Origin of the sequence: Glutamicibacter sp. NPDC087661 (genome assembly GCF_044743275.1) — a bacterium.
Lineage (GTDB): Bacteria > Actinomycetota > Actinomycetes > Actinomycetales > Micrococcaceae > Glutamicibacter.
In genome coordinates this window covers 418287-461257 of sequence record NZ_JBIUWE010000003.1, presented here as the reverse complement: position 1 = coordinate 461257, position 42971 = coordinate 418287, and the positions used below count along the sequence as shown (strand labels likewise).

The 42971-nt window shown below is 60.0% G+C and carries 39 protein-coding genes and 5 tRNA genes (1 of these 44 only partly in view); 18 read left to right on the top strand and 26 right to left on the bottom strand.

Annotated elements, in window-relative coordinates; translation table 11 throughout:
- Positions 1–424 (top strand): hypothetical protein (locus ACIOTN_RS11425; RefSeq protein WP_402735380.1); only part of this gene is annotated, 424 nt, incomplete at its 5' end.
- A gap of 42 nt (positions 425–466) precedes the next feature.
- On the opposite strand, the gene rlmB is transcribed toward ACIOTN_RS11425, so the two are convergent.
- The 4 genes from rlmB to ACIOTN_RS11405 all read right to left on the bottom strand — a co-directional run bounded on the left by rlmB (position 467) and on the right by ACIOTN_RS11405 (position 4835).
- Positions 467–1414, bottom strand: coding sequence for a 23S rRNA (guanosine(2251)-2'-O)-methyltransferase RlmB (gene rlmB / locus ACIOTN_RS11420; protein WP_105658780.1), 948 nt, complete (start codon positions 1412–1414; stop codon positions 467–469).
- Positions 1415–1464: 50 nt separating this feature from the next.
- The gene (gene cysS / locus ACIOTN_RS11415) at positions 1465–2916 is read right to left on the bottom strand and encodes a cysteine--tRNA ligase (protein WP_105658781.1); all 1452 of its coding nucleotides are present in this window, start codon (positions 2914–2916) and stop codon (positions 1465–1467) included.
- Between the two features lie 87 nt (positions 2917–3003).
- Entirely contained in the window at positions 3004–4230 is a 1227-nt protein-coding gene (ispD, locus tag ACIOTN_RS11410) for a 2-C-methyl-D-erythritol 4-phosphate cytidylyltransferase (RefSeq protein ID WP_286134371.1), read from the bottom strand.
- 119 nt (positions 4231–4349) lie between these two features.
- Positions 4350–4835 carry a CarD family transcriptional regulator gene (locus tag ACIOTN_RS11405; protein WP_038993823.1) on the bottom strand — a complete coding sequence of 162 codons (486 nt, stop codon included), beginning with the start codon at positions 4833–4835 and terminating at the stop codon, positions 4350–4352.
- A gap of 353 nt (positions 4836–5188) precedes the next feature.
- Between ACIOTN_RS11405 and ACIOTN_RS11400 the strand changes: the two genes are divergently transcribed.
- A complete protein-coding gene (locus tag ACIOTN_RS11400; protein WP_105658783.1) occupies positions 5189–5728 on the top strand; it encodes a hypothetical protein in 540 nt (179 codons plus the stop codon).
- A gap of 83 nt (positions 5729–5811) precedes the next feature.
- Here the strand turns inward: ACIOTN_RS11400 and ACIOTN_RS11395 are convergent, their stop codons facing one another.
- Both ACIOTN_RS11395 and ACIOTN_RS11390 read right to left on the bottom strand, forming a co-directional pair.
- Positions 5812–6492 carry a response regulator transcription factor gene (locus tag ACIOTN_RS11395; RefSeq protein ID WP_105658784.1) on the bottom strand — a complete coding sequence of 227 codons (681 nt, stop codon included), beginning with the start codon at positions 6490–6492 and terminating at the stop codon, positions 5812–5814.
- Positions 6489–7703: a cell wall metabolism sensor histidine kinase WalK gene (locus ACIOTN_RS11390; RefSeq protein ID WP_388024205.1), complete on the bottom strand. Its 1215-nt coding sequence runs from the start codon at positions 7701–7703 to the stop codon at positions 6489–6491. Before ACIOTN_RS11390 ends, ACIOTN_RS11395 begins: the two co-directional genes overlap by 4 nt.
- A gap of 227 nt (positions 7704–7930) precedes the next feature.
- Here ACIOTN_RS11390 and phoU point away from each other — a divergent pair, with 227 nt between their 5' ends.
- Entirely contained in the window at positions 7931–8584 is a 654-nt protein-coding gene (gene phoU, locus ACIOTN_RS11385) for a phosphate signaling complex protein PhoU (RefSeq protein ID WP_133835063.1), read from the top strand.
- A gap of 426 nt (positions 8585–9010) precedes the next feature.
- Here phoU and ACIOTN_RS11380 read toward each other — a convergent pair whose 3' ends face one another.
- The 4 genes from ACIOTN_RS11380 to ACIOTN_RS11365 all read right to left on the bottom strand — a co-directional run bounded on the left by ACIOTN_RS11380 (position 9011) and on the right by ACIOTN_RS11365 (position 11932).
- Positions 9011–9313, bottom strand: coding sequence for a DUF4193 domain-containing protein (locus tag ACIOTN_RS11380; RefSeq protein WP_038993831.1), 303 nt, complete (start codon positions 9311–9313; stop codon positions 9011–9013).
- A 198-nt stretch (positions 9314–9511) separates the two neighbouring features.
- Entirely contained in the window at positions 9512–10258 is a 747-nt protein-coding gene (locus ACIOTN_RS11375) for a phosphoglyceromutase (RefSeq protein WP_105658786.1), read from the bottom strand.
- Between the two features lie 128 nt (positions 10259–10386).
- Complete coding sequence (locus tag ACIOTN_RS11370) at positions 10387–10704, bottom strand: DUF2516 family protein (protein WP_105658787.1); 318 nt, start codon at positions 10702–10704, stop codon at positions 10387–10389.
- A 70-nt stretch (positions 10705–10774) separates the two neighbouring features.
- Complete coding sequence (locus tag ACIOTN_RS11365; protein WP_402735379.1) at positions 10775–11932, bottom strand: trans-sulfuration enzyme family protein; 1158 nt, start codon at positions 11930–11932, stop codon at positions 10775–10777.
- 147 nt (positions 11933–12079) lie between these two features.
- Between ACIOTN_RS11365 and tmk the strand changes: the two genes are divergently transcribed.
- The 4 genes from tmk to ACIOTN_RS11345 all read left to right on the top strand — a co-directional run bounded on the left by tmk (position 12080) and on the right by ACIOTN_RS11345 (position 15597).
- Positions 12080–12733 (top strand): dTMP kinase, encoded by a 654-nt coding sequence (gene tmk, locus ACIOTN_RS11360; RefSeq protein WP_105662506.1) that lies wholly within the window; start codon positions 12080–12082, stop codon positions 12731–12733.
- Positions 12730–13884 (top strand): DNA polymerase III subunit delta', encoded by a 1155-nt coding sequence (locus tag ACIOTN_RS11355; protein WP_402735378.1) that lies wholly within the window; start codon positions 12730–12732, stop codon positions 13882–13884. The genes tmk and ACIOTN_RS11355 overlap by 4 nt, the downstream gene beginning before the upstream one ends.
- 23 nt (positions 13885–13907) lie before the next feature.
- A complete protein-coding gene (locus tag ACIOTN_RS11350) occupies positions 13908–15443 on the top strand; it encodes an alpha/beta hydrolase (protein ID WP_332728480.1) in 1536 nt (511 codons plus the stop codon).
- Positions 15444–15525: 82 nt separating this feature from the next.
- A tRNA-Thr gene (locus ACIOTN_RS11345) sits at positions 15526–15597 on the top strand.
- Here the strand turns inward: ACIOTN_RS11345 and ACIOTN_RS11340 are convergent.
- Positions 15579–15929 carry a tyrosine-type recombinase/integrase gene (locus tag ACIOTN_RS11340; RefSeq protein ID WP_402735377.1) on the bottom strand — a complete coding sequence of 117 codons (351 nt, stop codon included), beginning with the start codon at positions 15927–15929 and terminating at the stop codon, positions 15579–15581. The two genes, ACIOTN_RS11345 and ACIOTN_RS11340, sit on opposite strands and share 19 nt — an antisense overlap.
- Before the next feature lie 545 nt (positions 15930–16474).
- Positions 16475–17005, bottom strand: a complete 531-nt coding sequence (locus ACIOTN_RS11335) for a hypothetical protein (RefSeq protein ID WP_402697417.1) — start codon at positions 17003–17005, stop codon at positions 16475–16477.
- Positions 17006–17819: 814 nt separating this feature from the next.
- Between ACIOTN_RS11335 and ACIOTN_RS11330 the strand changes: the two genes are divergently transcribed.
- The gene (locus ACIOTN_RS11330) at positions 17820–18572 is read left to right on the top strand and encodes a YqjF family protein (RefSeq protein ID WP_133835067.1); all 753 of its coding nucleotides are present in this window, start codon (positions 17820–17822) and stop codon (positions 18570–18572) included.
- Positions 18573–18651: 79 nt separating this feature from the next.
- Here ACIOTN_RS11330 and ACIOTN_RS11325 read toward each other — a convergent pair whose 3' ends face one another.
- From ACIOTN_RS11325 to ACIOTN_RS11305, 5 genes are all read right to left on the bottom strand, one after another.
- Positions 18652–19494 carry an aldo/keto reductase gene (locus ACIOTN_RS11325; RefSeq protein WP_133835068.1) on the bottom strand — a complete coding sequence of 281 codons (843 nt, stop codon included), beginning with the start codon at positions 19492–19494 and terminating at the stop codon, positions 18652–18654.
- 68 nt (positions 19495–19562) lie between these two features.
- Positions 19563–20012, bottom strand: coding sequence for a hypothetical protein (locus ACIOTN_RS11320; RefSeq protein ID WP_105662501.1), 450 nt, complete (start codon positions 20010–20012; stop codon positions 19563–19565).
- Between the two features lie 153 nt (positions 20013–20165).
- Complete coding sequence (locus ACIOTN_RS11315; RefSeq protein ID WP_073707480.1) at positions 20166–20357, bottom strand: YbdD/YjiX family protein; 192 nt, start codon at positions 20355–20357, stop codon at positions 20166–20168.
- Positions 20358–20359: 2 nt separating this feature from the next.
- Entirely contained in the window at positions 20360–22594 is a 2235-nt protein-coding gene (locus tag ACIOTN_RS11310) for a carbon starvation CstA family protein (RefSeq protein ID WP_388024215.1), read from the bottom strand.
- Between the two features lie 109 nt (positions 22595–22703).
- Positions 22704–23681, bottom strand: coding sequence for an NAD(P)H-quinone oxidoreductase (locus tag ACIOTN_RS11305; protein ID WP_402735385.1), 978 nt, complete (start codon positions 23679–23681; stop codon positions 22704–22706).
- Between the two features lie 62 nt (positions 23682–23743).
- Between ACIOTN_RS11305 and ACIOTN_RS11300 the strand changes: the two genes are divergently transcribed.
- Positions 23744–23831: transfer RNA gene (locus tag ACIOTN_RS11300), tRNA-Ser, on the top strand.
- Between the two features lie 49 nt (positions 23832–23880).
- Here the strand turns inward: ACIOTN_RS11300 and ACIOTN_RS11295 are convergent.
- Positions 23881–25896, bottom strand: a complete 2016-nt coding sequence (locus ACIOTN_RS11295) for an FAD/NAD(P)-binding protein (protein WP_402735376.1) — start codon at positions 25894–25896, stop codon at positions 23881–23883.
- A 56-nt stretch (positions 25897–25952) separates the two neighbouring features.
- Between ACIOTN_RS11295 and ACIOTN_RS11290 the strand changes: the two genes are divergently transcribed.
- Together ACIOTN_RS11290 and ACIOTN_RS11285 are read left to right on the top strand one after the other, a co-directional pair.
- Positions 25953–28040, top strand: coding sequence for a prolyl oligopeptidase family protein (locus ACIOTN_RS11290; RefSeq protein WP_402735375.1), 2088 nt, complete (start codon positions 25953–25955; stop codon positions 28038–28040).
- A 63-nt stretch (positions 28041–28103) separates the two neighbouring features.
- Positions 28104–28195 (top strand) — tRNA-Ser (locus ACIOTN_RS11285).
- A 144-nt stretch (positions 28196–28339) separates the two neighbouring features.
- Here ACIOTN_RS11285 and ACIOTN_RS11280 read toward each other — a convergent pair.
- The gene (locus tag ACIOTN_RS11280; RefSeq protein ID WP_388024321.1) at positions 28340–29257 is read right to left on the bottom strand and encodes a hypothetical protein; all 918 of its coding nucleotides are present in this window, start codon (positions 29255–29257) and stop codon (positions 28340–28342) included.
- 30 nt (positions 29258–29287) lie between these two features.
- Positions 29288–31408 carry a RecQ family ATP-dependent DNA helicase gene (locus ACIOTN_RS11275; protein ID WP_332498832.1) on the bottom strand — a complete coding sequence of 707 codons (2121 nt, stop codon included), beginning with the start codon at positions 31406–31408 and terminating at the stop codon, positions 29288–29290.
- A gap of 167 nt (positions 31409–31575) precedes the next feature.
- Here ACIOTN_RS11275 and ACIOTN_RS11270 point away from each other — a divergent pair, with 167 nt between their 5' ends.
- The 4 genes from ACIOTN_RS11270 to ACIOTN_RS11255 all read left to right on the top strand — a co-directional run bounded on the left by ACIOTN_RS11270 (position 31576) and on the right by ACIOTN_RS11255 (position 35350).
- Positions 31576–33009: a phosphomannomutase/phosphoglucomutase gene (locus ACIOTN_RS11270; protein ID WP_166650881.1), complete on the top strand. Its 1434-nt coding sequence runs from the start codon at positions 31576–31578 to the stop codon at positions 33007–33009.
- Between the two features lie 12 nt (positions 33010–33021).
- Positions 33022–33492 carry a hypothetical protein gene (locus ACIOTN_RS11265; protein ID WP_105658802.1) on the top strand — a complete coding sequence of 157 codons (471 nt, stop codon included), beginning with the start codon at positions 33022–33024 and terminating at the stop codon, positions 33490–33492.
- Positions 33493–33569: 77 nt separating this feature from the next.
- Positions 33570–34028, top strand: coding sequence for an RrF2 family transcriptional regulator (locus tag ACIOTN_RS11260; protein WP_402735374.1), 459 nt, complete (start codon positions 33570–33572; stop codon positions 34026–34028).
- Positions 34029–34174: 146 nt separating this feature from the next.
- Positions 34175–35350, top strand: coding sequence for a globin domain-containing protein (locus ACIOTN_RS11255; RefSeq protein WP_402735373.1), 1176 nt, complete (start codon positions 34175–34177; stop codon positions 35348–35350).
- A 67-nt stretch (positions 35351–35417) separates the two neighbouring features.
- Here ACIOTN_RS11255 and ACIOTN_RS11250 read toward each other — a convergent pair whose 3' ends face one another.
- The 3 genes from ACIOTN_RS11250 to ACIOTN_RS11240 form a co-directional block, all read right to left on the bottom strand.
- Entirely contained in the window at positions 35418–36500 is a 1083-nt protein-coding gene (locus ACIOTN_RS11250; RefSeq protein ID WP_332488280.1) for an alpha/beta hydrolase, read from the bottom strand.
- Complete coding sequence (locus tag ACIOTN_RS11245; protein WP_105658806.1) at positions 36497–37024, bottom strand: PadR family transcriptional regulator; 528 nt, start codon at positions 37022–37024, stop codon at positions 36497–36499. The genes ACIOTN_RS11250 and ACIOTN_RS11245 overlap by 4 nt, the downstream gene beginning before the upstream one ends.
- Positions 37025–37191: 167 nt before the next feature.
- Positions 37192–39024, bottom strand: coding sequence for a phosphoenolpyruvate carboxykinase (GTP) (locus tag ACIOTN_RS11240; protein ID WP_402735372.1), 1833 nt, complete (start codon positions 39022–39024; stop codon positions 37192–37194).
- Between the two features lie 317 nt (positions 39025–39341).
- On the opposite strand from ACIOTN_RS11240, the gene ACIOTN_RS11235 reads away from it, so the two are divergent.
- The 3 genes from ACIOTN_RS11235 to ACIOTN_RS11225 all read left to right on the top strand — a co-directional run bounded on the left by ACIOTN_RS11235 (position 39342) and on the right by ACIOTN_RS11225 (position 40231).
- Positions 39342–39418: transfer RNA gene (locus ACIOTN_RS11235), tRNA-Arg, on the top strand.
- 59 nt (positions 39419–39477) lie between these two features.
- On the top strand, positions 39478–40053 hold the full coding sequence (locus tag ACIOTN_RS11230; RefSeq protein WP_402735371.1) for a GNAT family N-acetyltransferase: 576 nt from the start codon (positions 39478–39480) through the stop codon (positions 40051–40053).
- A 101-nt stretch (positions 40054–40154) separates the two neighbouring features.
- Positions 40155–40231 (top strand) — tRNA-Arg (locus ACIOTN_RS11225).
- Between the two features lie 77 nt (positions 40232–40308).
- Here ACIOTN_RS11225 and ACIOTN_RS11220 read toward each other — a convergent pair.
- From ACIOTN_RS11220 to ACIOTN_RS11210, 3 genes are all read right to left on the bottom strand, one after another.
- Entirely contained in the window at positions 40309–41328 is a 1020-nt protein-coding gene (locus ACIOTN_RS11220; RefSeq protein WP_105658809.1) for a LacI family DNA-binding transcriptional regulator, read from the bottom strand.
- Between the two features lie 94 nt (positions 41329–41422).
- Positions 41423–42841 (bottom strand): GH1 family beta-glucosidase, encoded by a 1419-nt coding sequence (locus ACIOTN_RS11215; protein WP_105658810.1) that lies wholly within the window; start codon positions 42839–42841, stop codon positions 41423–41425.
- Positions 42841–42971, bottom strand: partial view of a carbohydrate ABC transporter permease gene (locus ACIOTN_RS11210; protein WP_041648380.1) — the end only. It continues 757 nt past the right edge of the window; 131 of the gene's 888 nt are visible here — the last part of the coding sequence; the start codon falls outside the window, past its right edge; its stop codon occupies positions 42841–42843. The genes ACIOTN_RS11215 and ACIOTN_RS11210 overlap by 1 nt, the downstream gene beginning before the upstream one ends.

The window sequence follows — 42971 nt, the reverse complement described above, 5'->3', positions numbered from 1 at the left end:
TGCAATGCCTCAAGCAAATGTTATGTATTCACCAAATAAAAATATTCGGTATCAACAAACTTGGCACACTATTGAGTTCTCAAACAACAAACACTCTCGACACCACAACCATCAATCCATCGATGACTGCTTCGCTCCGGAGCAACTTTACAAGCCTACCACCAAGTTGACTGTTGTCAACTCGACGTTTCAGTCTTGTTCACCCCGCCGTTTCCGTTTCGCCCTTTCAGGCTGTCCGGATCAGCGGCGCGAGATAAAACTCTACACGGGTTCAGCCACGACGCAAAATCGGCCAGTTTCCATGCTTTCCTGCGCAGAATCCCCGGAATCATGCGGATTCCCTGCGGTCCAAGGTGAATATCGGCTAAAAACAACGGAAAATTGTTGTTATGAAGCAGGTCACCCCAATGAAAAGGGGCCATAACTTGCCTTGGCAAAGTTATGGCCCCTTCACGGTGCTTGGAGACTACTTGGACTGTCCAGCGCGCAAACGCGATACCTCGTAGAGCGAGATGCCAACAGCCATCGAAGCATTCAGCGATTCCATTGCCGAGTCGATTGGAATCGAAACGATGGCGTCGCAGTTTTCGCGGACCAGCCGGGACAGGCCCTTGCCTTCGGAACCAACCACGATGCACAGCGGGCCGGTAGCCAATTCGAAGTTCGGAAGCTCCATGTCGCCACCGGCGTCGAGGCCGATCACGAAAATGCCAGCAGCCTTGATTTCTTTCAGTGCGCTGGTCAGGTTGCTGCACTTGGCTACTGGTACGCGTACAGCTGCACCGGCGCTGGTCTTCCATGCCGAAGCGGTCATGCCGACGCTGCGGCGCTCTGGAATGATCACGCCGTCTGCGCCGAAGGCCGAGGCCGAACGGACAATCGCACCCAGGTTACGCGGGTCGGTGATGCCATCCAGTGCCAGGAACAGCGGCTGGGTCCGGGTGTATCCCTTGTCGAAGTCCTTGATGGCCTTGGTAGCCAGCTGGACTGCATCCTTGTATTCGTATGGCGGGATCTGCAGGGCCATGCCCTGGTGGATCGCGTCATCGGTCATGCGGTCGAGCTCGGGCTTGGATGCTTCCATCAGCGGGATGCCCAGCTCGGCAGCCAGCTTCAGGGATTCGCGGACGCGGTCATCGACGTCGATGCGGATGGCAACGTGCAGCGCCTTGGCAGGGATGCCGGCGCGCAGCGCCTCAACGACGGAGTTGCGGCCGGTGACGAACTCGGCGTTGACCTTGATGCGGTCGGTTCGACGGCCGGTGCTGCGCTTGGCGGCCGAGCGCTCAGAGAGCTGCTTGGCACGGTAAGCCTTGTGGTACGGGCGGTCCTCCGCTTTGGGGGTCGGGCCCTTGCCCTCGAGGGAACGACGTCCCTTGCCACCACTACCCTTGGTTGGGCCCTTTTTGTTCATTGGTTCATGTCCTTTAGTTTTGAGTTCGTTGGTGCCGCGCGTGTTCGCGACTAGTTGTCCAGAGTCCAGCGAGCGCCATCGGCCGAGTCCGCCACGGTAATGCCAGCGGATGCCAGCGCATCGCGGATGGCGTCGGAGCGTGCCCAGTCCTTGGCAGCGCGTGCTTCGGCGCGTTCAGCCAACTGGGCCTGGATCAGCTGATCCAGGGCTGCGTGCTCTGCAGAAGATTTCGAGCTTTCATTGCTGCCGGCATCATCCAGGCCCAATACCTGGGTCATGGCCAAGACCTGGCCCAAGGCCTTGGCAGTGGCAGCGTCGTCACGGCTATCCAAGGATGCATTGCCCAGCCGCACGGTTTCATGCAGCGCGGCCAGCGCCATTGGAACGTTCAGGTCATCATCCATCGCGGTGCCGAAAGCTTCCGGAACCCCGGTGGCCACGATCGACTCGGCGACGGCACCCAGGCGGTAGCGCGCGTTGGAGATGAAGGTGTCGATGCGTTCGACCGCTGCCCCCGCTTCGGTCAGCGAGTCCGGGCGGTAGTCGAGCATCGAACGGTACTGCGCCTGGCCCAGGAAGTAGCGCACCACGCGGGCGTCGGCCAGCGCGAGCATTTCTTCCGGGGAAATGGTGTTCCCAATGGACTTGGACATCTTCTCACCCTCATAGGTGACCATGCCGTTGTGCATCCAGAAGTTTGCAAAGCCGTGGCCAGCCGCGTTGGACTGGGCCATTTCGTTCTCGTGGTGCGGGAAGCGCAGATCCAGTCCGCCGCCATGGATGTCGAATTCGCTGCCCAGGTACTTGCCAGCCATCGCCGAGCACTCAAGGTGCCAGCCCGGGCGGCCGCGTCCCCAGGGGCTTGGCCAGGAAGCGGTCAACGGATCGGTGCCCTTGTAGCCCTTCCACAGCGCGAAGTCGCGTGGATCCTTCTTGCCGCGCGGATCCGAATCCGGCGCGTCCTGCATATCTTCGATCTTCTGGCGGGTCAGTGCGCCGTACTGCTCATAGGAGCGCACGTCGAAATAGACATCTCCGGAGCTGTCGGCCGCCGGGTAGGCATGGCCGCGTTCGATCAGCTGTGCAATCAGCTCATGCATTTCGGTGATGTGGCCGGTCGCGCGGGGCTCGTAAGTCGGGCGTTGGACACCCAGAGCCTCGTAAGCCCGTGCGAATTCCTGCTCGAAGCGGTACGCCAGGGCGAACCATTCTTCGCGCGGCTTGTAATGGGCATCCGCCTCGAAGTCCTCGGCGAAGGATTTCGCCGACTTCTCCAGGATCTTGTCATCGATGTCGGTCACGTTGCGGACGGTGGTGACGGCAAAGCCGCGGTATTCGAGCCAGCGCACCAACAGGTCGAAGACAATGGCGCTGCGGACGTGGCCCACGTGCGGCATGCCCTGCACGGTGGCGCCACAGTAGTACAGCTTGACTTCGCCTTCCGCCAATGGCTGGAAGTCGCGTACGGATGCTGTTTTGGTGTCATAGAATCGCAGGCTCACGCCTTTAAGGTTATCCGATGGATGCACCCTTTGTACTTCACTTGTGACACTCTCGATGATCGAAGCCCCGCGGTTGCGCCAAGGGGCCTAGCCCGATACCGGGTAGACCAGTGCGGTGGCATAGGCTGTCACGCCCTTGCCTTCCCCCTCGTAGCCCAGCCCGTCGCTGGTGGTCGCAATGACGCTGACTGGGGCGCCGATAGCCTCGCTCAGCACTTTGCTGGCTTCTTCGCGGCGCGCGGCAAAGCGCGGGCGGCGGCCAACGAACTGCACCGCGACGTTGCCGATTTCGAATCCCGCCTCCCGCACCAGGCGGGCGGCTTCTGCAATCAGGCTCACACCGCTGGCCCCGGCGAATTCCGGTCGGTCCACCCCGAAGTGCGTGCCCAGATCGCCAATGCCCGCCGCGGAGAACAGCGCATCGCAGGCCGCGTGCGCTACCGCGTCGCCATCGGAGTGGCCCGAAAGCCCGGTGTCTTCCGGGAAGTGCAGTCCTGCCAGCCACATTTCGCGAGTCGGGTCTTCGCTGACCGCGTGAACATCGATGCCGTTGCCGACTCGTGGCAGGATCATGGTTTCTTCCTTTGCGCTTGGGGTGGCCGCGGGCTGGTTCGCCGCGAGCTTGCCTGCCGCGTCGAGATCTCCGGGATAGGTGACCTTCATGGCTTGCTGCGATCCCGGCACCACATGGACTTCGGCTCCGAAAGCCCGCACGATCGACGCGTCGTCGGTAACCTTCTCCAGTTCTGCCTCGGTGCAGCCATCCAGTTGGGCGTGGGCATCGCGCAACAGCTGCGCGTCAAAGCCCTGCGGGGTTTGCACCGCGCGCAGGATGGAACGTGCCGGGGTTTCCTTGATGATTTCGTGCTCGCCGGCGGCATCGAGCTCCACCACGCAGATGGTGTCGGTGACGTTCAGCGCCGGGATGACGGCGTTGCACTGCTCGTCGGCCAGAGCGCCAAGCACTTGTTCATGCAGCTTCGCCGGGGCAAAAGCACGGGCGGCGTCATGGACCAGAATGTTGGTGGCGGCGGAACTGGCTACAGCCAAGCCGGCACGGACCGACGCGGCGCGGCTGGCGCCACCGGGCACGGTGCGCACCTTGTCCCCGTACTGCGCCATGGCCGCGGCCAGGCGTTCGTCCTGCGGCGGGGTAACCACGATGATTTCGGTGATCTGCGGAATTCCCAGCGCCCGGTCCACGGCATGTTCAGCCAGGGATTTTCCGGCCACCTGGACCATCGCCTTGGGAAGGCCAGCGCCGAGGCGGGTTCCCATTCCAGCAGCCACGAGGATCAGGCTTGAGTTATGCACTTCGCTTTGCTTCACAGCGCCCAGCTTATCGTGCCGCGCGGTTCGGCCTTGGCCGCTTTAACGCCAAAAGCCGTGAAACGCTTGGGAGCGTTTCACGGCGATGCGTTACCGGAACGGGGCTAGGCCGAAGCCAGAACCTCGTCCAAGAGGCCTTCTGCCTTGGCCTCGTCCAGATCCTTGGCCAAGGCCAATTCACTGATCAATACCTGGCGAGCTTTTGCCAGCATGCGCTTTTCGCCTGCCGACAGACCACGGTCATTTTCTCGGCGCCACAAGTCGCGAACTACTTCTGCAACCTTGATGACATCGCCGGAAGCGAGCTTCTCGACATTTGCCTTGTAGCGGCGCGACCAGTTGGTCGGCTCTTCGGTAAATTCAGCACGAAGGACATCGAACACATGGTCCAAGCCTTCCTGACCTACCACGTCACGTACGCCAACAAGATCAACGTTCTCAGCAGGAACCTCGATGGTCAGGTCGCCCTGAGCCACCTTGAGCTTGAGATACATTTTCTCTTCGCCCTTGATCTTGCGCATCTTGATCTCTTCGATCATCGCGGCACCGTGGTGCGGGTAGACAACAGTCTCGCCAACCTCAAAAACCATGTGGATAAACCCCTTTCCCACGCCCTAGTCTACCATGTTTGCTATTCCGGATCCTGCGACTGTGCCCCATATAACCGCGAATTCACGCGGAAATGCCTCTTCCACTTGCAAGAGAAACATGCTATGAAGAAGGTAGGGCAGTCGACTGCGCCCCAACCCCCTTCCCCGCATCGGTTGTCTACAACTTGTCGAAATGCGTGTGTTGCACGTCGCTAAATCGCGTCTTTGCGTGAAAAACAGCTAGGCTTAGAGGTAATCGTGGTCCAATTTTCGATTGCGCCTGCCCTAGATGCATTCGATTAAGCAGACCACGAACCGAAGCAACTCATTTTTCTCACCGAGGAGTTAGTGTCGTGATCACCGCACGCATGACCGCTGGACGTCGCATTGCCGCGTCCCTCGCTGTGGCTGCCCTGGCATTCGGTGTCACCAGCTGTGGCGCCATCAACGAGCAGGCCACCAACACCGACTACGCCGCCAGCGATGGCGTCAACGTCGATGTCGCAGACGCAAAGGTCCGCAACCTGATGTTCGTCACCAACAGCGACGACACTGAAGCCCGCCTGATCGGCTCCGTAGTCAACGCCGGCGATTCCGCGCTGACCCTGTCGGTCAAGGCTGACAACGCAGCACCTGTCTCCATCCAGGTTCCTGCAGACGGCACCATCAAGCTTGAAGAAGACAAGAACCAGCAGATCATCAAGAACATGGGCATTGCAGCTGGCGAACACGCCGACTCGGTCTTCACCGTTGCCGGTGAGAACGTGGAATTCAGCGTTCCAGTTGTCGATGGCACCCTGGCTGAATACCGCGACTTCGTACCAGGCGGTGCTGACCAGTCGGTTACCGAGCACCTGATTCCAGAAGAGACCCACTCCACTTCGGGCCACTAAGCTTCGCGCAAGACAAAACAAGAGCCTCGGGCAGAATCGAAAGATTCTGTCCGAGGCTCTTGGCGTATCCGGGCTCTTTGGCTTTAGACCACGAACTTGTAGCCCAGCCCGCGCACGGTCACCAGGCGTTCGGGCACCGCCGGGTCGACCTCGATCTTGGAGCGCAGGCGCTTGACGTGCACATCCAAAGTCTTGGTGTCCCCCACGTAGTCGCTGCCCCAGACGCGGTCAATCAGCTGGCCTCGGGTGAGCACTCGACCGGCGTTGCGCAACAGCATTTCCAGCAGCTCGAATTCCTTCAGCGGCATGGATACCTCGGTGTTGTCGACCGAGACCACGTGGCGTTCCACGTCCATTCGCACCGGACCGGCGGTGACCACATTGCTGATCAGTTCTTCGCCTTCGCCCTGGCGGCGCAGCACAGCACGGATGCGGGCCAGCAATTCGCGGGAGGAGTACGGCTTGGTGACGTAGTCGTCGGCGCCGAGCTCCAGGCCGACGACCTTATCGATCTCCGAGTCCTTTGCGGTGAGCATGATGACCGGGACCTGGCTGTTCAGGCGGATCTGGCGGATCACCTCGGTTCCGGGCTGGCCCGGGAGCATCAGATCCAGCAGCACCAGGTCTGCGCCATGGCGTTCGAACTCGGTCACGGCCTTCAGGCCGTCGTCGGCGATCCGGACTTCGAAACCTTCGCGTTCCAGCAGGTAGGACAGCGGGTCAGAGAGCGATTCCTCGTCCTCAACGATCAATATGCGGGTCATCGGCGTCCTCCTTCACGATCGGACGCATTCGTCTCGATCGTTCGTTCCTTCATCGTCTGGCCGGCAAGCACATTGCTGGTCGCCGGTTCTTCGTCCGCTAGGGGAAGTCTTAGGGTAAATGTGGATCCGTGGCCCGGCTGCGACCACAGCGACACTTCGCCGCCGTGGTTGGCCAGCACGTGCTTGACGATGCTCAGCCCCAGGCCCGTGCCCCCGGTCTGCCTCGAACGTGCGGAGTCCACGCGGTAGAAGCGCTCGAAAACGCGTTCCTGCTCTTCGGCCGAAATCCCGGGTCCCTGGTCGGTGACCGAGATCTGCGCATAGCCATCACGCTGCCGGATGCCCACGCCTACCGTGGTGTTCTCCGGGGAGTAGCGGATGGCATTATCGATCAGGTTGCGGATCGCAGTCATCAGCAGGTCCGCATCGCCCAGGATCGGCTCCTCGAGATGTCCGCCTACGGTAATGGCGATACCCTTTTCCTCGGCAATCAGGTGGCTGCGGTCAACTGCCTCGGCCACGACGCTGTCGATATTCACTTCCTGGCCCTGCACGATGGCATCGGATGCCTGCAGGCGGGAGAGCTCGATAATGTCCTGGACCAGGGCGGCCAGGCGCCGCGATTCCTTGTCCATCCGGGTGGAGAAGCGGCGTACCGCCTTGGGGTCATCGGCAGCCTCGGTAATGGCCTCGGCCAGCAGGCCGATCGCGCCGACCGGAGTCTTCAGCTCGTGGGAAACGTTGGCCACGAAGTCGTTGCGCATCGCTTCGGTACGGGTGATTTCGGTACGGTCGTCGGCCAGCAGGAGAATGTACTCGTCGCCCAGCGGTGCCACGCGCACATGGACAATCAGCTGCCCGGCACCCAGCGTGGAGCGTTGCAGCTCGTACTGGCTTTCGGCAATCACGCCGTCGGCGCGAACCTGCCGCACCAGCGAGAGCAGTTCGTTGTGGACGAGCGTGTGTCCTCGCACCAGTCCGTAGGCGTAGGAAGCGGGGTTGGCCCGGACCACCCCGTCGACGTCATCAAGGATCACGAAGGCGCGTCCAATGACCGACAGGACGGCGGCGGCTCCCTCGGGGAGCACGGGTTCGTCGACCTGCGGCAGCTTCGAGGAGCGGTTCTGGGAAAGCCGGAAGGCGATGACGCCAACGATCCCCAGAGCCAGGCCGAGGACGCCGGCTATAAGAGTCGAGATCACTTCGTTCACATCTTTAGACTAGCTTCACCTTTGGGTGGCACCGGCCCTAAATGACGTGATTTAGTCGATTTCGGCGCGCTGTTCACCAAACGTTCACCTTTCGTGGCATATTCGTTAATCACCCGCTGACAAGCTGGAGCAAGACCCTCCACCATGCCACAAAACTGTTTCGGGGCGGTTGGCTGCCACGGCAGTCCACCATCCGGCATGGATACCGACACTCGAAAGGAACTGCTGTGCGTAAGGTATTTCAAGCAGACCTGCAGCAAATTGGCGAAGAACTCATTGAGATGGCCAACCAGGTCGCAACCGCAATGGATCGAGCTTGGGATTCGCTAGCCAACGTCGACGTCGACCTGGCCCAGGAAGTCATCGCAGCGGACGCGAAGATCGACTTCCTGCAGAACCAGCTCGATGAGCGCGCTATCGATACCTTGGCTTTGCAGGGACCGGTAGCCAGCGATCTGCGCATGATCGTCGGTTCGCTGCGCATGAGTGCTTCGCTGGAGCGCATGGGCGACTTGGCACGCCACTTGGCGCAGCTGGCCCGCCTGCGCTTCCCCAACCCGGCAATCCCAGCCAGGATTTCCGACACCTTTGCCCAGATGGCAAAGATCGATATTGACATCGCCAAGGCCGTTGCGCGTTTGCTCGACACCCGCGATCTGCAGATCGCTACCGAAATTATCGAGCTGAACCACCAGCTGGATCGCTTGCACTCCAGCGTCTTCACCCTGGTCGCGGCCGACGACTGGGATGCCAATGCACCCACCACCGTGGACGTATCGCTGACCAGCCGCTACCTTGAGCGCTTCGGCGATCATGGTGTGTCCGTAGCTCGCAAGGTCACCTATCTGGTGACCGGCGAATGGGACCCCACCGAGATCTAGGTCCGCGGACCTAAGCTATAAGGCTGCGCCCTGGCGCCTGCCATCCGGTACCACCGGATGGCAGGCGCCATTTTTGCTCTCCAGCTCATTCAGCACTGAAACTGGGTGTCCGGGGTCCGGGGAGCCTTTCGCATCGCGGCGCGAACTGGGTACCGTGCGGTGGCCCGCGGCCCCGTTGGCATGGCAGTGCTGCGCCTCGTCCGGCCATGCAGCTCCACGCGCTCCCGGTGAGCGCACATCCAGCCATTGCCCCGGCAGGATGCCAGCGGACGCACGACGCAGCGCTGGGCAGCCCAGGGACCGCCGTTGGAGTCCGGTCCCATCCGGGGAATCCAGCCCGTTAAACCAGCAGAGGGCAGTCCACCGATCGGTGGACTGCCCTCGCAGGTTGTTGGCGCGCAAGTGGCGCCAGCGTCTAGCGGGCTTCTAGCCTTCGCACTCGACGCAGAAGCCTACATTGCCCTCTTCGCGCACCAGCTGCGAACGGTGGCGAATCAAGAAGCACGAGCCGCAAATGAACTCGTCGTCTTTCTGCGGAATGACCGTAACGGTCAATTCCTCGTTGGATAGATCCGCACCTGGCAGATCCATGCCATCGGTGTGGTCGGTCTCGTCGAGCTCGCGCACCACCGACTTGGCGTCCGGTGCGTTTGCGGACTTCACCGCATCCAGAGAAGCCTTACGTGCCTCAGCAACGTCTGGGCGGACTTCATCGTAATCAGTTGCCACGAATTGCATTCCTAACGTGAGCCATTGAGCCTATTCGAAATAGGAGATTACAGCATACTAATGCCAAAAATACAATCGTGCGCAGTTGTTTCGCTCACAGCCGGATGCTTGGCGTTACCTCGGCGTTAACAAGCGGACGGCGGCATCGCGAACTACTGGCGAGTAGCCAGCAGCCTCGATGCCGCCGAAAAGCGTATCCTACTTGCGGCCTTGGTTGGCAACGGCCTTGATGGCGTCCGCAGCGGCTGCTGGATCCAGGTAGGTTCCGCCCTTGGTGATTGGCTGGAAGTTGTCATCCAGCTCATAGACCAGCGGGATGCCGGTTGGGATGTTCAGGCCAGCAATGTCTTCATCGCTGATGCCATCCAGGTGCTTGACCAGCGCACGCAGCGAGTTGCCGTGGGCGGTGACCATGACGGTCTTGCCTGCCGACAGGTCGGCCTTGATGTTGTTCTCCCAGTAGGGAAGCATGCGATCCAGCACGTCCTTGAGGCACTCGGTGCGTGGGGCGGAGTCGCCCAACGCCGCATAGCGCTCGTCGTTGATCTGGCTGAACTCCGAGGAATCATCCAGTGCTGGTGGCGGGGTGTCGTAGCTGCGACGCCATTCCATGAACTGCTCTTCACCGAACTCGGCCAAGGTCTGCGCCTTGTCCTTGCCCTGCAGCGCACCATAGTGGCGCTCGTTCAGGCGCCAGTCGCGGTTCACCGGGATCCACGAACGGCCAGCGGCTTCCAGGGCCAGGTTCGCGGTAACAATGGCGCGGGTCAGCAAGGAGGTGTGAAGCACCTCCGGCTTGTAGCCAGCTTCGGTCAGCAGCTGGCCGCCGCGGGCAGCTTCAGCACGGCCCTTCTCGGTCAGCGATACGTCGTACCAACCGGTGAACAGGTTCTTTTCGTTCCATTCGCTCTGTCCGTGGCGAAGCAAAATCAAAGTGTGGCTCATGTAATCCATCCTAACCAATGCGCAAGCCGGCTCGTGCGAAAGTTAAGGCCCGTGATTAAAGTGCGAAGACCTGCAGTCCGCCAAGATGCGGATGCAGGTCTTCGGGAAAACTTGGTGCCTTGGCACGCCTAGTAGTTGTACCAGCCGCCGCCCTTGCCGCTGACGGCAGGCTTGACGTCCGCGAGGTACACGCAGGCGATGCAGGCGCCGATCAGCTGCAGGAAGCCGATTCCGCCCTGGCTGAAGATGCCAAGCAGTGCCACGGCGGTGCTGGCGACGGTCAGTCCAAGCCAGAACCCCTTGGTGCGCTTGCCTTCCTGGGCGAAACGATCTGCGCCATGGCGCAGGCAATCAACCAAAGCCCAGACGGCGAGCGCAACGATGACAATGCTCAAAGCGATCATCATGTAGTACTCGATTATTTGGGCCATGCGCAACATGTTCATGCTTGTACTCTACCTTTTTGGCGCAAATGATGGGCGCTGTGCCACGCGCGGAAATCAGCGCCCGCGGGCATCAAAGCCGGTCCAGCGCTTGCTGCAGATCGGCCCAGAGGTCTTCCACCTCTTCAATGCCTACTGACAGTCGGATCAGGCTGGCCGGGACGCTGGCCGGCTCCGAAGCGTGGCGGGCCCGACGCTCGGCCAGGGACTCCACGCCTCCAAGCGAGGTAGCGCCGGTGATGAGCTGGAAGGCTTCCAGTACCCGGTCTGCTTCTTCGGCGGTGCTTCCCGCTTCAAAGGCGATCACCGACCCGAACCCGCCCATGAGTTCCGCAGCGCGTGCGTGGCCCGGATCGTTGGGCAGTCCCGGGTAGCGTACGGCCTGCACCTTGGGATGTGCCGCGAGGCGTTCTGCCAGCACCTGGCTGTTTGACTGCGAACGCTGAAGGCGCACGGCCATGGTGCGCACCCCGCGTAATGCGAGGAAGGTATCCATCGGGCCGGCGATCGCGCCATGCAAGGTCCGGTACCCATGCAGGCGGCTGTGGAGCTGCTCGTCGCTGGTGACCAGCGCGCCCATGATCACGTCCGAGTGGCCCGACAGGTACTTGGTCACCGAGTGCACTACAAGGTCGGCACCGTGGACCAGCGGCTGCTGGAGCAGTGGGGTGGCAAAGGTGTTATCCACGATGCTCACGACGTTCTTCGCTTTGGCGGCAGCCAGCAGGGTCGGCAGGTCGGCAACTTCCAGCATCGGATTGGTTGGCGATTCCACCCAGAGCACATCGGCCCCCTCCAAGGCAGCGAGCACTTCTTCGGTGTTGGCAATATCCACCGGGCGAATGCGCAGCCGTCCCGCCTCTTGCAGCTCTGCGCTCAACGCCAGCGAACCGTTATAGGAATGCTGCGGCATCACCAGCACGCCGGCCTCTGGCACGATGCTCAGTGCGGCGGCAATAGCTGCCATGCCCGAGGAGAACACCAGGGCAGGCAGCGTTGCCGCTTCGAGCTGGCCCAGTACTTCTTCAAACGGATCCCAGGTCGGATTGGAGAAGCGCGCATATACGCGTTCACCCGGCACCGCCTGGCCTTTGGAGTGGTAGGTCGAGGTGAAGGTCACCGGGTGGTTGACTGGAGCATCGTACCCATGGGCCGGACGCCCACCGGCAACGAGCAAAGTTTTCGGATCCCAGGCCGGATTGGCGCCTGATTCTGCGGTGCGGGGGTTCATGGAAAAAACTCTACGCTTCCTTTGACGCTGCCAGCCGGTGGATTTCACTACATTTCATCTGACTGATCCACCACACTGGGTGCATTTTCGTTGCACATCCTGCCGTTGCAACGCACATCTTTAAATGTCCTTGGATAGGCTAGTGGGGTGAGTATCGAATCGAGTACCCCAACCCGTGGCTTGTTCATCGTTTTTGAAGGCGGTGACGGCGCTGGGAAGTCCACGCAGGTCGCCCTGGCCCAGCAGTGGCTGGAGTCCCGTGGCGCCAAGGTCACCACTACCCGTGAGCCAGGCGGAACCCAGATCAGCGAAGAGCTGCGTTCCTTGGTGCTCGAACACGGCCACGGCGAGATCGATGCCCGTACCGAGGCCCTGATTTACTCGGCGGCGCGTGCCGCCCATGTCCAGCAGGTCATCTCCCCCGCGCTGGATGCCGGAACCCACATCATCTGCGACCGATTCGTTGATTCCTCGCTGGCTTACCAGGGCATGGGCCGTGCCCTCGGCTTTGATGCCGTCGCATCGATCAACGACTTCGCAACCGGCGGACTGAAGCCGGATGCCACCATCATTCTTGATATCTCCGCCGCGCAAGGACGTGCCCGGCGCATTGCGGCCAGCGGCGGCGTGGAGGATTCGGATCGCTTGGAATCCGAGCCGGATGATTTCCATGAACGCATCCGCAACGCCTTCCTCGACTTGGCGGCCCGTGATCCGCAGCGCTATCTGGTCCTGGATGCCACCGCCAGCGTGGAGCAGCTGCACCAGTCGGTTGCGCAGCATTTGGCAGGCTTGCTGTGACCCGGCCAGTCTTCGCAGAACTTGCCGGGCAGGAACGTGTCATTGCCACGTTGACCGCTGAGGTTGATCGCGGCAACCCGACCCATGCCTGGCTGGTCACCGGTCCCCCGGGTTCGGGCCGTACCACCGCGGCGCGGGCTTTCGCGGCAGCTTTGCAGTGCACCCAGGCCCCGGCCGGCTGCGGGCAGTGCGCCAACTGCAAAATGGTCATGAATTCGGAGCACCCGGATGTGTCCTTCGTATCCACCGACAAATTCGAGTACCAGATTGCTGACGTCCGCCATCTGATTACCCGTGCACAGGAAAGTGCTGGCACCGGCCGCTGGCGCATCATCATCATCGAAGATGCCGACCGCATGTCCGAGCGCAGCACCAACGTGCTGCTCAAGGCCATTGAAGAACCGCCCGCCAAGATGGTCTGGATCCTGAGCGCCCCGTCTCCTGCAGATGTTCTGGTGACCATTCGTTCACGGTGCCGCGCGGTAAATCTCTCCGTGCCGTCCACCCAGGATGTTGCGGATCTTCTGGTGCGCCGTGACGGGCTGGAACCGGAACAGGCGCTGTTCGCTGCCCGTGTCTCGCAGTCCCACATTGGCGTAGCCCGTTTGCTGGCCCGTGACGAGCAAGCACGCATCCAGCGTGAAAAAGTCGTTACCTTGCCGTTGCGCACCACCACCTTGCCGCAGGCGATGGCCGCTGCCGCAGAAATTTCCAAACTGGCCAGCGAGCGTGCCGAGAACATTACCGGCACCGATCTGCAGAACAAGATTGCCCAGCTGCGCCACGCCAACGGCTTGGGTCCAGAGGAGAACATCCCCGCTGGATTGCGTGGACAGTTCAAGGCGCTGGAGGATGATGCCAAGCGATTCGCTCGGCGTGCGGCTTTCGATGCCTTGGACCGTACCCTGACAGACCTGACCACATTCTTCCGCGATGTTTTGAGCATCCAGCTGAAAACCGGAATTGAGCTGATCAACGAGCACCTGCGCGAGCAGCTCGAACGTTTCGCCGCGGAACAGTCCAGCGAGAAGTCCTTGGCCCAGCTTGATGCCATCAATGAAACGCGCAGCCGCTTGGCTGCCAACGTCAACCAGCTCATGGCCCTGGAAGCACTCATGACCCGTTTGCTGCCTCAGCCGGGACGCCGTTAACCCATCACAAGGAGACACTAAAAGTGCCTGCACGCTCACCGATGATGCGCTTGGCCGCAGTGGGGACCGCTCTGGCTTTGACCCTGGCCGGCTGCTCTTCCACTACAGCGGATTCGCAGTCCGGCGCATCGGATGCGTCGCAGTCCGCGCCCAACGCCAGTACACCGGAAGGATTGGAATCCTTCTACAGCCAAGACCTCGATTGGGAAGAATGCGGCAGCATCATCGAATGCGCCACCATAGAGGTTCCGATGGACTATGCCGATCCCGAAGGCGAGAGCATTGATCTGGCGTTGAACCGCCGCGCCGTGGACGGGGCGACAGGCAATTTGCTGGTAAACCCCGGCGGCCCAGGCGGATCCGGCCTGGATCTGGTGGCGTCCTCGGTACCAGGCATGTTCAGCGCTGACCTGCAGCGCGCCTACAACGTCATCGGGTTCGATCCGCGAGGCGTGGGAGAAAGCTCCCCGGTCACCTGCCAAAGCGGTGCCGAGACCGATGAGGGACGCCAGGAAAACCTGCGGGCTTGGGTTCCTGAAGACCAGGACGAAATTGTCGAGGATACCGAGGACTACGCAGCTGACTGCGCGTCCAATACCGGCGATCTCCTAGGCCACGTCGATACCGTTTCGGCAGCGAAGGACATGGACGTGATCCGTGCTGTGCTCGGTGATGCACAGCTGGACTACCTCGGTTTCTCCTATGGAACTTTCCTCGGAGCAACCTACGCTGATTTGTTCCCCCGGAATGTGGGTCGCTTCGTACTCGATGGCGCCATGGATCCAACCAGCACAGCTTCGGACCTCACCTTGGCCCAGGCCGTTGGCTTCGAGAAGGAGATCGACGCGTGGCTCGCCAATTGCCTTGAAAGCGGTGAGTGCCCGTTCACTGGAACCGTTGAAGAGGCCAAGGTGCAGCTGCAGCAGTTCTTTGCGCAGGTGGAGAACGAACCAATGACCGCCAGCGACGGGCGTGCAGTGCCGATCATCGACTTCATCAACGGCTTCATCTTGCCGCTGTATGACGATTCCAGCTGGCCCATTTTGACCGATGCGATGAACGCTGCCGTCAACGACGCGGATGTGGATATGATCCTCGGCTTCGCGGATCTCTCGGCGGACCGCGAGGGCGACGGCACGTATGCATCGAATTCCACCGATGCTTTCACCGCCATCAATTGCCTGGACCGTCCAATGGACGCCAGTCCAGAAGCGATGCAGGCCGAAGCAACAGAGTTGATGCGTGCGGCCCCGACCTTGGGCAAGTATCTCGCCTATGGCGGCATCACCTGCGAGGCCTGGGACCACGACGCCACTGGCAAGCCTGAAGTCCTCGACGCGGAAGGCTCGAATGAGATCCTCGTCATTGGCACCGTCGGCGATCCAGCTACCCCCTACGCATGGTCTGAGGCATTGGCGCAGCAGCTGGACAACGCGACCCTGCTGACCTATGAAGGCCATGGCCACACCGCATATGGACGCTCCAATGAATGCATTACCAAAGCGGTGGATGAGTACCTGATTGACGGCAAAGTCCCCGAAGCCGGCACCCGGTGCTGATTGGGCTTGATGATGTCGTCGCCGTTTTGACGTTCAGACAATTCCTCGGATAAAGTGACGTGGTGCCTGTTTGCAGGTACAGGCCTCCTTAGCTCAGGGGTAGAGCAGCTCCCTCGTAAAGAGCAGGTCGCCGGTTCAAATCCGGCAGGGGGCTCGGCCTAACGCCCTTGTCAGAATCATTATTGATTTTGGCAGGGGCGTTTTTTGCGCCCAAAAACCGTCTTGTGTGTGCAATGTGTGCACATCATCGTTCTTAGCATCCATCCGTTGCGACACCTTAGACGCCGCATTGCGCGAGGCATTCGACATGAAATGGCCGTAAAAGCTACTCGTGACCACAATATTCGAATGCCCCAGTCGCTTTGGAATGATCATCACATCAACGCCAGCTTGCGCCATGAGGGCCGCGTGTTCATACCTCAGTCCGTGCAATGTGGGAGCGGGCGCGCCCGCCGCCACGCGTAGCTTTGCGAAGAGCTCTGCCACGTAGGAAGGGATTCAAAGGTTGGCGGGTAGGCATCGTGAAGACATCGCGTTCTTCAATCTGGCTAATCTTCCAGCATATAAGGGCATCGACTACATCCAAGTCCATCTCAACGGATGACCTAGAAGCATCGGTTTTGACGCTTCCTTGTTCTACTGCCACACCTCGGACTTCAACCCATGAATTTTTGATGTTGATTGATCGGGGTATAGCCCAATGGCTCCACGCGTCGCTGGAGAATGTCAAAGACCGTCGTTAGCAAGGGGCTAGCGCCAATGACTTTGCATCTTTCATCCACGGAACCCTCGAAAACATTGACGGAACGCGGGCAGCATGACCTGGGCGGCACTCCGAAACGGCCTTCAGGATTACCTATGAGCCGTTAACGCCACTAACAAGACGGTTGGCAAGGCCTACCCGAATCCATACCCGCGCGGCGGGAATTCCTCTACGCAGTTTGTCGCCCAGATACAAAGGATCCAAAACATCATTCGCAACTAACATGAAATCGCCCCCGCCAACGATGGGGGCGATTTTTCGTTTAAATCTATTGCTGGCCTGAGGTCATTTCGAGCCCGTTCTGCTCGTACCTGACTACAACCATTTTCGGGTCCAAATCTAATTTCGAGAGGTCTGCCATGATTTCCTGAGCCGCCATTAGACCTTCACCATCCCATTGAGGATCCCCTGAATAGTTCACTACCAGTTCGCCATTCTTTCCCGGCTCAAATGAAGTGATGTCGTAAAAAGGAACGACAATAGCGTCTGGACAATCGACACCTCGGTATTTCAGCCACTCTTTGCCAAGCTCATTAGCCCATGCTTGCCCTTTGGTTTTAGCTTCGGGCCACTGCCAAGCAATGCAATTTTTATCCCATGCATTTTCGGGCCGACCTGAATCTATAGCGCTTTGCTTTGCTTTTGCAATATCAGCTTCAGATAGCGCAGCAGGTTCGGCACTAGTGGACGCGCTGTGCGTTGCTGTGGCGCTTGGCGTGGCATCTGCCGATTGATTACCCGCAGAGCAACCAGCAAGAGCGAGAGTGGTCACCACAGCAGCGGCAAGCATTTTCTTCACTGGCTATTCCGTCCTTCTGTCATTGACTACAAGCATGATTGCGGCGGCCATGATAACTAGGCTAGACGGGAGACGTAGCCACCACGGCATAGGCAGGAACGCAACAGCCAGGGCAAGTGCGAAAATCATCAACGGTGTCTTTTTCATGCGCGCTTCACCTTCAACGCCCGAACTAGGAGGGTACCGCCTATGGCTAAGGCTATGACGCCAGCCGGGAACGAAATCCACCATGGTTCAGGGATGAAGAAAGCGACCGCGCACGCTGCCATAAAGACTAGGGCGAATATTGTTTCTTTCATGCCTGCACTTTCTTCAAACGGTTTTACGGTGAGTCTACATAGAGCACTGGACAGGATAGGAGAGCAACTTCAAAAGACGCTACGCGCTAGCGTACGAACGGTCCTATGACGTGCTGGCTAATGCGTGTGCAAATGTATGCACACACTGCCGGGTAAATTCTGAGATGCCGTGCCCCCACAACCTAAATAGCCTTATATCTAGGCCAAATAGCACCTTGCGGAACACTCAATTATCGCTTTCGTCTTTCTCGTAAAGAGCCGGTCGCCGGTTCAAATCCGGCAGGGGACTCGTTTTCGCAATTTTCAATGGATTTTCATGACTGGTCCCGGGGTCTTCGATTCCCACGCAGTCCATTCTTATCCCGCATCTTGCCCAACGGCGCTTTTGGATATTCAATTAGGCCAGAGCCGGCAAACGATTCTTCACTCCGCGATCAGCAGATCATCGATCCCGGTTCGCGACCGGCAATAGCGGTATAAGCCTTCGACAGCAATTTCCAAGGAATTCCAAACTGATGCAATCCTTGCAGTACTCCCCTGAACCGCCATCGCTAGGCGGCAACGCGATCATGCGCCAACGGTGGAGCGAAGTAGCGTTCCTGCATTGGCGGGTTAGCCCGGATGAGGTGGCGCCGTACATGCCCGAAGGATGCCGGCCAGATATTGTCGACGGCAGCGCTTGGGTGGGCCTCGTCGCTTTCCAGATGTCGCGCAGTGCGTTCTTCTCCGGTCCTGCGATTCCGTGGTTGGGTGACTTCCCGGAGATCAATGTGCGCCTCTATTCCGTTGACAATCAAGGACGCCGCGCAGTGGTATTCCTGAACCTTGAAGCATCACGCCTGCTACCTGTGCTCATGGCGCGGGCAGTCTTCGGGTTGAAGTACCAGTGGTCGTCCATGAAGATCCTGAAGAAGGCCGGCACGATCAGCTATGCAACACGGCGCATCGGAAATCCGAGCGCACGTTCCCGCATCGTCGTGCGTCCGGTAGAAGCTTCTGCCAGTGCCGATCCAATTACCCCGGGTTCGCAGACCGCCATCGCGCTATCGGCACAGTGGGCGTTCCACCAGCGGCATCTTGGGCGCACCTTGCACTGCCGGAACCACCATGAACCGTGGCCGCTGCAACCTGCACAACTCGTTGAATTCGACGATGGCCTGCTGCGTGCCGCCGGTTTCGCCACTCTCGCTGATCGAGCTCCTGACTCGGTTCTGTACGCCGAAGGCGTCGATACGCTGTTCGCTGGACCAACCGTACTGGACTGCTAGAGGCCAGGCACAAGGCAGTTGCGGCAGAAGGCTCCCGGTTTCGGAAGAAACCGGCAGCCTTCTGTTCTGCCTAGGTTCTTTACTCGAAGTCGGCGGTTGCCGGGTCAGCCGAGATACGGCCTTCCGCTCCGCGGTCCAGGGTAGCGATGGCAGCCAGATCTTCTTCGTCCAGCTTCACGTTCAGCGATTCGAAGTTCTCGACGATGCGCGATTCGGTGGTCGACTTCGGGATGACCACGTTGCCTACCGCCAGATGCCACGCGATGACTACCTGCGCCACCGATGCTTCATGCTTCTTGGCGATCCCCACCAGCACTGGGTCGCTGAGCAGTTCGCCGCCGTGGCCCAGCGGGGACCAGGACTGGTGCAGGATGCCGTGCTCGGCCTCGTAGGCGCGCAGCTCGCCCTGCGGGAAGTACGGATGGGTTTCGACCTGGTTGATCACCGGGCGGACGCCGGTTTCGGTGTAGAGCTCTTCCAGTGCTTCCTTGGTGAAGTTGCAAACGCCGATGGACTTGGCCTTGCCGTCCTTCTGCAGCTGGATCAGTGCCTTCCACGTATCCACGTAGGTGCCGCGCTTGGGCTGCAGCCAGTGGATCAGGTACAGGTCGACGTATTCCAGGCCGAGCCGTTCCAGCGAGGCATCCGCTGCGGCGAGGGTCTTCTCGAAACCCTGGTCCGAGTTCCAGACCTTGGTGGTGATGAAGAGGTCTTCGCGTGGCACGGTGCTGGCTGCAACTGCGCGGCCGACGCCAGCTTCGTTGCCATAGATGCGTGCGGTGTCGATGTGGCGGTAGCCGGCGTCGATGGCCTGGCCAACGACTGCTTCCGCGTCCTCGTCGGCGACCTTCCAGACGCCGTAGCCAAGCTGGTCGATGGTGTTTCCGTCAAGGAACTTCAGTTCAGGAATTGTTTGGGTCATGCAACTAATTTAGTCCACTGATGCGCCCTGCGCGGTGGAACACCACGCGAGCGATCGGGAAAACCCAATTATTCGCTGGAAGCGAGCAATTGCACGGCCCGGCTGACGTCTTCTTTCACCAGCATGGCACGATGGCGCACGGCTTCGATATCGATCGGCTTGCCGGCTTCGGCCTGCATGCGCATCATCGCTACGACCTGTGCGGTCGTCGCCAAATCGTTGGCGGCCTTAGTCAGCGAACGATGCGCCGCAGAGGTCAGCTGCGGGATCGTGTCGTCATTGCTCGGGGTGATCCGATGCGCCGCACAGCAAAGCTGGCGCACGGTCGGCAACAGCACAGCCATCTCATTGGCTTCTCGGACCAGCTGGTTGTAAACCTGGTCATCGTTGATGCCCTCTACCACCTGGAAGACCCGGTCCAATGACCGCTGGAAACGGTCATGGGCGCGACGCCAGACGCCCTCGCCAAGTTCGCGAGCAGCAGCACGCTCAGCGCGCAGTCGTGAAAAGAACGCCATTACACTTCTCTGCCGGTGGTTTCCGATGAATTACTGGTTCTAGCCTACCGGGATCACCGCAGTGTTCCCGGCAGCGGGGTCGACATAAAACGAAACCGGCCGCGAGCCCCATCCGCTTTCGCCAATGGTTCTCACGGCCGGTACCAGTCGCGTTCAGCAGCAACGCCCTTCAGGATTCTTTTCCTGCCAGTCGGTGTAGTCCTTCCAGAATTCGCGCTCGGTCATTGGCTTGGCGCCAGGATGATTGCGTTCGTGGTGTTCCAGGTAGTGCTGGTACTTGTCGGCCCCGAGCACCCCGTCGACAAACTTCTTGGCTTGCCCCAGGCGTTCCAAAAGCGTCGCCATGGCTAGTGGCCGCCTCGCTGGACTTGGGCTTCGGCAGGGATTTGCTTCCAAGCCTTTTCAAGTTCCTTTTCGGCAGGCGACGAGATCAAGCCGGCGGGTGCGTACATCTTCGATGGCACGGCAGGATCCTCGGTGCTGTTGCCACCACCGCTCTGCTTGGCCTTGGCGGTTGCGACAACCGCCGAAACCAGCACGATGGCGGTCAGTACCAGGAAGACCACGGACAGCCAGCCCTGGACACCGGTGTTGCGGACCACGGCCTCCATGGCTTCGACGCTGCCCGCCGAGCCGAGGGAAGTCTCGCCATTGGCCAGAGCTTCCTTGTAGGCGTTGTGGTTGGCGAAGTAGCCCACCTTGGTATCTGCGGAGAAGATCTTCTGCCAGCTCGCGACGAAGGTGATCACCACGGTGAAGGCCAGCGGCAGAGCCACGACCCACAGGTACTTGAAGTTGTTCTGCTTGGCGATGATGGTCATCACCACGGCCAGCGCTATCGCAGCCAGCAGCTGATTGGCGATGCCGAACAGCGGGAAGAAGGTGTTGATGCCGCCCAGTGGATCTGTCACGCCGAGGATCAGGATGTAGCCCCAGCCGGCAACCATGATCAACGTGCACAGCCACACGCCCGGACGCCACGAGGTGTCCTTGAACTTCGGGAAGAAGTTGCCGATGGTGTCCTGCAGCATGAAGCGTGCAACACGGGTACCGGCGTCAACCGCGGTCAGGATGAACAGTGCTTCGAACATGATCGCGAAGTGGTACCAGAAGCCCATCATCGCGGTGCCGCCGAACCACTGGTGCATGATGTGCGCAATGCCCACAGCCAGGGTCGGAGCGCCACCGGTACGCGAGACAACCGAGCTCTCGCCCACGTTATTGGCAAGTTCGGTCAGCTGGTTTGGATCCAGGCTAACGCCGGCCAAACCCAGCGAGTTCACGAATGCCGCCGCGGTTTCCACCGTGCCACCGGTAGCGGCGGCCGAAGAGTTCATCGCGAAGTAGATGCCGCGGTCGATGGAAATCGCTGCAACCAGCGCCATGATGGCCACCATGGATTCCATGAGCATGCCGCCGTAGCCCAGGAAGCGGGTTTGCTTTTCCTTCTCGACCAGCTTCGGCGTGGTGCCCGAGGCGATCAGTGCGTGGAAGCCCGACAGCGCACCGCAGGCAATGGTCACGAACAGGAATGGGAAGATGTGCCCGGCAACGACCGGGCCATCGGCACGGCCAGCGAACTCGGAGAAGGCCGGAACATCGATTTCCGGGCGGACGACGATGATCGCCACGGCCAGCAGGCCGATGACGCCGATCTTCATGAACGTCGACAGATAGTCGCGAGGAGCCAGCAGCAGCCATACCGGGAGCACCGCGGCGATGATGCCGTAGATGATGATGGCCCAGGCGATGGTGGTGCGATCCAGGTGGAAGAACTCGGCACCCCACGCAGACTCGGCAATCCAGCGGCCGGAAATGATCGCGAACATCAGCAGCACGAAGCCGATGATGGAGATTTCCAGGACCTTGCCCGGGCGGATGAACCGCAGGTAGATGCCCATGAACAAGGCGATAGGGATGGTCAGGCCCACCGAGTAGACACCCCACGCGGATTCGCCCAGTGCATTGACGACCACCAGCGCCAAGATGGCGGTAATGATGATCATGATAGCCAGGGTGGCGATCAGGGCAGCGGTGCCGCCGATCAGGCCCAGCTCTTCGCGGGCCATCTGGCCCAGCGAGCGTCCGCCACGGCGCATGGAGAAGAACATGACGAGATAGTCCTGGACCGCTCCGGCCAGCACCACGCCCACGATAATCCAGATGGTGCCAGGCAAATAGCCCATCTGCGCTGCGAGGATCGGTCCAACCAGCGGACCGGCGCCTGCGATGGCGGCGAAGTGGTGGCCGAAGAGCACGCGGCGATCGGTGGGAACGAAGTCACGGCCGTTATTTACCGATTCGGCCGGGGTGGCCCGGAAATCATCGGGTTTGGCGATCTTGCGCTCGATGAACTTCGAATAGAAGCGGTAGGCAATCAGGTAGGTCGCAACAGCGGCGAAGACGAACCAGATGGCATTGATGGTTTCCCCGCGCGAGAAGGCGAGAATCGACCATGCGATTCCGCCAACCAGCGCGATGGCAACCCAGATGGCGATCTTGGCGGGGGTCCAACGCTTTTCTTCGCGTTCGGCAACCTCAGGATCGACACCCGCTGGTGGCAAGGTATTTTGGGTACTCAAATCGAGCAACCTCCTAGGAACAGTGCAAGTGATGTGCGCGACCAGCGGTTATTAGGCTAGTCACGCATTAATGACTACTGAGTCACCTTACAACTGGTTTCCCGCTGCTTTAAACCTCTATGACAACTTTTCCCGTATGTTCACCGGAATCGAAGTATTCGTGGGCAGCGGCCAGCTCCGGGAATGCAAAGGCCTTGGTGACGTTCAGTGCCAGTTTCCCCTGTTCCAGCAGCGGCATCACGCGGGTGATGGTCTGGCGAACGATCTCCGCCTTCTCATGCAGCGGGCGGGAACGCAAAGTTGTGCCGATGATCCGCGCCCGCTTGCTCATCAGCAGGCCCAAGTTCAGTTCTCCCTTGGCTCCGCCTTGCAGTCCGATGACTACCATCCGTCCGCCGACGGCGAGCGCCTTGACGTTCTCCCCCAGGTATTTGGCGCCCACGACATCCAGGATCAGATCCACGCCCCTGGCGTCGGTCAGTTCCTTGACGCATGCAGAAAAGTCCTCTTCCCGGTAGTTGATCCCCTCGTCGGCGCCGAGGGCACGGCAGTAGTCCAATTTCTCTGCCGAGGAGGCGGTGACGATGACGCGGGCGCCAGCGGCCTTGGCGAGCTGTATGGCCATGGAGCCGATGCCGCCGGCTCCGCCATGGATCAACAGCGTCTGGTCTTGGCCCAGTCCGCCTTCGATGAAGAGGTTGGAGACCACGGTGGCGGCGACTTCCGGCAACCCGGCGGCTTCGATGCTCGAAACCGTTCCAGGGATTTCGATGAGCAGTTCTGCCGGAACATTGACGTACTGCGCATACCCGCCAGCAGCGAGCAGGGCGGCAACTCGCGCTCCGGGTTTCCATCCGCTGACGCCATCGCCGATCTCCACGATGCTGCCCGAGACTTCCAGCCCGGGGATATCGCTGGCTCCGGGAGGTGGCGGATACACTCCCTTGCGCTGCTGCACATCCGCGCGGTTCAGTCCGAAGGCCTCGACCTTGACCAGCACTTCCCCAGCTGCGGGGACCGGCATTGGCCGTTGGACCAGTTCAAGGACTTCTGGCCCACCGGCACGGTTGTAGATATAGGCGTTCATAACGTCGTTCATAGCCTTCAATTCCTTTCAACAGGGGTTCATGCCGTATACTTTTTCGGGTTGGATGGTTGTCCGAGCGGCCGAAGGAGCTGGTCTTGAAAACCAGTAGGCGGCAACCCCGTCTCATGGGTTCAAATCCCATACCATCCGCGCTTTTCGAGTTTGGCGGGCTGATCCATGGATCAGCCCGCCAAACTGCTTAGTGCTGCTCCGCGCTTAATCTTTCGTTGGCGATCAGCCCCGCCAGGCGAGCCACTTCGTTCACTACGTTGGCTGCGTCTTGCAAGGTTCGGGCCGCGGGGTGGCGCAGGTCGCCCGCTTGCGCGGCAATAGCGGTCCCCCACTGCGCTGATGACAATTGCAATCCCAGCACGAATAGCCCGCGGTGCGCCAGCCCATCGCTGTTGACCAGACGGTATGGTTCACCGACCACGTCGAAACCGGATCCAGGCAGGCTTTCGCCTTCCGTGTTCTTCCAAGTGTGCACGCGCGCTACGTGATCTCCCAAGAGCTGCTTTATCAGCGCCGCGTTATTTTGCAGCACGCGGTTACTGGGCATCATCGCTTCGCACATGGTCTTCGCAGTGTGCACCTCCGCATCTACCCAGGGCGAGGATGCGGTGAATTGCTCGGAAACCTCGTCGAAGCCGAACTCCGGGTCCGGACCAAGGAAGGTTACTATCCCGGCGCGCGAAAGCGCCAGCAGCTGTTCAATGCGTTCCAGCGGCGGGCCTGAGGACAGTCCTTCGACCAGTGGCTCGAAGTGCGCTTGGATTTCTTCAATGCGCGACTGCTCGTCGATCACGCCGGAAGCAATCAGCTCCTTGACCAGCATGCGTCCGGCATTCATCGTCATGATGGCGCATGACAACGGGTCTTCTAGCCCGCCGGTGCTGTGCCGGGCATTGCCCACGAGGTAGTCGCGTACTGCCTGCTGGTATTGCTCATCGGAGCTGAACCCGAGTTCTTCAAATGGCCTTGCCAGCTTTGGCACATCGAGCCACTGCAATTGCGGGAACTGCCCGACGAACTTGCGCAGTTCGCTAAGCCACACTTGGCTTCCTTCATGGTGCTCCGCAGAGAGGATCGCTTCGAGCTGATCAACGAATTCTCGCTCATCGAGACCTTCCGGGGCACCATGCGCGCGAGCGCAGGTGCTGTAGTAGGCGAACAAGATGTCCCGGTGCAGTTTGGGCCAAATTTGGCGTGAGAACACCAAGGAGGAGGCAGGGTTGGTGGCGCGTGCTTCGGCAAGGCGCCCGATGAGTTCCGGAGCGTCGAAGTAGCGTAGTTCAATTTCATCAGGAATGAACTGCTCCACTACTGGCTTGCCCCAGTAGGGGGTACCTCGGCGCGAAGCTACGATCAGTGCCGGCTCCCGGCCTGAGCCGATGTACTGCAGGCGATGCCCCGGCTCGGTGCTGGCCTCACGGAAAATCCCGCCGCGGCCTGCCGTCAGCTCGGCCATGCCGTCAAAGAAATTCAAGCCCAACCCGCGGATCAACGCAGGCTGGCCCTCCTTGAACTGGGAGTAGTCGAGGTCCGCTGGAACATTCGGTGGCAGGTAGGTGGCCCCGGCTTGGGAGGCAGCTTCCTTGAGCTGCTTCTGCCATGGGTTCAGTTCTGCCGGCTGGTGGCCCAAGGCCAGCACCACAGCGTCAGCGGCCAGCTGACGGGTTTCGGCACCCTCCAGGTTACTGCGGAAATCGATCTGATAGGCGTTGCCGACGGGGCGGACCGCAACGACTTCTGCGGCTACATGTTCGATGCTGAAATTCTCGTGGGTGGCAAATATCGCTGCGCTGCGCTCATACACGTGCTCGAGGTACTCGCCATAGATTGCGCGTGACGGATAGGAGCCGGGTTCAATTTGCCCGATCAGCTTGGCATGCTCATCGGTGAGCTTGCGTCCATCGCCGCGCAGTGCGACGAACTGGCGAAAGCTCAACCCCGGTTCATCGCCCAACCGTTCGGGGGCCACTGTCGGAAATGATGAAGGGGTGTTCATCAGGAAATGCTCCGACTGTTTCGGGTTCCACACGTGGCCGGAGCCCGGAGGGAAGGGATCAAAGACCGTAACTTTCAGGACGGTGCCTTGGGCCGGGAGTTTCAACGCCAAGTTAGCGAGTCTTTCAACCACGCTCGTGCCGCGTGGGCCTGCCCCGACAAGGGCCAGGCTGAACTCGTTCTTTGGTGTTGCTTTCTCGCTGTTCACTCCTCTAGGTTATTACCTTTGGAACAGGGCATGGGCCAGACGCATAGACTATGGCCATGACTGAGCATGATTCTGAGGTTGCAAGCGCTGATCCGTATTCCTGGCTTGAAGGAATTCACGACGAAACGGCACTCGAATGGGTGCGGGATCAGACCCAGCGTACCGAGTCCGAGCTGTACGACGACTCGTTCCATGCCACTGCGGAGCGGATCAAAACGGTCCTGGATGCCCAAGACCGCATTCCCATGGTGACCAAGCGTGGCGATCACTACTACAACTTCTGGCGCGATTCCGCCCATCGTCTTGGACTTTGGCGTCGCACCACTTGGAATTCCTACCTCAGCGACGACCCGCAGTGGGAAATCCTATTGGATCTTGACCTGCATGCGCAGCTGGAAGGCCACGAATGGCATTTCGCTGGTTCAGCACTCCTGCGTCCAACGGCCGGTGGCGCCTACCAGCGGGCGCTGCTTCGCTTGAGTCCTGACGGCGGCGACCAGGTGCGCATTCGCGAATTCGATCTGGCCTCCAAGAGCTTCGTTGCCGGCGGTTTCGACCTTCCCGTTGCGAAGACCCAAGCCTCGTGGATTGACCACGATACGTTGCTTGTCGGTTCCGCCAGCAGCGAGCAGTTCACAACCCGTTCGACCTACGCGAATACCTTGAGAAGGCTCAGCCGCGGCATGGAGATCGAAGAAGCGCCAATTCTCTTCCAAGTCGATAGAGAACATGTCGCAGCCTTCGGCTACTTCGATTCGACTCCGGGATTCGAACGCGTGGTCACCACTGATGCCATCGACTTCTACAATTCCACTGCCGGTGTCCTCATCGACGGGGAACACCATCTGATCGATGTTCCAACCGATGTGCAGGTCAGCCTGCACCGGCAGTGGGTCCTCTTTGCTCCCCAAACCAATTGGGAACACCAGGGCCAGAAGATCGCTGCGGGTTCATTGGCTATCGCCCGGCTGGATAGATTCCTCGAGTCCGGCAGCATCGAGAAGGTTCTCTTCGTCCCGGATGCGCACACTGCGCTGGAATCACTGAGCTTTACCGCCAATTATCTGCTGCTCACCGTATTGTGTGATGTGGCTTCGCAAGTGCGCATCATTGATCTGGCAGATGATTTCAGCCAGTCGGACATGCCGCTGAAGGATCCAATGCTCAGCGTCTCGGTGGGAGCCGTTGATGATGAGGACCCGGAGCATGGCGATGACTATTGGATGACCATCACCGGATTCATTACCCCTACTACCTTGTTGCGCGGCACAGTTGGTTCGGCAGCAAAGGTCGTGAAGAAATCGCCGGATCGTTTTGATGCCGGCGGTTTTGAAGTCACCCAGCATTTTGCCTCCTCTGCGGACGGTACCAGGGTTCCCTATTTCCAAGTCGCGGCATCTGATCTGGTCCACGATGGGAAGAACCCGGTGCTGATGGACGGCTACGGCGGTTTCCAGCACAGCATGACTCCTGGTTATGCAGCGGCCATGGGCACCGGTTGGTTATCGCGCCGTACCGATGACGGACGCAAGCCGGTATACGTCATGACCAACATTCGCGGTGGAGGGGAGTACGGGCCAGATTGGCATCGTGCTGCCCTGCGTGAAAAGCGCCATCGTGCCTATGAAGATTTCGCAGCCATCGCCCAGGACCTCGTAGCTCGCCGTGTTACCTCCCGCGCGCATTTGGCTGCTACAGGGCGTTCTAACGGAGGGTTGCTCATGGGCAATATGATCTCCGGTTATCCGCGCTTGTTCGGAGCAATTTCCTGCGGCGTCCCGCTATTGGACATGCAGCGCTACACCCAGTTGGCAGCCGGCCATTCCTGGATTGCCGAGTATGGCGACCCGCAGGTTCCCGGGGACTGGGACTTCCTGCGGACTTTCTCCCCCGTGCATCGACTCACCGACCAGCCTCATCCAGCCAATGACTATCCGGCCTCGTTGATTTGGACCACGACTTCTGATGACCGTGTCGGCCCTTCGCAGGCACGCATCATGGCAGCCAAAATGATGGATCTGGGCATTGCCAATGTGCGGTACCACGAGCCACAGGGCGGTGGCCATGCCGGGTCAACGGATAACGAGTCAACCGCCAAAATGCTGGCGACCAGCTACGAATTCCTGTGGCGACAGGTGCGTTAGCTCTCTCGTTTTGGAACACGCGCCCATCTTCGGGTAGGCTAGATTCTGCTGGAAACAGCGGATGGACACGTGCCAGAGCGGCCGAATGGACTTCACTGCTAATGAAGGGTCGGGCTAAAACTCGACCGGGGGTTCAAATCCCCCCGTGTCCGCCAAGAACCCCCTACTCAGGTAGGGGGTTTTTCGTTCATATGGCACTTTTTCGACGAGAACGTTCCGAATACGGAAAATCCCCCGGATTCACCGATTTTTCGGTGAATCCGGGGGATTTTCAAAACTCCAGGACTGCAGTTTCTCCGCTACTGGTCGTCGCGCTTAACGAAGGTCCGCAGCATGTTCTGCACGATATCCTCTGGCAACGAGGTGTGGCGAACAATGATTTCTGACATCCGGTCCAGATCGGTATCGGCGATTGCGTCGAAGAGCGCTTCGCGGTCAGCTTCTGGAAGTTCGGCAGCATCGAAATGCACTGGACCATCCGGGCCCTGGCCTTCAAAGCGGAAGTCTGCAATATTGCCGTTGGCGCTCGCGCCAGACATGGGAGACGTCGCGATCATGCGTTCCAGGTCTTCGACCGGCAGATCCGTATAGCCGTGCAGGATCTTTGCCGCTTCTTCAAAATTGGAATCCCGCAGCATGGAGAATAGCTGGTCGTATTCATTTGCCGGCAGTTGTTCGCTGGAAAATTCGCGGTTCTCGCCATCAAGTTCGAACGCCATCTTGAAGTGCGTAGCACTTGGTTCCTGAAGGGAACTGAACTGCTCGCTCCATTCCTGGGGTACAACCCAAGTGTCATCGGCAGGTGCTGGTGTGGCATCCTCTGCGGCAGTGGCGGCCGCTTCACGATCTTCGCGCTCAACTTGAGCTTCGAGTTTGTCGCTCAAAGCCTTGATCTCGGCATCATCATTCGGCAATTCCTTGGCAGGGGCTGTCTGCGGGTACTTGTCGAGGCTGCGTACTGCAATCACGCAATCCTTGACCGAGTCGCCAGTAGCAGCGCGGAAATCCTTGACCGCGCCCATGATGTCGCCCTTGGCCAGATTGCGGTACACCGAATTGCGTGAAGCATCATCCAGCCTCGCGTTTGCCGCCTGCGCTGCTTCACGGGAAATCGCCTGCGCGATTTGCGCAGTGTTCTTCTTGCGCAGCGCTTGCAGACCGAAGTAGCCCAGGGCAATCACTGCGATGAGGACAACGAGCCAGATGAGAAATTCCATACTTCCAGACTACTTTGTTTAACTGTGCGATTACCCGGCTACGCCCAAAGTGAAAGGCATGACACCCGGTGCGCCGGCGATGCGCAGGGCCCGCCCAGCCATCGCCATGGACCACCGGGAATCAACCAGATCATCAACTAGCAGCACCGGCCCTGGAGCGTCGGCAATGAGCTGTTCGAGCTGCGTTGGAAGTTCAAAAGCATCGGCAACCGCAGCCACACGGAAAGCGGAATTCCCGCCCGGGCCATTCTGTGGTCCAGCACCGCGATATTCGAGCTGCCCCAGGTAGCGCAACCGTCCCACCTCAGCTAGGCCCTGAGCAAGGGAGGTGATCAGCTGGGGACGCTTATTCGATGGCATGGCTACAACGCCCACTGGACGTTCCTCCCAATTCCATTCGGCAAGCACCTTGATGCACGCATCGAACATCGCCTTGTCGATAGGGGAATCGGTGGGGTCGGCAAAGAGCTGGCGCAATCGGTTGCCCCACCCCAGGTCGGTCAGGCGAGCCAGCGCCCGGCCCGTGGCCACCTGCTCGTCAATAGCGATTTTGCCCTTGAGCGTGTACCCCAGCCGGTCCAGTCCCGAAGGGTACAGCTTGCGCGGTTCAATAGGAACTCCCACCCGTCCAAGTGCCGCCTGCGCGCTGTCCTTCGAATCGTCAGGAATATGGTCGTCAAACCAAACGCCAGCGCAGTTGTCGCACCGGCCGCAGGGAGCAGACTGGGGATCATCCAAGGCGTCGGTCAGAAACTGCATGCGGCATCCGCGAGTGTTCTCGTAACTGACCATGAGGTTTTGTTCATGGATTCGGCTCTGCGCCACTCGCTTGTACCGATCGGCATCATAGGTCCATGGCATGTCGGTGCGCATCCAGCCGCCGGCAACACGCTCCACCGCACCATCCACGGCCAGCACCTTCAGCAACAGCTCAAGTGGCGAGCGGCGAAGGTTCACGGCGCTTTCCAGCGCCGGGACACTCATCGCACCGTCGGTCTTGGCCAAGGCCTCGAGCACCTGGGTGGCGCGCACCTGGTCCGGCATGGAGCTGGTGGCGAAGTATTCCCAAATTTCCGAGTCGTCGGGCCCGGGCAGCAGCAGGACATCTGCGTTGATGCTCCCACGCCCGGCACGGCCCACCTGCTGGTAGTAGGCCACGGGCGAGCTGGGGGCACCTATGTGCAAGACGAAACCGAGGTCTGGCTTGTCAAAGCCCATGCCCAAGGCGCTCGTGGCGATCAGCGCTTTCACTTCGTTATTCTTCAACGCTTGTTCAAGGCGTTCGCGTTCTTCCAAATCGGTGCGCCCGGTGTAGGCAGCAACTTCGTGCCCGGCATCCTTGAGCAGGCGAGCAATATCCTCGGCCGCAGAAACCGTCAGGGTGTAGATAATGCCCGAGCCCTTGAAGTCCTCGATGTGGCTGAGCAACCAGGCTAACTGCATGCGCGGCGAAGCCAGACGCAGGACACCTAGGCGCAGCGAGTCGCGAGCCAGGGTGCCGCGCAGCGTGAAGACCTCCTCGGTGCCGCCGGCCAGCTGTTCGGCAACGTCCTGGACTACTCGGCTGTTCGCTGTTGCAGTGGTCGCCAAAACCGGGAGGCCCTGAGGCAATCGGGCGATCAGGTCCCGGATGCGGCGGTAATCCGGGCGGAAATCGTGGCCCCAGTCCGAAATGCAGTGCGCCTCGTCGATGACCAGCAGGCCCAAGCGCTGCATCAGCATCGGCAGCTGCTGCTCGCGGAAGGATGGATTGTTCAAACGCTCCGGGGACACCAGCAGCACATCGAGCTCATTGCGTTGCAGCTTTTCGAGGATTTCACGCCATTCGAGCACATTGGCCGAATTGATGGCCGCAGCGCGGACTCCAGCACGCTCCGCGGCCGCAACCTGGTCGCGCATCAATGCCAGCAGCGGGGAAACGATCAGTGTTGGCCCGTAGCCCTGTTCTCGCAGCAGCAGGGAAGCGATGAAGTACACGGCGGACTTGCCCCAGCCGGTACGCTGGACGACCAGTGCACGGCGCCGCTCGGCCACCAGTGCGCTGATCGCTTCATACTGGCCATCATGGAACTGCGCGTCCGGGTTTTGCACCAGTGCGCGCAGTTTCTGCAGTGCCAGCGTTTTCAGATCCACTTGCGTTGAGCCATCCATGCCTCCAGTATTTCAGTTCCTGCCCACGATTTAGCCCGTGGCGTCCGCTAATTGTGGATGAGCTCTCACAAGCTGCGGTGCCGACAGGGGAAAATAGCTGAAATGTTAGGCATTTCCCATCCGCAATCGCCTAGTTCTCAATGATTTGAATCAGTCAAACCGGTAGGCTGAAAGGCGTGAGTGAAGAAATTGATCTTAATCAGAGCTTTAAGGCCTACGACGTACGCGGCGTAGTCGGCGAGAACCTGGATGCCGAAGCAATTGAAGCCATCGGCGCGGCCTTTGTCGACGTCCTGTCCCTGTCCGGCAAGGAAGTACTGGTTGGCGGTGACATGCGCCCGTCTTCCGCAGAATTCGCCCAAGCCTTCGCTCGTGGCGCCACCTACCGCGGCGCCAACGTGATCATGCTCGGATTGATCTCCACCGATGAGCTGTACTTCGCATCGGGCAAGCTCAATGCCGCCGGTGTTGTCTTCACCGCCAGCCACAATCCCGCCCAGTACAACGGCATTAAGATGTCCAAGTCTGGCGCCCGCCCGATTTCTTCGGCTACCGGTCTTTTCGACATTCGCGACCTGGCCCAGCAGTACCTTGACGAGGGACTGCCGGTCTCCGGTGACGCCCCGCAGGGCAGCATCAGCGAGCGCGACGTGCTGGCCGACTATGCAGCTTACCTGCGAGAATTGGTGGACTTGTCGGGCATTCGTCCGCTGAAGATCGTGGTGGATGCCGGAAACGGCATGGGCGGCATGACTACCCCCGCAGTTCTTGGGGGTACGGTGCTCGCTGAGCTGCCGCTCGAAATTGTTCCGCTGTATTTCGAGCTGGATGGCACTTTCCCCAACCACCCGGCCAATCCGCTGGAACCGGAAAACCTCAAGGACCTGCAATCCGCAGTACTGGAGCACGGGGCCGATCTCGGCCTGGCTTTCGACGGCGATGCCGACCGCTGCTTCGTGATCGACGAGCGCGGGCTGCCGCTGTCCCCTTCGGCTATCACCGCACTGGTCGCGGTGCGCGAAATCGCCCGTGTGCAGGCAGCTGGCGAAGAGTCCCCGGTGATCATCCACAACTTGATCACTTCCAAGGCGGTGCCTGAATTCGTCGCCAAGTCCGGAGGCGTTCCGGTGATGACCCGCGTAGGCCACTCCTTCATCAAGGCTGAAATGGCTTCGCAGGGCGCGGTCTTCGGCGGCGAGCATTCCGCCCACTACTACTTCCGCGACTTCTACAATGCCGATACCGGCATGCTCGCTGCCATGCATGTGCTGGCCGCCTTGGGCGAGCAGGAACTGCCGCTCTCCGAGCTGGGTGCCGAATACGAACCCTACGCTGCCACCGGTGAAATCAATTCAGAGGTCGAGGACAAGGCAGGTGCCACTGCCCGGGTCGTGTCGCATTTCCAAGACCAGCCAGTAGAAGTGATCACCATGGACGGCACGACCATTTCAGCGGCCGATGGCAGCTGGTGGATCAATCTGCGCCCATCGAACACCGAACCATTCCTGCGTTTCAACGGCGAAGGCCGGACCGCAGAAATCATTGAGCCCATCCGCGATGCCGTTCTGGCTATCGTGCGTGAAAAGAACGTCACCAACTAGCAAAGGGAAGACATGAACCTCGAAGAACTGGATGAGGGCGTCAAGGACGCGCTGAACAAGGTCTTGGGCACCGCCCTGGGCGTGGCCCGCGAACAGCTCGAAGAGCAGGGCGTGTTCCTGCCTTTTGCGATCGCGCTGGAGCCGAAGGAAGAGGAAGACGAGCCGGAGCTGCGCTTGATCGCTGTTCCGCCAACGGATGATCCTGAGGATCCGGAAGCCGACATCGACACCGAAGCCATGGTTGCGGACCTGATGCAGGTGCTGAACCAGCAGGGCACCCACTTCCAGGCGATCGCCGTCGCCTCGGATGTGCTGCTCCAGGAAAACGACCAGGACGCCATCCACATTGTGGCCGAGCACCGTGTCGGTGCGGCGTTGGCCATCGTGCAGCCGTACACCATGCCTGCAGAGCCAGGCGGCGAATGGATCTTCGACGAGCCAGCGGCAGAGTCGGCTGAAGCCATTTGGGCCAACGCGCTCTAGACCGCAGTTGGTAATTCCGGGGTCGGCATAGTCACTATGCTGACCCCGGAATGCTTTTCCCACGTAAAGTAGGAATCATGAAACTCAGTGCCTTCACCGACGTATGCTTGCGAACCGTCATGGTCCTTGCAACGCCCGGCACCGGGCAACTGACCAGCCGCCAGATCGCCGAGTCCGTGGGGGTTCCCTACAACCACGTTGCCAAAGCCGTCCTGGAACTGCGCACGCTGGGAATCCTGCAGGTCACCCGCGGCCGCAATGGCGGCGCGCAGCTGAGCGATGGAGCACTGGATTTTTCCCTCGGCTCACTGCTGCGCAAGTTGGACAAGCGCACCGATATTGTGGATTGCTCCGATCATGACGCGCAATCCAACTGCCCGCTTTCGGGCAACTGCCGCTTGCGGGCAGTCTTCCGGCAGGCCCGCGAAGCTTTCTACGCTTCACTGGACCCGCTGACCATCCATGACATCTGCCCGGCATCATCCGCGATGCCCTTCACGGGGCTCCCCTTCCCGACGGTGCGCGCCCTTTCCTGATTCCCCTGCGGCCCCCGGGGGTCGCATCGCCGATTTCTGTTACGAATACCGGCCGGTGGATTTGCAATCCTTTTCTACTAGGCGTAGAAATGAATCATAAATCTTGTATCTGGAATACAAGTTATCGCCTACTCCAAGGAGACCCGATGCTGTCCACGAAGTCCTTCCCGGTCGTTGAAGCCACGTTGCCAATCATCGCAGAGCGCATTTCCAGCATTACCCCGAACTTCTACAACCGCCTGTTCACCGCTCACCCGGAACTGCTCGACGGAATCTTCTCCCGTTCGAACCAGAAGAACGGCACCCAGCAGCAGGCCTTGGCGGGATCCATCGCAGTCTTCGCAACCTACTTTGTCAAGTACCCGGGCACCACTCCGGAAACCATGCTCGCGCGCGTAGCCCACAAGCACGCTTCCCTCGGTGTCGCCGAGGAGCAGTACCCCATCGTCTACAAGCACCTCTTCGACGCCATCGCCGAAGACCTGGGCGAGGCGCTGACTCCGCAGATCGCCGAGGCCTGGACCGAGGTCTACTGGCTGATGGCCCACGCGCTGGTCAAGATCGAGAAAGGCTTGTACGCGCAGCAGGCCAACGCCGAGATCTACACCCCGTGGAAGCTTGTCGAGCGCATCGAAACCGGCGTTGATTCGGTCTGCTTCAGCTTCGAGCCAGCTGACCGGACCCCTGCCACCGTCGCCAAGCCGGGCCAATTCGTTTCGGTCCGCATGCCGATGGCCGACGGCCTGCGCCAGGTCCGCCAGTACACCTTGAGCGGCGACATCGAGCGAACCGACCGCCGCACCGTCACGGTCAAACTGGATGTGAACGGCGAATTCTCCCCGGTGATCCACCATGGCCTGAAACTCGGCGACGTGGTGGAGCTATCGAATCCGTATGGCGACCTGGTCATCGATGACGATGGCTCGCCGCTGGTGATCGCCACCGCCGGAATCGGCTGCGCCCCGAGTGCGGCCGCGTTGCAGACCCTGGCCGCACGCGGCTCCACCCGCAAGGTCACCGTGCTGCACGCAGACCAGACGGCCACCGCCTGGCCATTGCGCGAGCAGATGCTCGAATCCATCGGCAAGCTGCCAGAAGCCACCATCAGCACCTGGTTCGAACGCGGGGAATTGCCGGAGGGGCTGAACGCCTCGTCCGGCTACATGGATCTCGCCGGCGCACTGACCGGGAATGCCCAGGTCTACTTGTGCGGCCCGCTGCCATTCATGCATGCAATGCGCAACCAGGCGCTGGAAGCCGGCATCCCGGCCAAGCGTATCCACTATGAAGTCTTCGGCCCGGATGTATGGCTCGCCGCCTAGCTTCCTGGTGACAGAGCCGTGCTGCAGGTGGATCCATGGGGAATCCGCCTGCAGCACTTTTTTGCCTTTATTTTCCGGTATCCGCGGGAGAATCCGGCTTGCCACCCTGTTTCGGTGCCTTCTTCTTCAAATCGAACTTTTTCGGGTCCAGCTTTCGAGGATCGATTTTCCCGGCGAACCTGCCAGGCTTCTTCTGCCCGGCTTCTTGAGCTGGCGGCGCGGGCTCCCCGGCTTCCAGGTCCTGATTCGCCGGCGCTTCAGCGGCTTGTTCCACCGGTGTTGCTTTCGCGCCGGGTGCCGGCTTCGCAGCCTGCGGATCAACCAGGATCTGGTGCAGGCCCGCATCGGAAATCCACTTGCGCAGCACCGAGTTGAACAGGATCGGGTTCTCGATATTCCATTGGTGGTGCATGCCCGGAACCACGCGCGTGATCACCTGCGGGAGCCTTGCGCGCAGCGCGTCAAAGGATTTCTGCACAACTTTCGGCTCCTTGGCTCCAGCGAGGGCCAGTACCGGGCCCCGGTAGGAGCCGAGCTTCTGCGGCAATCCCCCTGGGTCCATCTCGTCCATGATGGCCCGCATGTTCTCGGCTTTGAGCTTCACGCCGTGCTCGGTGAACAGCTCGCGCTCATCATCCACCATTCCGTAGGCACCAGCCTGGAAACGCCAGAACCACTCGCTGCCAATGAGCTTGAGCTGCATCCGTTGGAAAGCCCGGGCCGCCTGCCCCACACCGGTCACCGGAGTGCCGGTAATCAGCACGGAGTCAACGAGCTCCGGATGCCGTGCGGCCACGTGCAAAGCAATCACTCCGCCCAGGGAAATGCCAACCAGATGCACGCCGCCTTCGGAAACCTCGTCGGCGATCAAGGCGGCGACATCATCGGCGGCGGATTCCAGGCCATCCCAGGTCTCCTCGAACCGGGCACCAAAGGCCGGCAGGTGCAGAGTCAGGATGTTGCAGTCGCCAAAGGCCAGAACCTGCGGGTCCCAGCTCCAGTTGCCGACGTTTCCGCCGTGGAGGAAGACCAGGGTCTTCATCGACCGTTGCCCATCATGATGCCGCCCGGGATGCACTTCCGGATAATCGGTGGCATCGCGCCCGGCACCGCTTGCAGGGGTCTTGTTCTGGTCTTTGGCTGCAGTCATGGCAAGTACTCCAATACCGCGTCGAGCCATTCCAGCTCCGCGGCTTGTTGTCGGATTGCATGGTCAAGTGTGGCAGCCATCAGGAAGCTGCGACGGTCCGCAGCGGCTCGCATGTCAATGCCTTCGCGCTGGGAGAGGTAGTCATCGAGGATGAACTGCGTGGCTTGGCGGCGCTCCTCCAGCAAGCTCTGGATATCATCGCGTTCGAGTTCGGCGGCGAAGAACACCTGCCCCATGAAGGGATCACGCTCGGGAGACTGCACCGCACCAGCAGAAAGCCACTGGGCCAGTGCCGCACGTCCCGTTTCCGTGATGTGGTGTTCCTGGCGGTCAGGGTAATTCGACTGCGCGACGGTGCGCACGGTGGCATACCCCTTGTCCACCAGCTGCGCCAAAGTGCGATAGATCTGCGCCTTGTCTGCGTTCCAGAAGTGGTTAATAGAGGAGTCAAAGTGCTTCTTGAGCTCGTAGCCAGTCATGGGCGACAAGCACAGCAGCCCGAGAATCAATCGTGCCAAAACCATAGAGCAATCTTTTCATAAATAGTTGATTTTGCACCCACTTTGCCCCGGCGTGTGGAAACTGTACCCGGATTGTGACAATTCCTCCGTGGCGCACGAGAACGCCCCGGTGACTGGAATTCCAGTCACCGGGGCGTTCACTGTGCGGATCTGCTGGAGATCCTAGTCAACTACGCGTTCAGGCGATCCTTCAAGCCGTCGAGCTCTGCACGCAGCGAAGCCGGCAGCGCGTCGCCGAACTTGGCGTACCACTCTTCGATGGCCTCGACTTCGGTAGCCCATTCATCCTTGTTGACAGCTACTGCCGCTTCGACGTCGGCTGGGGTGAACCCTTCAAGGCCGGCCAAATCCAGGGACTCGCCGGTCGGGACGTTTCCGATGATGGTTTCCCGGGCGTCCGCGGTGCCTTCGATACGCTCGACAGCCCACTTGAGCACACGCGAATTGTCGCCGAACCCTGGCCACGCGAAGCCACCGTCAGCCGTGCGGCGGAACCAGTTCACCAAGAAGATCTTCGGCATCTGCTCTGGGTTGAGCTTGTTCGAGATCTTGTCCCAGTGGTTCAGGTAGTCGCCTGCGTTGTAGCCGATGAATGGCAGCATCGCCATCGGGTCACGGCGAATCACTCCGGTCGCACCTGCAGCGGCTGCGGTGGTCTCGGAGGAAAGGGTCGAACCCATGAAGATGCCGTTGGTCCAGCTGCGGGCTTCGGTCACCAGCGGAATGGTGGTCTTGCGGCGGCCGCCGAAGAGGATCGCATCGATCTTCACGCCGTTAGGCGAGTAGTAGTCCTCGGAAAGCATGTCGACCTGGTCGATCGGGGTGCAGAAGCGCGAATTAGGGTGCGCTGCCGGACGACCGGATTCAGGAGTCCAGTCGTTGCCCAACCAGTCGGTCAGGTGCGCAGGAGCCTCGTCGGTCATGCCCTCCCACCAGACGCCGCCGTCATCGGTCAGCGCAACATTGGTGAAGATGTTGTTGCCCTTGGAGATGGCGCGCATCGCGTTCGGGTTGGTGGACCAGCCGGTGCCTGGCGCCACGCCGAACAGGCCGTATTCGGGGTTAACGCCGCGCAGCTCGCCGTCCTTGCCGATGCGCATCCAGTTGATGTCATCGCCCAGGGTCTCAGTCTTCCAGCCTTCAATGGTTGGATCCAGCAGCGCCAGGTTGGTCTTGCCGCAGGCCGACGGGAATGCCGCGGCAATATGGTACGACTTGTTCTGTGGGCTGGTCAGCTTCAGGATGAGCATGTGCTCTGCGAGCCAGCCTTCATCGCGGGCCATCGCCGAGGCGATGCGCAGCGAGTAGCACTTCTTGCCCAGCAGCGCGTTGCCGCCGTAGCCCGAACCGTAGGACATGATGGCGCGCTCTTCGGGGAAGTGCACGATCCACTTGTCTTCGTTGCATGGCCAGGCAACATCTTCCTGGCCCGGCTCCAGGGGTGCACCTACCGAGTGCAGCGCTGGAACGAAGAATGCGTCCTCGGCTTCCATCTTGCGCAGTACTTCATTGCCGATCTTGGCCATGATGCGCATCGAGGCAACGACGTAGGCGGAATCGGTGATCTCCACGCCGTAGGCAGGCACTTCCGCGTTCAGCGGGCCCATGACGAATGGGATGACGTACATGGTGCGTCCGCGCATCGAGCCATCGAACAGGCCGCTGAGCATGGACTTCATCTTGGTTGGGTCTTCCCAATTATTGGTGAAGCCTGCATCTGCTTCCTTTTCGGAGCAGATGAAGGTGCGCTCTTCGACTCGGGCCACATCCTTGGGGTCCGAGAAACCAGCGTAAGAGTTAGGGAAGTTCGGATCGGTCAGCTTGACTAAGGTGCCGGCTTCAACCAGCTCGGCAGTCAGGCGATCATTTTCTTCAGCTGACCCATCAACCCAATAAACACGATCCGGCTTCGTCAGTGCGGCAACTTCCTCAACCCAGGATGCCAACTTCTCGTGCGAAGTAGGTGCTGCGCTGATAACGTTCTGATCCGAGCTCGTGCTCATTATCCATTCCCTCCATTGGGCTGAACTTGCAATAAATCAAGGCTATTAGGTGCTCAACTCCAGCGCCGTGTGATCGAAACCTCATGAAAGTGAAACCCGGAGGACCAGAAGGAAAAAATTCCCGAAATTCCGGGGGTTGGTCTAAACGAATTGACTCGATTATGTGACGAAGGTCACGTAGACCGGTACCCTTTCAACGTCTTCACATAACCTTATGTTCATCTGGACCCACTAGCTTTGCCCGTCGATTTGTACAGCGCGAAATCGACCTGTATAGTTATTCGAGGTTCGTGAGAACGAGCCAGACAAAAGAATATGCGCCCATAGCTCAGCTGGATAGAGCGTCTGTCTACGGAACAGAAGGTCAGGGGTTCGAATCCCTTTGGGCGCACCAACTGAAAAATTCCCACTCGCTCGAGTGGGAATTTTTTGTTTCCCCCAAAGGATTGCCCGATGACACAGCTTGCTCTAGGCGGCCAGCTCAGCCTGCGCCTGCTGGAAGTCGCCGACGCAAAGCAAATCGCTGAGTCCTACCAGCGCAATCGACAGCACCTGGAGCCCTGGGAGCCGGCTCGCCCCGCAGAATTCTTCACCGAGACGCGGCAAGCGGCACACCTCGCAGCCGCCTCAGAAGCTCGCCGAAGCGGATTGGCCTTTCCCTTCGGGCTCTTCGAACGGGATGCGCTCATCGGACGCTTCAATATCAGCGGAGTGGCCCGTGGCGCATTCCAAAGCGCCAGCCTGGGCTACTGGATCGATCATGAATACACCGGGCGGGGCTTGGCTTCCCGAGCCGTGGCCACCTTGCGCACGGTGGCGCTCAACGATCTGGGCTTGCACCGGCTGGAAGCCAGTACGCTCCCCCACAATTACGGCTCGCAGCGCGTTCTTGAAAAGAACGGCTTCGTCCGAATTGGCATGGCGCCGAACTATCTGGAGATCAAAGGACGCTGGCAGGACCACAACCTCTACCAAGCGATCTTGCACGATCATTCGGCTTCCAATCCCAGTGATTTCGTAGTCGACTAGTTATTTTGTGAATCACGGCACTTTTTGCTGTTTTGGTTCTTGCTCCCCGGAAATCTCGTGTAAAGTTATTCAAGTCGTCAAGACGGCTAATAAATGAATATGCGCCCATAGCTCAGCTGGATAGAGCGTCTGTCTACGGAACAGAAGGTCAGGGGTTCGAATCCCTTTGGGCGCACCAACTGAAAATTCCCACTCGATCGAGTGGGAATTTTTTTGTTAAATCCCGGCGGTGAACGGCAGCGGTGCCGCAACAGACTAGTGCGAAGCGCGCAACACCAATTTCGTGTCCATGATGCTCCACTCGGGTACCTGTTCTCCGTTGATGCGTTTGATCAACAGTTCCGCCATGATTTCGCCCTGGCGCTCCGGGTTCTGCGCAATGGTCGTCAACGGCGGTGTCGAGCTTCGCGCGAAAGAGTCATCATCAACGGACGTTACCGAAATGTCCTCCGGCACTTTCACACCGGCTTCCCCTAGGGCTTGCAAAGCTCCGAAGCCCATCTGGGCACTGGCGGCAAACAGGCCGTCTACCGCAACATCCGCGTCCAGCAGCTGCTGCATGATGCGCCGTCCGCTAGCCGGGGTGAAGTCGCCGATCTCAATAGCCGCAGGCTCCAGGCCCGCGCGTTCAACTGCCTGCTTGAATCCCACCAAACGGTCCAGTCCCGCGCCCATGTCCTGTGGCCCGGCAATAATTGCCAGCTTGGTGCGTCCCTGGCCAAGGATGACCTCAGTCGCTTGCCTGGCGGCGGCGATGTTGTCGATATCGACAACATAGATGTCCTTTTGATCGGTGCTCATGGTGCGTCCGCCATAAACCATGGGCAACACAGTTCCGAGATCCGCATAGGAACGGTCATCCGCGTGGTGCGAAAGCACCAGCGCGCCATCCACATTGCTGCCTTGCAGGTAACGGGTGGTTTTCACCGGATCCGCTTCGGTGGACAGCAGCAAGGTGAGCATGAATTCGGTATCGGCCAAGTACTGGGCAGCGCCCTGGACGACCTTGGCGAAGTACGGGTCTGCGAAGAACTTCGCGGTGTTCTCGGGAACCACCAAGGCGATGGAATTGGTCCGGCCCTGCGCCAGCGAACGGGCGGCACGGTTAGGCACGTAGTTCAATTCGCGGATAGCCAATTCAACAGCCTTGCGAGCCCCTGGCTTCACCCGATCCGAGCCATTCACTACACGGGAGACCGTGGCCCGTGAGACACCTGCGCGTTCTGCCACCAACTCGAGGGTCGGTTTCGGGCTCCGCGCTTCGTGCATGATCATGATCTTTATCCAGGTGCCTTGCAGTAGTCCGTCGGTGAAACACGATGATGGTCCGCAGCACCATCGGCAGGCTGCGGACCATCATGCTCAGGTGTTATGCCATTGTACGGTTTGCGGCAATCAACCCCGCGTAGGCCTTGCCACTATTCTTAATCGTTCGCACCTGGGTCTGGTAATCGACGTGGATAATGCCAAAGCGCTTCGCGTAGCCCCAAGCCCATTCGAAATTGTCCAGCAAAGACCAGACAAAGTAGCCGCGGACATCCACGCCGTCTTCTATCGCGCGGGCCACAGCATCAAGGTGGTTGAGGATGTATTCCTCGCGTTCGGGATCTTCAACGGTTCCGGCCTCCGTCACCGTATCGGTGTAGGAAGCGCCGTTCTCCGTGATGTACAGCGACGGAAGGTTAGCGTAGTCCTGGTTCAACCGGTTCAACAGCACGCGCAGCCCTTCGGGATTCACTTCCCAGCCCATGGCCGTGCGCGGCAGGTCGCGTGCCGGGAAGGTCACATACTCGCTGCCGACAAAAGGCGAAGACTTCGGCGAATCGGTAGGCACCACGGGCTGCGGCTGGCCGGCGGGCAGCGGATGGCCTGAAACGTTGTCATCGTGGTAGTGGTTCACGCCCAAGAAGTCGATTGGCTGCGAGATGATCTCCAGGTCCCCTGCTTCAATGACTTCAGCCAGCCCCAAACCCCGGACGTCTTCAAGCAGGTCTTCGGGGTAGGAACCGCGCAGGACAGGGTCCAGGTACATGCGGTTCCACAATGCGTCGACGCGGCGCGCTGCTTCCAGATCCACCGGATCGCCGGGATTATTCGGAACCGCATTGGTCAGGTTCAGCGTGATGCCGATATGCTCCGCGCCCAGTTCGCGCAGCCGGGCGGTGGCCAACCCGTGGGCCAGATGCTGGTGGTGCACCGCTGCCAGCGCCGCTTCCGGTTCCTGGCGTCCCGGGGCATGCTCGCCGGCGGCGTAGCCAATCAGCGAAGAGCACAGCGGTTCGTTGAATGTCGTCCAGTGCTTCACGCGGTCGCCGAGCTTTTCATGCACAGCCTCCGCGTATTCGAGGAATTTGTAGGAGGTCTCGCGGTTGGTCCAGCCACCGCGCTCTTCCAATGCCTGCGGCAGATCCCAGTGGTAGAGCGTCAGCCACGGCAGGATGCCATTCTCCAGCAGCTCGTCGACCAGCCGGGAGTAGAAATCCAGGCCTTCGGGGTTCACGGTTCGGCCCCCGGGGACCACGCGAGCCCAGCTGGTGGAGAACCGGTAGGAGTCCAGGCCCAGTTCGCGCATGAGCTGCACATCTTCGCGGTAGCGGTGGTAGTGGTCCACTGCGACTTCGAGGTTCTCACCTCCTGCGATGGCCCCATGCTTGCGGGCGAAGGCGTCCCAGACCGAATCTTCCTTGCCGTAGGAATGGCCAGCGCCTTCGATCTGGGCTGCTGCCGTAGCCGAGCCCCACAGGAATTCCTTAGGCCACGCGAATTTTTGGGATAGGTGGTTCATCATTAGCCCTTTACAGCTCCTGCCATAATTCCGGATACAAGTTGTTTGCCTGCAAGTATGAAGAGCACCAGCAGCGGGATCGTGGCCAGCAGGGCCCCGGTCATCACGATGGTGTAGTCAACGTATCGGGCAG

What these genes read in the sequence shown, in the direction of transcription:
- rlmB (WP_105658780.1), bottom strand. Translation starts at nt 1,414, where the DNA reads ATGAACAAAAAGGGCCCAACCAAGGGTAGTGGTGGCAAGGGACGTCGT.
- ACIOTN_RS11405 (WP_038993823.1), bottom strand. Translation starts at nt 4,835, where the DNA reads ATGGTTTTTGAGGTTGGCGAGACTGTTGTCTACCCGCACCACGGTGCC.
- ACIOTN_RS11395 (WP_105658784.1), bottom strand. Translation starts at nt 6,492, where the DNA reads ATGACCCGCATATTGATCGTTGAGGACGAGGAATCGCTCTCTGACCCG.
- ACIOTN_RS11375 (WP_105658786.1), bottom strand. Translation starts at nt 10,258, where the DNA reads ATGAGCCACACTTTGATTTTGCTTCGCCACGGACAGAGCGAATGGAAC.
- ACIOTN_RS11370 (WP_105658787.1), bottom strand. Translation starts at nt 10,704, where the DNA reads ATGAACATGTTGCGCATGGCCCAAATAATCGAGTACTACATGATGATC.
- ACIOTN_RS11365 (WP_402735379.1), bottom strand. Translation starts at nt 11,932, where the DNA reads ATGAACCCCCGCACCGCAGAATCAGGCGCCAATCCGGCCTGGGATCCG.
- ACIOTN_RS11330 (WP_133835067.1), top strand. Translation starts at nt 17,820, where the DNA reads ATGCAATCCTTGCAGTACTCCCCTGAACCGCCATCGCTAGGCGGCAAC.
- ACIOTN_RS11325 (WP_133835068.1), bottom strand. Translation starts at nt 19,494, where the DNA reads ATGACCCAAACAATTCCTGAACTGAAGTTCCTTGACGGAAACACCATC.
- ACIOTN_RS11320 (WP_105662501.1), bottom strand. Translation starts at nt 20,012, where the DNA reads ATGGCGTTCTTTTCACGACTGCGCGCTGAGCGTGCTGCTGCTCGCGAA.
- ACIOTN_RS11315 (WP_073707480.1), bottom strand. Translation starts at nt 20,357, where the DNA reads ATGGCGACGCTTTTGGAACGCCTGGGGCAAGCCAAGAAGTTTGTCGAC.
- ACIOTN_RS11305 (WP_402735385.1), bottom strand. Translation starts at nt 23,681, where the DNA reads ATGAACGCCTATATCTACAACCGTGCCGGTGGGCCAGAAGTCCTTGAA.
- ACIOTN_RS11290 (WP_402735375.1), top strand. Translation starts at nt 25,953, where the DNA reads ATGACTGAGCATGATTCTGAGGTTGCAAGCGCTGATCCGTATTCCTGG.
- ACIOTN_RS11280 (WP_388024321.1), bottom strand. Translation starts at nt 29,257, where the DNA reads ATGGAATTTCTCATCTGGCTCGTTGTCCTCATCGCAGTGATTGCCCTG.
- ACIOTN_RS11275 (WP_332498832.1), bottom strand. Translation starts at nt 31,408, where the DNA reads ATGGATGGCTCAACGCAAGTGGATCTGAAAACGCTGGCACTGCAGAAA.
- ACIOTN_RS11265 (WP_105658802.1), top strand. Translation starts at nt 33,022, where the DNA reads ATGAACCTCGAAGAACTGGATGAGGGCGTCAAGGACGCGCTGAACAAG.
- ACIOTN_RS11260 (WP_402735374.1), top strand. Translation starts at nt 33,570, where the DNA reads ATGAAACTCAGTGCCTTCACCGACGTATGCTTGCGAACCGTCATGGTC.
- ACIOTN_RS11255 (WP_402735373.1), top strand. Translation starts at nt 34,175, where the DNA reads ATGCTGTCCACGAAGTCCTTCCCGGTCGTTGAAGCCACGTTGCCAATC.
- ACIOTN_RS11250 (WP_332488280.1), bottom strand. Translation starts at nt 36,500, where the DNA reads ATGACTGCAGCCAAAGACCAGAACAAGACCCCTGCAAGCGGTGCCGGG.
- ACIOTN_RS11245 (WP_105658806.1), bottom strand. Translation starts at nt 37,024, where the DNA reads ATGGTTTTGGCACGATTGATTCTCGGGCTGCTGTGCTTGTCGCCCATG.
- ACIOTN_RS11240 (WP_402735372.1), bottom strand. Translation starts at nt 39,024, where the DNA reads ATGAGCACGAGCTCGGATCAGAACGTTATCAGCGCAGCACCTACTTCG.
- ACIOTN_RS11230 (WP_402735371.1), top strand. Translation starts at nt 39,478, where the DNA reads ATGACACAGCTTGCTCTAGGCGGCCAGCTCAGCCTGCGCCTGCTGGAA.
- ACIOTN_RS11220 (WP_105658809.1), bottom strand. Translation starts at nt 41,328, where the DNA reads ATGATCATGCACGAAGCGCGGAGCCCGAAACCGACCCTCGAGTTGGTG.
- ACIOTN_RS11215 (WP_105658810.1), bottom strand. Translation starts at nt 42,841, where the DNA reads ATGATGAACCACCTATCCCAAAAATTCGCGTGGCCTAAGGAATTCCTG.